A 43645-nucleotide genomic window follows, 5' to 3' on the forward strand; every position below is an offset into this window, starting at 1 on the left:
TCTATAGCCCAGAATTGGCTGCCCAGCACCCAGAGCGGGACTGGATTTTATCGCGTATTTTATGGCTGAGCGGTTTAGAGGCAGGGTTCAATCAAGGTAAAGGCTGTGATACCTATAAACGGTATATTTATATACACGGCACGCCAGATTCTGAACCGATGGGCATTCCGCAGTCTCATGGCTGCATACGCATGCGCAATCATGATATTGCTGAGCTGTTTGAACTGCTACCAGCGCAGTCTTTGGTTTATATTGCAGAGTAAAGGATGGGCTGCCATCTAAATGAATGACATAAAGAACATCAGGTATAGCGGATCAAGTACCGTGAATACATAGGTCTTTTTTTATTGCGTTTAACTTTAAGGCTTCTGCTGAAGAGATCCGTTTAAAATTTGAAAGTTACAGGATGCCTATATTTTGTTACGCGCGGCATTTTAATGGCGGCTACAATATTCAAAGCCTGAATAGATTCTGTTGAACTGTGAAATTATTCAGAATCAGGCCTGATCAATCCGTTGCAGCATAAGAAAATATATTGTCAAAATTGGCTTGAAATAAGATATGCATTTAAAAATTAAGCGAAAATTGCAGTTTTTTATAGCAGATCACCTATTTTTTAATCACTCGGGCGCAAAAAGTGGAAAACTCGCAGAAAAGCGTTTGACACTCAGTCTAGATTCTCTATAATGCACCTCATCAAACGATGAAGACGTTTTGAAAGGGCGCTTAGCTCAGTTGGTAGAGCGTCTGCCTTACAAGCAGAATGTCGGCGGTTCGATCCCGTCAGCGCCCACCAAGCTTTTTCAGCGTTAAGATATTAAAGTGCAGCGGTAGTTCAGTTGGTTAGAATACCGGCCTGTCACGCCGGGGGTCGCGGGTTCGAGTCCCGTCCGCTGCGCCACTTTAAATCTTAATATTCGTTTGAACCACAATAGCGACATTGTGTGAATGCAGCGGTAGTTCAGTTGGTTAGAATACCGGCCTGTCACGCCGGGGGTCGCGGGTTCGAGTCCCGTCCGCTGCGCCATTTACATGATCGATCTTTTGAGGGCGCTTAGCTCAGTTGGTAGAGCGTCTGCCTTACAAGCAGAATGTCGGCGGTTCGATCCCGTCAGCGCCCACCATTCTTTATGATGCAGCGGTAGTTCAGTTGGTTAGAATACCGGCCTGTCACGCCGGGGGTCGCGGGTTCGAGTCCCGTCCGCTGCGCCATTTAAAGAATCATTGCAACAAACCCTTAAAGGGCGCTTAGCTCAGTTGGTAGAGCGTCTGCCTTACAAGCAGAATGTCGGCGGTTCGATCCCGTCAGCGCCCACCATATCTTTTAAGATATAGAGTGTACTTCGTAAAGAAGTGACGTGATGCAGCGGTAGTTCAGTTGGTTAGAATACCGGCCTGTCACGCCGGGGGTCGCGGGTTCGAGTCCCGTCCGCTGCGCCATTTATCTTAAAATCTCTGTTCAAGAGAATGCCTTTAGAAAAATTTTCGATTTTTCTTTTGCGCTCAGACAAAGCTTCGCTTTGTTACTCTTCGCTCAGGGCGCTTAGCTCAGTTGGTAGAGCGTCTGCCTTACAAGCAGAATGTCGGCGGTTCGATCCCGTCAGCGCCCACCATATCTCTTATCTTAATACTTGCCTAATAATTGATTATTTCATAGAATCCTGAATCTATAATAATTAATATACGTATGTGATCTATGAGAAATCCATATCAACGCAAGGCTGCCGTAAAAAATCAAATAACAGCCTACAATCCTCAAGATATTTATAAACAATTCATTGAAATTATGGTTGCGCAAGCGGGACTGATCGCACTGTATCAGGACGGCTGGGCATTGTGCGCGACACCTACAGGGCAAAAAGCCTTTGCTGTCTGGAAAAATAAAAGCCTCGCAAAATTATTGATTAAAGACAATTGGGCCAATTATGAGGTTCAAGAAATCAGCCTGAAAGATTTTATTGAAAAGGTAATTCCGTTTCTGCGTGAACAAAATACCGTGGTGTCTATGGATTTAACCCCTGAAGGACAGAATATATTGGTAGCGCCGGAAAAGCTCCTGCTGGATTTAAAGAGCTATCTCTACCAAGTCTATGTACAAAAGCCTGATTTTTTTAAAAATTTAAATATTCCTTTACCGCGAAATATCCGAATCAATTAAACAGTTTCATCAGGGCCGTGCGCTAATATTCATGCAGCAGCCAGCCGCTTAAAAATGCAAAATACTCCCGCAGCCATGAGTTGTAGCGGATGTACAGCGGTGTAGGGGCGCTGATGGTATAAATATGGCGATAGCCTGCATGCTTGGCAATAGCGGCTGCCCGCGGCACATGAAAGTCGCTGGTTGCAATAGCGATCGGCTGATCTAATCCAATATGCTGTTGGGCTAATACGGCTTTGCTGTTGAGCAAATTTAATTCTGTACTGGTGCTTTGATCTTCTAAATAAATGCGTGATGCCGGCAGAGAATGGCTTTTCAGCAGGTATTGCCGCATTACCGCCGCTTCGGAGACGCTTTCATTCATGCCAAAGCCGCCGGTCATAATCATGATGGCATCCGGATTTTTGATTGCAGCAGGCACCGCGGCATCCAGCCGAGCTTGCAGGGTTGGCGATGGCTGCCCATTTTCGATGCCGCTTCCCAGCACTAAAATTGCTTTAACTCCCGGAAACTCAGCAGACTGCTGTGTGGAATACTGCAGGTAAGCAAAGAATCCCGCCAAGCTAATGAACCAGAGCCAAAATCCTATCCAGCTGATCTGCCAAAAAAATTTAACTCGTGGATGCCGAGCTAAAAAACGCTGAATGGCTGCATAAAATACAGCTGTAATAAGAAAGATTGCACCAATGAAAATGGGCAAGACAATGCCTAAGTGAATTTTGTCCAAAGACAATAGCCAGAGGCCATCCAATATTAAGATAAGGCCTAAGATAGAAAGCAGGATTCTTTTCATGCAGCTTAAGGGGAGTGTTGGACAGTATGGCGCAGTTTAAACAATTTTCAGGCAATAAAAAACCGAGCTGCTGGGCTCGGTTTTTATCTTATCTGCAGGTTTTAGTAAACATCACGGCGGTAACGGCCGTCTAGCTTTAATTGATCCACAGCGGCTTCACCTAAAATTTCTTCTAATGCGGAATCAACATCGCTGGCCATGCCATTGATGCTGCCGCAGACATAGATGACTGCGCCGTGCTCAATCCATACTTTCAGCTCAGCTGCCTGTTCCCGCAATTTATGATGCACGTAGACTTTCTCTGCCTGATCACGTGAAAATGCTAAATCTAAGCGCTGCAGCATGTTTGTGCTTTGCCATGCTTCAACTGTGCTTTGGAAGAAGAAATCATGCTCGCGCTGGCGTTCACCGAAAATCAGCCAGTTATCCGTATAGCCTGAGCGAATGCGCGCGCTGAGCAAACTCATCAGTCCAGCAATGCCTGTGCCGTTGCCAATGCAGATAATCGGGCGGTTATCCATAATTAAATGGAATGATTCGTTGGTGCGGATGCGCATGTTAATGATGCTGTCCAGCGGTGCATGCTGGGACAGCCAGCCGGAACCTAATCCCAATTGCCCTTGCGCATCAGACTGCTGGCGCACGACCAGGCGCATGACTTGCTGCTCTGGGATGCTGGCAATGGAATATTCGCGGGATGGCAGCAATGGAAGCTGTTCCAGCAAATGTTCCAGATTGGCAAAAGGTTCGACCTCACCGGTTAAATCACGGTTCAATAACAATTCATTGATTGTTTTTGCTGTTGAGCCGACCTTCGCGTTTGCGCTGATTTTGTGCTGGCTGAGGAAGGCCTGAATGCGTTCGGCGCTATTGCCTGGCTGAATTTCTGCAATATCGCCTGCCTGCCAATGAACTTCATGCGCCGGTGTAAATTCTAAATTAAAGGCTGGAGCACCCAAGCTATTGGGATTGAGCAATATACGGCGCTGCAGTGTCCATTGGTCAAACGTTTTTTCGATCGTCATCGCTTGCAGATCCAGCTGAGTGACTTTGGCTAGAGAGGCATTCCATTGCTGAATTGCGGCAGCGTCACCGTTATTGGTTTCAATCACATCAAACCATGCAGCTGCCCCATTTTGTTTCAGCCAAGCAAATATTCTATGGCCAAAAGCGCAATAACTGTCAGGATACTCTTTTGATCCGAGGGCAAGGACAGCGAATTTCAGGTGACTGAAGTCCAGCTGCTGCGACATGAGTTTTTTCTCAAATGAGGCGGCTAAATCAGGCGCTTCACCTGTACCGTAGGTGCTGGCAATCACCAGCAGCTGTGACGCTTGCTTGAGGTCGTCGATAGTCAGCTGCTGTGCAGCTTTCACTTCGGCTGGCTGGCGCGCTTCCTGCAAGCTGGTCGCTGTGCGCCAAGCCAATTGTTCGGCTAAGCCCGTTTGGGACGCATACACAATCAGCCACGGTTGAGCATTCGGATCTAAACTGACTGCATTTAAGCTATTTTTCGCCTGCTGCGTTAAGCGTTTTTGTTTGCGGCGCTTCAGATACAGCATCCAGCCAGTCACAAAAAACAGCGGCATGATCAGCGCAGCCAGCATCACTGCGAATTGATACACAGGGCCAAAGAAGCTGCCGCGGTGTACCGGCAGCATGCTGCTCATGATTTTTTCATTCAGTTTTTTATCTTCGTACAGTTCTAATTTTTTAATTTCGGCTGCTGAATAATCATATGTGGCTTTGTTGCGCGCGCGTTCATGCTGAGGCACGGCATCTACAAACTGAATTTCTAATTCACCATTGGCTTTTTTGGGAATATTGAAGGTAACGCTTGAATATTCACGGCCCACTTGTGCATTGAAGCCGGTCCAGCTTTGCGCGAGTGCAAGGCTGATCTGTTCAGGCTTTAGGCCTTTCTTCTCTGCGCGCCCTTCATGTTTGCCTTCAGCATGGTCTGACGGGCCTGCAGGGTTTTGAGCGCCGCGCTGCTGGCCTTGGCTTTCACGCGGGCCATTACCGCCTTTACCAGCCCCATCTTTGGCCTGCATTTCTGCCTGCGGACGCTCCACGCCCATCACTTTAAACATGCCGTCCCGCCACCAGCCATACGACCAATAGAGGCCGGTAAAGGCAAGCAACAGATAGAAAATAACGACCCAAGTGCCAATCACGGCGTGCAAGTCCCAAAGGAAATTGCGGCCTTTTAATTGCGGCTTGACCATCAACCATTGTTTGAGTGAATGCTTTTTAGGCCAGCGTAAATAAATCCCGCTCAAAATAAAATAAATTAAGATAAGGGTTGATGCGCCTGTCAGCTGCTTGCCAAACTCACCTACGGTCAAATTGCGGTGCAGCTGCTGAATGAATTGGAAAAATTCACGGCCTTTAACTTCGGGCAATACAGCAGCAGAGTAGGGGTTAATCATCATGTTATAGCCTTTGCGCGCGCCTTCTTTCACAATATTCATGGAAGAGGAAGCCGTCGGCTCTGGACTGATGGTGATGCTGTTAATTTTTATGGATGGATCGGTCTGCTGAAAATGCTGAAAAATTTGAGCTGGCGTAAGTTTTTCTTTTTGCTCTGCCTGTACGTTATAGCTTTCAGGGTTCAGCCATTGCTGTATGGGCTGTTCATAGGAATAAATCGCCCCAGTGACTCCCATAATGGACAGGATTAAGCCGGCGCTGATTCCGAAAAACCAGTGAATTTGAAAGAGGGTCTTTTTAAACATGGCAGTCAATGTTTAGGCAAATGGCAAGTTGCCGCGAATTATAACCTTAGATTAAGAAGAAAATGTGTATTTAAAGATAATATTTATTCTCATTATCATTCTTAATTGAAGGCATAAAAAAGCCTCCGGAATTGGAGGCTTTTTAAAATACTGCAGCTTAAACGGATTTCGGTTCGCCGACAGTTTCGGTTAAATGCTTGCGGATTGTCGTGAATGGAAAGTTTTTGCTGTCCAGACGCTTCGGCAGAATATATGCGCCTTGCTGATCTTTAATTTTGAAGTTGATCAGAATGAATTCAGGCGTATTGTACCATTCGTAAATATCCTTCCAGCCCACCGTCATATTGCCCATTTGCATGCCCATCTGCTGCTGCATAGAGATGCCGTGCGGCTGCACGCCTAAACGGATCCCTTTAATTTCTTGAACAGGGGTCTCTTTCAGCTTGCGTTTCACATACCATTCAATGCCGAATTTACGGACAAGGAAATAAATGACCACACAGACAATGGCAACCCAGCAGAACACTGTGGAATAATTTTTAATTAATAAAAGTCCCAGCAGAGCAAGGGCAACAATAGCGCCCATGATCAGCCAGGCTTTTGTGCCGATTTTATAATTGCTGCGGGACAGTACCAGCTGGGCATTGCGCTGCTCAGCTTCAGAAACTTCATAAGCCACAGGCTGCAGGGTATAAGCGTAAACGTTTTTAGCGGTCATGATTAAACTAACAAATTTCAAACTGCAAAAAGTTTAGCATTATTTATACCAATTCAGTGAGTATATTGTTCCAAATTCAGCCAAATTATAAAGAAGCCAATTCTGTGGCATGCTGGTCATGATCATGGCTTAAATTCTGCTTTAAACGGCTGATCTGGCCAAGAATGCTGAACATCAAAGACAGCTGCTGCAAAATAATCAATGATTTTTGATCGTCATCATTGTTTTGCGATAAGCGCTGGCGGATTGTCTGCAGCATATTGGTCGCGGTTAAGTCCGGCACCTCATCCCGCAATAGCACACCTTGAATATCATCCAAGGCCTTATCCAGCAAGCTTAAGACTTCCTGATCCTGAATTTTTTCACGATGCGCGCCTAAGGCGGCGATATAGCTGATGAAGGTATGATTCAAACACAGAAATTCAAAGGCTTGAGATTTTTGCGCAGGATCAAAATCCGGCTCGGTGGCCAATGTGGAAATTAATGAGGCGACATCGGCATCGGTATTGTGCGCTGCGCGGCGTACAACACGGTAATTTAAGCCATTGTTGCGGCCATATTTGTACTGTTCAACAACTTCGGCCAAATAATTGCACTGCGCCTGTAAAGAACGCTTGATAGTGCGCGGCAGGCGGCGGAATTTCCAGTCCGGGAAAATAAAGCTCACCCCAAACCAGGCCAGAGCGCATCCAATCAGTGTATCAATCATGCGCGGCATGGCGGCAGAAAAGCCCATGCCGTCTAAATTGAAGTTGATCAGCGCCAAGATGGTAATAAATGCAGTGGCCTGCGCATATTGCTTGCTTCGCAATTCAAAGAACAGCACGCCGCTGAGCACCAGCAGCAGCAATTGGCCTTCTATCGAAGGGATAAAATACAGAATAGCGTAACCTAAAATAATGCCGATTAAAGTTCCGATAATCCGCAAATATAGGCGGCGCTTGGTGGCGTTAAAGTTCGGCTGGCTGACAAATAAAGCGGTCAGCAGAATCCAGTAACCGTATTGAATATCGGTCAGCTGGACAAAAATATAGCCAATAAACAGCACTGAAGAAACGCGGACCGCATGGCGGAATAAGACTGATTCAGGAGTCAGATGCTGTTTGATCCGAATCACGATGTCATCCCAGCCTTTTAAATCATCATCTTTGAGCTGGTTTTCGATGTGCTTGGCCTTATCAAAATTCATGTGCCGTTCGGTTTCCACATTGCGCAGCTGCGAATCGATGGCTTTTAAATTTTGATAAAGTGAATATAAAGAGTTGACCCAAACCTGATCATATTGCTGTTCAGCGCGGAGCTTTTCTAAAGATAATTTTAGATTTTGAAAAGCATGCTTAAAGCGCTTGCTGTGATGGTAGGGCTTGCGCTGCAGAATGCTGCTGCTTAAATCTTTGCAGGCTTTGGCCTGTATGGACAAAATGCGCTGAAAGCGGAACAGGATATCGCTGTGTTCAAAAATTTTAGACAGCTTCTGATAGTCAATATGCGCTGAATCAGCGCGTTCATGAATATCCTGCGCCACAAAATAATACTGCAGGCTGCGCCGGGTATCCCGCTGCCCGCGGTCACCTTTTAAACGGGTCAGCAGGGCGGTTTTCATGTCATTAAAAATCGTGATTAATTTCCCGTTTTCTAAAGACAGTTCAATCATGCTTTGCTGATAGCTGGCGGGCGTCATGTCCACATCAAATAAATTGGATTTGGCAAATAGAAAATCGGCCAAAGAGGAATAGCATTGCGCCAGTTTGTCCTGTACTTGGCGCACAGGAAAAAGCAGAAAGCTGATGGTAGAAATTAAACCGTACCAGGCTGCGCCAATGACCAATAAGCCTGCCTGCATATACCAGCTGTCAAAAAGATTGACTCCCAGCATGGAATATACAGAGATGACCAGACAGCCGTAGGAAATGGTGGCGTAGCGGCGGCCAAGCGATCCCAGCAAAATCCAACCGATACAGGACACAATTAAGCCGATAGCGAAAAGGATAGGGTATGGAAAAAGAAAATAAATGGATACCGCCGTCACGAAGAAGCCGATATAGGTATAGATTAAATTCATGATCCGGACGGAAAAACGGTCATCGATATCGCTTAAGCCAGCAGCGACCACACCTAAGGTCAACGGGATGGTGTACAGCTGCTGCCCGATGAAATACGGGATAAAGGCTGTACCTGCAAACGCAATGATCATGCGGATGTTGTACATGAAAGTGGTGTTGTACGTCGCTTGTTTAAGACGTGCGAGCCAAGAGTTCAATTTCTATCCTTTTACTGCCTGATGCAGAGCGGTCAGGTGAATATTGGAATTGTGTGATTATTCACTTTGAATATGCAGAAATAATACTATGACATGTGTAAACTTGTCTGCATTCTCATCATTTAGAAATGAAATATCCCTATGCAGAATGAACAAAGCAAAGCGCATTATTCCAGCGCTTGGATTATGCTGCTGGCGCTGTTGACTTCGCTTGGACCGCTGTCAATTGATATGTATTTGCCTGCTTTGCCGCAGATGGCGGATGATTTTGGCGTCAGTACCCAAATGATTGCCAATACCTTGCCGGCATACTTCTTGGGTTTGGCGGTGGGGCAGTTGATTTATGGGCCGGTCAGTGACCGTATTGGCCGTAAAATTCCGCTGTATTTCGGTTTAAGCCTCTACGTTGCCGCCAGTTTGATTTGCTTGTTTGCTCAAAATGAATGGAGCTTAATTGCAGCCCGTATCTTGCAGGCCTTAGGCGGATGCGTCGGTGTGGTGATTGCCCGGGCGGCGATACGTGACCGTCTGGATATGCAGGCTTCGGCTCAAGCCTTTTCCAGCATGATGATCGTGATGGGCATTGCGCCCATTATTGCGCCTGCAATGGGATCTTTGATTTTAAAATTCTTCAGTTGGCATGCCGTTTTTGCAGCCTTAAGCTTTATGGGCGTTGTATGCCTGTTCTGCGTACATTTCTTTTTTAAAGAAAGCCTGCCCGTATCACGCCGGTTAAATTTAAGTTTTCAGCAGGTGCTTTTGCTGTATGCTGCAATTTTTAAAGATGCCAGCTTCAGGCTGCCCATGATTATCGGCTGTTTCTCCGGCGGGCTGCTGTTTTGCTATATCAGTTCTTCCGCTTCCGTACTGATGGACAGCTATGGCCTTACCCAGCAGCAATTTGCTTATGCATTTGGGGCTAATGCATTCGGTATCATGATGTTTTCAACCTTTAACAAGCATCTGGCCGCAAAAACTGCTGTACTGATGCGGTTAAAACTGGGCGCTTATATTCAATTATTTGGAGTTGCTGTGCTGTTGATTGGCGGTTTGCTGCCGCAAGCGCCATTAGCTTCAGTCATGCTGGGCATGTTTCTAACCGTTTCAGGGATTGGCTTTACAGGACCGAATGCTATGGCTTTGGCAATGTCAGAGCAGGGCGCGCGGGCAGGCACAGCCAGTGCTGTGATGGGCAGCATGCAATTTGCCTGCGGCCTTTTAGGCGGGCTGATTCTGAATTTTATGCTGTGGAGCCCGTTGCTGAACATGGCTGCAGTGATGATGATCTTTATTGCTGTAGCGCTATGCGCTGTATATAAATTTCAGCATGCATCCCGTGTATAGCCAGAGTATAAATTGTTTCAGTGTTGAGAGCCTGGCAATTAGAAACGTCATTGATATGCATAGGCTTATCAGTACGCAATAGTCATGTGATGCAGCGAATAGGCTGTTATTGCATGGGCGCGTCGCAGCTGTTTTTGAAATCTTCCAGTGAATAAAAATAAGTGACCAAGTGATAAAAAGAGGCTTTTCTGCCTCTTTTTTTTATGTTGTGGATTGCTGAACTATTTTAGCTTCGGGTTGCGGTTATTCAATAAAGACTGCAAATTCGTCCACAGGAACGCGCGGCGTAATAAAGGTATTCACAATCTGTTCCGGATCGGCATAGCCTAAAGCCATGCCGCATACCAATTCTTCATCTTCTGAAGCATGAACTTCGCTGAGTACAATACTGTGGAAGTGATTCCACGCGGCTTGCGGGCAAGTATCTAAACCGCGGGCTTTGGCTGCCAGCATGACATTTTGAATCATCATGGCGATATCCATTTTAGAGCCTATGCCTAATGATTTATGCACTGTAAAGAACAGTCCGATCGGCGCATCAAACAGCTTGAAATTCCGCAGCTGCTGCTTCGCCATTTTTTCTTTTTCGCCTTTTTGAATTTGCAGCAGGCCATACAGGCCCCAGCCATTTTCACGGCGGCGGTCGATATATGGAGACAGCCACTGTTCTGGGTAATAGGGAAAGGTTTCTTTGTAGTTTTTTGCCAATTCAGGATTTAAAAATAAGGCTGATTGTGCGGTACACACTTTTTCAATCAATACTTTCCTTTTTTGGCCCTGTACGACATAAACTTTCCAAGGCTGAGTGTTGGTTCCAGATGGTGCGCGGCTTGCCACCTGAAGAATATCTTTCAGGGTTTGTTGATCTATAGGCGTATCTAGAAATGCGCGCACAGAGTGGCGCGCGGTGATGACTTGATCTACGGCTTGCTGCAGCTGCTGGTCCATTTTACATCCTTATGTTTGCTTTAAATTCTGGTTTTGCCCATAGATGTTTAACATTATTATGTGATTTAGAACAAGTATTGCTCCTGATGCATTAAATAATCAATAAAGTTTTAATACTTTTGGGGTATAGATATTTACCTTGTAGGTATAATTCTGGCATATTCCGCTAATTGAATGATATCTGACTTATGCAATTCTATTATCGTGTTCAAGAACTTATATCTTAAAAGAAGATATGCTGAGTTCAGCGGCAGGATTTTGTGCAATTGCGGTGAGTAAGCCTTTAATCGCATGCTACTAAAGCACAGATAGCCATTCGATGATTTGTCCGTTCAAATAATCAGCATGGGGTGTCAGGAAGAACAGCTCAATTTTAAAAATACTATGCATAAAAATGGATTGATAAAAGGGAGCTGTTTAACAGGACCGAATATTGCAAGTCAAAACAGTCATTGTGAAAATGGCCAACATGGCGCTGTTTAACCATTTGTAAATTTATAGCATTGAAAATTGAGCATTTTTGCTTATTCTTTATATCAATTACAAATGCGTAAAATCAGCAAAGTAATGTTTAATTTTTCCTGTATAAATATGCAATTAGGGAAAGTTAAAAATTGTCACAAAAAAAAGCATTTTCATCTGGATTGAAAATGATTGTGTGAAACTAGGATTCATCTGGAGAAAATATGAATTTCGCTCAACTTAAAAAACCTGTAGCACAATACAGCTTAGCCATTGCCGTTTCAGCACTGATGCTGAATTCTGCGCAAGCAGCCACAGCTGAACAAAAAGAAGTTGCGCAGTTGCGTGCTGAAGTTGCAGAGCTGAAAGCATTGATCAAACAGCAGCAGCAGGTTCAAGTGCAGCAGCAAGCTGATATTCAGCAAGTTAAAACACGTCCTGCTCCAGTAGTTGTTGCAGCAGCGCCTGCTTCACCGCTTGCTGGACTGAAATCTAAAGCGGGTGCAGATGTCAATCTTTATGGTTTTGTACGCGGTGATGCGAACTATATCATTGAAGGTGCAGATAATGACTTCGGCAGCGTGCATACATCAACCGGCGCTACAAAAGACAAGTTGCGCGCGACTGCGAAAACTACACGTATTGGCTTAGATTTTAGCGCGCCTGTTGGTGCTGACAATAAAGTTGGCGGTAAAATTGAAGCTGATTTCGCTGATTCTGACAGTGTGAAAAGTGAAGGTTTCCGTCTTCGTCATGCGTACTTAACTTATAACAATTGGTTATTTGGTCAAACGACTTCCAACTTCCTGTCTAGCCATGCACCTGAAATGATCGATTTCAGCACCAACGTGGGCGGCGGAACAACACGTTTACCGCAAGTACGCTATAACTTTAAGCTTGCTCCGCAAACTCAGTTATTTGTTTCTGCAGAAGAAGGTGACAGTAAAGGTACAGTTGCGGCTGATACTTCTTATCGTATTCCAAACCTTACTGCGAAGCTGACTCAAGGTTTTGCAGATGGTAAAGGTTCAGCATCTGCGCGCGCATTGGTTGAAAATTACAAGTCAGATGCTGCAAACGATACTGAAACAGCTTGGGGCGTTGCAGCTGGCGCATCATATGCAGTGACGGATCAATTGAAGCTGAATGGCGATCTTTCTTATGCGGAAGGCAACAGTAACTATTTATATGGTTCAAACTCTGCGTATTCTGTAGTGAATGGCAGTGTTGAGCAAAATAAATTTACTGCTGTTCAGGTTGGTGCAACATACAAGTTTAACGAAAAGCTTCGTTCAACTTTGGCTTATGGCGCTCTATTTGCGGATGATGGCAGTGCATACGCAAAAGCTGCAGCGAACAGCAATGCAAATGAAGAAGTTCAGCAAGCTTGGTTAAATATTATTTATGCACCAGTAAAACCAGTTGAGCTGGGTGTTGAATATGTAAATGGTAAGCGTAAAGCATTTGGCGGTGACTCTTACAATGACGACCGTGTTGGCTTAATGGCTAAATACAGCTTCTAATCTAAAATATGTAAATTGCCTAAAAACAGGAGCTTTATGCTCCTGTTTTTTATTTGATAGGATTGAACTGAGCGCTTATAAATTAAGCACTATTTTTTTAGAAAATAAATATAAAAAAACGATCACAGTTATTGATATGAATTATTGTAAAAAAATAAAGTTTTTACACAAAAAATATGCATAATGTCGCACTTTTATTCATATTGATGGTTGATCAAAATATTTGACAAGGATATTCGTTAAGATTCTAAATCATTAAGAGTGTGCGGAATATTTGGGCAATACATATGCCATTAGGGGAGTATGGTATTGCAAGTCATTTACATGAGAAGCATCAAATGAGCCACAGCATAAATATTTGGAATAAAACTTAGGCATTGGGTTAAACCGTGCTGCACTTTATTCATTTGATCAAATCTTTAATTGCTCTGGTTCATTACCTGCATGGACTATTATTATGGAATTTACTTTTAACGCATTTTATACCTTAATTGCTGCCGTGATCGTTCTATTGCTTGGACGGTTTCTTGTTAATAAAATTGGTTTTTTAAAACGCTATAATATTCCTGAACCCGTTGCGGGCGGTTTAGTCGCCGCTATTATATCGCTGATTGTGCATCAGCTTTGGGGATACAGCATTACCACAAGTAGTCAGCTGCAAACCAGCTTTATGCTGATTTTCTTTGCATCTATTGGTTTAAGCGCGAACTTTTCTAAATTAAGAGAAGGCGGCTTAGGCTTGGTGATCTTTCTGGTTGCTGTAGCATCATTTATTGTGGTGCAGGATTTTGTCGGAATTAGCCTAGCGACAATACTGGGTATTGATCCATTAATTGGCTTGATTGCAGGCTCTATCACGCTGACTGGGGGACATGGTACTGCGGGCGCTTGGGGTGAAATTTTAGAAACCCAGCACGGCATACAAGGCGCGCTGGCGCTTGGCATGGCAAGTGCGACCTTCGGTTTGATTATTGGCGGTATTATTGGCGGACCTTTAGCAAAATTGCTGATTAACCGTTATAAGCTAGCGACACCGCGCACCAATGAACAGATCGAAAAAAGTGACAGTACGCCTTTGGCCGATATCAATTCTACAGAATATGTTCCATTTGAATATCCGCACCGTGTCCGCCTAATTACGGCTGATAATGCTATTACGACATTGGGCCTGTTTGCCGGCTGCTTGGCATTTGCAGAGTTTATGACGGGCTATAGCAAAGGGACAATGTTTGAATTGCCGACATTTGTATGGGCGTTGGCAGGCGGCGTTATTCTGCGCAACGTGCTGGAAGGCATTTTAAAAATTCAAATTTTTGACCGCGCAATTGATGTTTTTGGTAATGCATCCCTTTCGCTGTATTTAGCGATGGCTTTGCTTTCTCTAAAACTGTGGCAATTATCTGACTTGGCTGGCCCGTTGGTTGTTATTTTGGGTGCACAAACATTAACAATGGGGCTGTATGCCGCCTTTGTCACATTCCGTGTGATGGGTAAAAACTATGATGCGGCGGTTTTGGCTGCAGGGCATTGCGGTTTTGGCATGGGCGCCACGCCAACAGCTGTCGCCAACATGCAGGCCATTACCAATATGTATGGGCCTTCACACAAAGCATTTTTGATTGTACCGCTCTGCGGCGCATTTTTTGTTGACTTGATTAATGCGACAGTCATTCAATTTATTTTAAAATTTTTTGCATAACTGAAGACTGTTTGAAATTTAAATGGCTTTAAAAAACCCAAGGAAACTTGGGTTTTTTTATGCAAAAAAATTCTCTGTGCAATTTATATTACCGGCCAGCTGCTTAAAACAGCGGTATAAGCGATAAAGCTGTCCATAATACCGAGCCAAATAGGTAATGGTATTCGCAATAAAATAAGGTGCATCCAAGTTTCAGAAATATCCAAAATATCTGCAGCAGGGATCTGGACGGTGTGATGGAAAGCTTTAAAACCAATCTTTTCAGATTATAATTTTAGACTGTGAGGCATTCTGGAAAGGGCTGAAATCGTCATTGCGGTTTTACGAATCATAACAATAGTGATGATGCGATCTCATTAGACTATCCCTCGTTAAATAAAATCAAAAATGAAAGTTGGAATCTGTGTGGTGAAAATGAAATTTGCTTTTGCTGCGTTTACAAGTGTGCTGCTTGCAGCGTGCCAAACTATTGCATCAAAACCTGCTGATACTGCAGCTTCATCTGTACAGCAAAGCGCTGCGCCGGCGTTAAACCGGGTTGAAGCCTATGCGGGCAAAGACCGGATTGATTTTCATAAACTGAAACAGCAGGAAAAGCGCCCCATTGTGGCTTTGGTGTTAGGCAGCGGCGGGGCACGCGGCTATGCGCATATTGGGGCAATTCAAGTTTTGGAAGCGCATGGCATAAAGCCGGATTTTATTGTTGGCACCAGTGCAGGCAGCATTGTGGGAACTTTATATGCGTCAGGTTTAAAGGCCGACGAGCTGCGTGAAGTTGCGCTGAGTATGAAGCCGAATGATGTGCGTGAAATCCGTTTAGATAAAAAAGGCGTGCTGGACGGGAAAAAAGTTGAGGATTATGTCAACAAACAAGTGAATAATACTCCGCTGGAATTGCTGAAAACGCCGATGTATGTTGTGGCAACCGAACTGCAGCAGGGCAAGAAAATGGTGTTTAACTCAGGCAATACGGGGCAGGCCGTACGCGCTTCGGTATCTATTCCAAGCATGTTCATTCCTGCGGTGATCAATCATCAGGAATATGTCGATGGCGGCTTGGTTAGCCCAGTTCCGGTCGATGTGGCACGTGATTTAGGTGCGGACATTATTATTGCTGTGGATATTTTGGCGCAGCCTGTTCATACCGAAACCAGCAATGTCTGGGGATTGTTCAACCAAAACATCAATATCATGCAGTATTATTTAGCGAAAGAAGAGTTAAAGCGTGCGGATGTGGTGATTCAGCCAGATATTCGAGAGAAGGCGCATATCTTTGATGTAAATGGCCGCGAAGCCACCATACAGGCTGGGGTAACAGCTGCTGAGCAAAAGCTGAATGCGATTACGAACATATTTGCAGCGCATAGCCATCCGCTTGAGCGTGAAGCGGCGATTTACAGCGTTCAGCAATAACGCGCACAGGGTTTAATACCGGATACTGATTGAATATAAAGTAGTGCATTGCGGTTTTTACTGCCGGTCTGCTTTTTTTATTTCTGTATTTAAACATTTTCTGTATTAGCTTTTGTCTGCGGCCTGCGGTTAGGAAGGGAACAGACAGTGTCTTAGCCTTTATAGTGATAAGATCCTGAACTTAAAACCATAATAGAAGAAATATACTTAATGTTTACTTTATTTTATTGATATTTAATAAATAATGAATTAATCCTTAAAACCTTAACTATAATATTAATTTTCTATTTAGCGTGTTTACTCAGATATATACGTTTACCTATGTCCATAAACCCGCTAAAATTTTACGGGTTTTTTATAGTTTAAATCAATTAATAAAAGCATGAGTAACTGCTATATGCATACATTGAAAATTGGCCAGCAAGTAACTTTAGCAGCCATGGAACAGCGGGTTTTTACTGTGACGTCCGTAAAAATTGACGGTTCGTATAACATTGAAACTGAGCTGGAAAATCAGCAGAAATTAACCTATGAAAATGTCGCTTTTGAAATGCTGAAAGTTATACCGCCTAAACTTTAAATGAGTATGTATACGGTATGTTTTTATGCGGATGCATGTAGGAATTTTATTGAAGATACGAAGAATAGAGTAAGCTAAAACGGAAATAGTTCAATTCCTGATGGATTTTACTTTATTTTTCAAATAATGAAATCTTGCATAGCGTTTGCACAAAATGGCAGAAGTTTGTAAATTCGTTTAATACTCAACCATTTAATGGAATTACTATATATTTTTTTGAATGATAGTTAAATCACTATAAATAATAATGATGAATTTTTTGCCGAATAGAACATTTTATTTAAGTTAAAAACGATATAATAATCATACTAATTAATGTCCTTCCATAAAGTCTAGAGAAACGCGATGTCCCCATTAGATCAAATTGCTCCGGTATTAGAAGACCAATCTGAATTAAATATGTCCGTCCTGATGACCCCAGATATGGCAAACTTTTCAGGCAATGTGCATGGCGGAACAATTTTAAAATTGCTGGATCAGGTGGCATACGCATGCGCCAGCCGTTACTCAGGCAGCTATGTGGTGACTTTGTCTGTAGATAAGGTTAATTTCAAAGAGCCGATTCATGTGGGCGAGCTGGTGACGTTCTTGGCAAGCGTGAACCATGTTGGCCGTACATCTATGGAAATCGGCATCCGTGTTGAAGCGCAGAATATTCAAAAGCGCACAGTACGCCATACCAACAGCTGCTATTTCACCATGGTCGCTGTCGATGAGACGGGCAAGCCAAAACCAATTCCAGAACTGAATTTAAATAATGACTGGAAACGATGCCGTTTTGAAGCCGCTGAACAGCGTAAGATTGCGCGTTTGCAGGAAAATCATCACCCGTCTTGCAGCATTTATAAAAAATCATCCCACAGCTAATTTCTGTAGATGATGCTAATCAAACCGCCTCAGGGCGGTTTTTTTATGCTGCCGTGTTTATTCGGTCTATAAATAGTCATATTTTATGTAGCGCTGCTGTTGTGATACCGGGCCGTAGATAATTTAAACGGTGTGCTTAACTGCCTTGGTCAAAATTTGTGTTGAACAGATTGCCGTTAAATCCTGAGTATTCAACTAAAGTTTTATCTTTGGAATTGAAATTGCCCTAGTGGCGGATATGATTTGCGCGTAACATAGAACGATACGTATCGTTTCGATTATGCATTCATTTTTAATGCATAGCATCAAGCTTTTGGGTCATATTTAGCTACGGATTCCGGATGAGTACAGCACCACATTCACTTGAAGTTTCTGATTTAAATGAAACGGGAAAGGTTTCCCGGCGCAGGCAATGCATTTTGCGTGCTGTAAACGATGCTTTGGCAGAATCTGATTACAGTCGATTGACTATAGAAGACATCGCTGCGCGGGCAGGTGTGGGCAAGTCCACGATTTACCGCTGGTGGAAGCATAAGTCTGATCTGGTTTTTGAAGCATTTAAGGAAAATACGGCTTCAGTTTTTGATTTGGATTTTGATCAGACGTTAGAATTTAATTTGAATCAGCAGCTGTCCAAACTTTCTAATGCATTAAATCATCATGTTGGCCGCGCTTTGCTGGTGGTGATGGCTGAGCATCGTGAAGCAGCAGGGGAGTTTTTTAAGCAGTATCTGCTGCCGCGCCGTGAACAGACCTATAAGCTGATTGCACTGGCGATTGAGCGCGGTGAAATAAAAGCTGATTATCCGTTCGAATTTATGCTGGATATGCTGTACGGCCCGATACATTATCAAATTATCTTTTTTAACCGCATGCCGGATCAGCGCTATATTCAACAGCTGGTGCATACTGCACTGCAGCCGATTCTTGTCACGCCGCAGCTGGCAGAGAACGATCATGCCTGAAAACTATTTGCCTGCCTTGCCCAGTGAGCAGCTGTGGAACCGTTCTTTTATATTGTGTCTATACAATAACTTATTTTTATTTATCTATTACTTTGCCATGCTGACCGTGCTGCCGATTTACATCATGCAGGACTTAGGCGGCACAATTAAAGAAGCTGGCTTGGCGCTGACCTTATTTTTGGTTTCTTCTATTGCTATCCGCCCGTTTTCGGGATTGATTGTAGAAAAGCTGGGTAAAAGAACTGCGCTGCGCGGCGCGGGGCTGCTGTTTGTCATGTTTGCATTCAGCTATTTGCTGATTGACAGTTTATGGTCTCTTTTACTTGCGCGCTTTTTGCATGGATTTTGGTTCAGTATTTTGACCACAGTCAATGTTCCTGTTGTAAATGACTTTATTCCAGAAAAACGTAAAGGTGAAGGCATGGGCTATTTTGTCATGTCGACGAATTTAGGTGTGGTTTTTGGGCCGTTAATAGCGTTGACTGTAATTCAGTTTGCCAGCTTCACAGCGCTGTTTGCGCTGCTCAGCATTGTGACCTGCATTGGCTATGTTTTTAGCCTGAGCTTAAAGGTGCAGGAATATCCGCAGGCTGTTGAAACAGACACTGTGCAAAAACGCAAAATTGGCTTGCATGATATTGTGGAAACCAAGGTGCTGCCAATCAGCTTGATTGCGCTGCTGGTTGCGTTTGCATATTCCAGTGTAACCAGCTTTATTACTGCTTATGCCGACAGTCAGAATCTTTTAAGCGCGGCCAGTGTTTTTTTTATTGTCTTTGCTGTTTCCATGATTGCGGTGCGCCCGTGGGTAGGCAAATGGTACGATCAAAAAGGGCCAAGTTCAGTCATTTATCCGTCGTTTATTTCATTTGCCATCGGTTTGGTTATTGTCGGCATGATGACCAATCAATGGATGCTGTGGCTGTCTGCGGTATTTATCGGCATGGGCTATGGTTCGCTGTTTCCCTGCATGCAGACCATGGCGATACAGTCAGTGCCGAAGCAGCGGATGGGGCATGCCATTTCAACATTTTTTGCTTTATTTGATATAGGCTTAGCAATAGGCTCGGTCATTATGGGGCTGCTGATCGCCTATTTTGACTACTCATTTACTTATTTAAGCTGTGCGGTCATGGTGATCGTGACGCTGTTTATTTACAAGGCCTCTGCGGTACTGAAGAAGCCTGCTCAAACATCCATTTCATAGAGGTGCAGTGTGGAATTACGACATTTGCGTTATTTCGTAGCCGTTGCAGAAGAGCTGAATTTTACCAAGGCCGCGCAGCGCATGTGCACTGTGCAGCCATCTTTGAGCCAGCAGATTAAAGACTTGGAAGTCGAGGTCGGTGTACAGCTTTTGCAGCGATCGAACCGTAAGGTTGAACTGACTGAAGAAGGCAAGGCCTTCTTAAAAGAAGCGCGGCTGAGCTTGGAGCATGCGGAAAAAGCCATGCTGGATGCACGGCAAGTGGCGCAGCTGACCAAAGAACAGCTGAATATCGGTTTTGTGCCGGTAGCGGAAATGAAAGTCTTTCCCTACATTATGCCGAACATTCGCGCACAGTTCCCTGAGCTGAAAATTCACTTCCACAGCCTGACGGATGCCGATCAGCTCAAGGCGCTGCATAGAGGGGAAATAGATATTGCATTTACCCGTTATGCCGAAGATTCTCCAGATATAGAGTCAGTTCAGGTATTTACTGAACCTTTGGCTTTAATTATGCCTAAAGGCTGCCCCGAGGCGGAGCAGCGCCATATCAGCATTAAAAGTTTTAATAAGCAGGAGTTTATTGTCAGTGATGAACATTCATCTCCGGAACTTTACCGCATTATTCAGGAATTTTTTAAACAGTCAAAATTGAATGTCAACGTGGTGCAGCATTCTACCAATATCCTGCTGAACGTTAATTTGGTGGGCATGGGAGTGGGCTGGAGTTTAGTCCCGTCTTATGTAATTCCGCTGCTGGGCGATAAAATTGTGGTGAAAAGCACCATTGAGCCCCTGCCGATGATTGGGCTGTATGCCAGTTACCGCAAAGACAAGAAAAATGAGGCGATTGAGCTGATTTTAAAAGTGCTGAAAGAGCAGTTCTATATGGGCTTTTTCTAAACGCAGCCTGCATCAAAAAGCCAGTCTTTAGACTGGCTTTTCTTTGGCGCAAAATAATAAATTTATACAGATTGAATTTTAATCGGACTTTATTCTAAATTGGATGCATCAATACTTTATTTACTTACCCCCATTTGCATACTAAAAACATTGTTTTAGGACGGCCGCGCCAATGAAATACTATAGCAATAAACAATCCCGCGGAAATACGCTGCTGCCTCTATTTAAAGAATTAGGCATTGAAAATGACATTGAGATGATTGAAGTGGATTATGCCAAAATTCATGATGCCGAATATCTCAGCATCAACCCCATGGGCAAAGTGCCGTGTTTGGTCGATGGTCCGGCAGTGATTAGCGAGACCGCCGCAATTTATGCATATTTGGCGGATAAGTATGACGAAAAAGGCCTAGCGCCTGCACTGCATGATCCGATGCGCGGTGAATATTTGAAATGGCTGTTTTTTTGCCATGGCCCAATGACGGAATATATGGATCTCAAATATCTGCAGGTGCCTGCAGATCAGATAGAACAGCGCAGGTCTGCATTGAGCATGGGCAATGAAGCGGCTGTATTTGCATTTTTAAAGCAGGGCATGAAGCAGGCCGATCCATATTTAACCGGTGAAAAATTTACGGCGGCGGATTTATATTTGGCGTACTGGATCGCCTATGCGGTGCAATTTAAAATTTTACCGTATTTAGATGAATTTAAGCCCTATATTCAGCGTATTAAGCAGCGTGAGTCTGTACAGGACATTGAATGGCTGCAGCAGCTGGCGCCATAAAAATAACTGAGCGAAAGACTGTCATGCGGACAGCCTGATGATAAAAAGCCAGAACGGACGGAGCGGCAGCAAATCCGGTTTGAATGCCTGAAATTTTAGCATAAAAAAGACCACGCATAATGCGTGGTCAGGCCTCTGAATATTTCAGAAATTCTAATTATTCTTTGACTGCATTATTTTGCATGCAGTTTAGCGAACAGCTGCTGGCTCACTTGATCCAGTGTTTGCGGAATAGCCAAGGCTGCCACAAAACGGTCAGGACGCAGCACCACGACAGATTCAGACGTTTTACCGAACCAAGTGCGGATGTCCGTGCCGATATCGCCAATGGTGATGACACCTTCAGGCTGTTTGCGGGCTTCATTTTTAAACTGCACTGCAGGAATGACCTGAATGAATTTCACGCCTAATTTTTGCCATTGCTGAATAGATGCATCGCTTAGGCCCCATTGCGGGTCTACGCCCCATGCAATTAAAGCAAAGTCATTGCCAATCACTTCATCCAGAAGCACAGTTTCACCTGTCGCTAATTTCACTTCCGGCTGAATAAACATTTTACCGACTGGTGAATCTTTGGCGCCATTGGTCACTAACGCGCCGTCATGGTATTTCGGCATTGGCTTAAAGCGCATTTCCAGCAGGTACTGTTTAATCGGCTTAATGTAGTTCAATGCATAGGCAATGCCGTCACGCACAAAACCTTGCCATTTCTTTGGTGGCGCCAGCACATGGCCTGCCATCACAGATAAGTCAATCATGGCTTTGGCATGGTCTTTACGTTCTACTTGGTAAGAGTCCAGCAATTCAGGTCCAGCTTTACCCTGTACGACGAGCGCCACTTTCCATGCCAAGTTAAAGGCATCGCGCATACCGCTGTTGTAGCCTTGACCTTGCCATACCGGCATGATGTGGGCCGCATCGCCTGCAAGCAGGATGCGGTCAACGCGGAATTTGTCGGCAATACGCGCGTTGTGGGTATATACACGCTGGCGGATCACCTCAATGCCGTCAGTAGTCGGCATGACTTTAGACAATAATTTTGCGATATTTTCAGGCTTGCTTAATTCTTCTTGAGTTTCGCCTGGCATCACCATAAATTCGAAGCGGCGGATGCCGTGAGGCAATGCAGCCGAAACATATGGGCGCACTGGGTCGCAGCATAGGTAGATATGCGGTGTAGCGAGCGGATCATTGTCGATATCAATTACGATCCATTGATTCGGCGCTGTTTCACCATCAAATGCAATGTTCAATGTACGGCGTACTACAGAGTTTCCGCCATCGCAGGCAATCAGGTACTGTGCATGCACAGTTTCTTTTTCACCGGCTTTATTGGTAATGCTGAGTGTTACGCCAGAATCATCCTGATGGAATTCTGTCAATTGGCGTGAAAACAGCACTTCTGTTTTTTTGTATTGTTTTAAGCCTTGCAGCAGAACATTGTCGACTTGAGGCTGAATAAACGCATTACGGCGTGAAAAACCGAATTCGCGGGTCAGCGGCTGGATGTCTGCAAAGCATCGGCCTTTAGGTGTTAAAAAACGCATAGCGTGATTTGGCGTGGTATGCGGTAAAACCTGATCCACCAAGCCTAGCGACTGGATGGTACGCAGTGATTCATCATCAATACCGATTGCACGCGGGTAATCAATCAAACTGTCCAGCTGTTCAATGACAGTCACCTGAACGCCTTGCTTGCTTAAGTAGTTGGCAATGGTTAAGCCCACAGGGCCGGCACCTAGAATCGCCACTTCAGCTGTAAAATTTGCTTTATTGCTCATGTGCAAACATCCAATTATTTCGCATTTGGCTTATTAACGGTGAATAAGCGTCCTGCAGCAAGCTATGCATAAGTAGGTGAAATAGATGGATGCTATGCTGAAATGTTGGAATTGTTTTTTTAAGGTTATGAAATATATTGTTTTAATTTTTATTTGTTCATAGCCTTAGATGATTTATCTATCATTTTTAACTATTAATAAACACCAATACACATGAAAAAACCGGATAACGCTTGGCATTATCCAGTTTGTCTTCGTTCGCAAATCAGGCTAAACGTTATGAAGGGGTCCACAACTGAGCAGTTTTAGCCTGTAATTAAACAGCAATCAGTACGGTTTAATCGTATGCTGAACCTGTTACTGAGCAGGCTGAGCGGGAGCTGCAGTTTCAGCTTGCGCTTCAGATGCAGGCTGCGCTGCAGTAGAGCCCGCGGCAGCTTCTTCAGCACCGGCTGCTGGCTGTTCTTGTGTGCTTACAACAACTTTTTCTTCTTGAGCTGGCTGAGCGTCTTTAGCGGCAAAAGTTGTAGCCGCTGCAGCAGCTAAAGTTGAAGCGAGTAAAATTTGAGATAATTTCATGTTGGCATCCTTAATTGTGTATTTTAGTTCATGAATTCAAATTGAGCATCACCCTCAATCTGAACAGTTGTCCATGCTAAGAGCCGAAACCGCTGCAAGCAATGTTTGCAGCAAAAGACTGCTATATGGGTTACAAAAACACTATAAAATTTAGTAATTTGTTGATTTGTGTGAAATAAAAAATTAAATAAGGGCTTAAAATGTATGTAAATATTTCAACAGTACCAATTTGAAGTCGGCGCTGTAACACTCCAGTTACAAATCAAGTGAGAACTGACTGAATCCAGCATTAAATGTGGAAATCAAATGTAAAATTTCATTACAGATTGACCTGAATGTGAATTGATTATGTCATTTAGGTCAATAAGCCATATATTTTGAATTGGTTTTTGCTTTCGATATTCAAGATTAAAATCAATTGCTGAGGCAGGAGCTATGCTCAAACTGCGTAGCCCAGCGGGCTGAATTCATTCAATCCTGTCATGTGCATGCACGGCAATTGAAGCGCTAGCAGCTGCCATGCACGTTAACGTGATGCTGTGCTGTTCTTTTACGTTAAATATTCTTCCTGTGTGAAATGGTCAAATCAATGGCTTGTGAATAAAACCCTGCCGTCATGCTGGACAGGCAAGCGCTTGCAAGAACAGGCGCATCCCGTTATAAAATGCTGAATTAAACGGCCGCACGCAGGTATCCTTTTGAAGCTCGTTACATCATCGCAAGCCATTCCCGTTCATATCATTTCCGGATTCTTAGGTGCAGGAAAAACGACTGTGCTCAAGCATTTGCTCAGTCAAAAGCCTGAACATGAAGTGTGGGCCGTGCTGATGAATGAATTTGGCCAAATTGGTGTCGATCAGCAATTGCTGCCGCAAGATCATGGCTATGCGGTCAAGGAGCTGCTGGGCGGCTGCTTATGCTGCAGCAGTCAAATGCCTATGCAAATAGCCTTGTCACGCCTGCTTTCAGAAACACAGCCAGACCGTTTGTTTATAGAGCCGACGGGGCTCGGGCATCCTGCGCAGCTGCTGGAACAGTTGACAGAACCGCATTGGCAGGCGCACTTGAATATGCGCGCACTGCTTACGGTGGTTGATGGTTCTCGGCTGCATGATACGGCTTGGAGCCAGCAAAATTTATATGCAGATCAGTTGAAGGCGGCCAAAATTGTGGCAGTGTCGCATGCCGATAAAATGAGCGCTGCAGATGAGCAGGCGCTGGCAGCATTGCAGGCCGAATATCAGCCCTATCAGCAAGTTTGGCGGAAAATCTCGATGGGTGAGTTGAAGCTTGCAGATATCGATCAGCCTTATTCCGGGACTGCGCGTAAAATTCAGCCGCTGCTGCGGGTACAACAGCAGCTGAGTCAAGGCGAGGCGCCGCCGGAAATCAAGCAGCTGCCGTATCATTATGTGGAAACAGCACAAGGCTACAGTGTCGCGGGCTGGAAAATGCCGAAGCGCTGGGTCTTTGATTTCTATGATTTACTGGATTTGTTATGCGAGCAAAAAAACTGGCTGCGTATCAAAGGGATTTTTCAAACCAATGCCGGCTGGAAAAGCTTTAATTTTAATCCTGAACAATTTAACTACCAGTCATCAGCAGAAAATATTGATAACCGCTTAGAAATTATTTATCAGCAAGAGCATGAGTGGCTGCAATTTGAAACCCTGCTGATGAATTGCCGCACCGATGACGGGAAATAGCCGTATCTTTTCTGCAAATCAGTGATTAAATCTTATATGCTAGGCGCCAAATTTGAGGACTTGATCATGGCGCTGAAAGCTACAATTTATAAAGCAGACTTGAATATTGCCAATATGGACGTGCACCAATATGGCGATTACCAGCTGACAATGGCGCTGCATCCGTCAGAAACTATTGAACGCCTGATGGTGCGCATTTTGGCTTATGCCCGTTATGCAGATGAAGCATTGGAATTTACCAAGGATTTGTTTGAAACCGATGAGCCGGCGCTGTGGGAAAAAGATTTAACCGGACAGCTGGTGAAATGGATTGAAGTCGGCAGCCCGGATGAAGACAAAGTCAAGAAAGCCTGCGCGCGCTGCAGCAAAGTTGCCATTGTGACCTACGGCACCGCCGTCGATGAATGGTATAAGCGCAACAGCAAGCTGAAAACGTTAAAAAATCTTGAAGTGTGGAGATTGTCTTTAGCAACAACGGAAGCCATTCAAGCCCTATGCGAACGCACCATGCAGCTGCAGCTGAACATTATGGACGATGAATGGACCTTAATTGGCGATCAGGCGCAGGCGCTGGTTGAGTGGGAACAGCTGCAATAAATAAGTATTTTCTTTCAATTAATTGAATGAAAGATGTGAGCAGGGCTTGCATCTTTCCTGCAAAATTTCGTATACCTGAATCAGGATATAACAATAAAGGTTCAGTATGTATGCAGATTATGCTGACTTAATTCATTTGCTGATTGCTTTAGGGATTGGGGCAGTCATTGGCGCAGAGCGGGAGTACCGCAGCAAATCGGCAGGTCTGCGCACCATGATTATGGTCAGCCTCAGCTCATGTTTATTTACGATTCTGTCTTTGAAAATCGGCGTGGAAAATCCAGACCGGCTGGCCGCAAATATCCTCACGGGCTTGGGCTTTTTAGGCGCCGGGGTTATTTTTAAAGATGAAAACCGCATTTCCGGCATTACGACCGCAACAACAATTTGGATGACCGCAGCGATCGGCATGGCTGTCGGCGCTGGATATGTCGTGCTGAGCCTGTTTTCCGCCTTTATTGTTTTGATTGTGCTGGTGATGCTGATCTATGTGCAGGAGCGCATTGAAAATCTGCATCAGGCGCGGACTTACCGCATTGTCTGCACCTATAGACAGGAAACGCTGGATAAGTACGAAGAATTATTTAAAGCGTTTGATATGCAGGTCATCCGCAATACTCAGCACAAAACTGAACAGAAGATTACAGGGCGCTGGGTGCTGATCGGCACAGCTGAAAATCACCGTAAGCTGACTGAATACTTATTGGATGATGTCAGCATCATGGAGCTCAGTTTTTAATTGGACTGGGCTTTTTGGCAAATAGCAAATAAAGACGCGGATTTTCAGCCGCAGCCGTTTATAATGCAGGGTTACAGAGTTATTTATAAAGGTGCACAGCAATGTCAAATGAATTAGAAATTATTGAATTGAAAATCGGCGAAGGTAAAGAAGCGGTAAAAGGCGCACTAATTACGACGCACTATACTGGCTGGCTGGAAGACGGCACCAAATTTGATTCATCGGTTGACCGCGGCAGTTATTTTGAAACAGTCATTGGCACAGGCCGCGTGATTAAAGGCTGGGATCAGGGCATTATGGGCATGAAAGTAGGCGGTAAGCGTAAACTGATCGTGCCGTCACATTTGGCTTATGGCTCGCGCAAGATGGGCAATATTATTCCAGCCAACTCAAATTTAATTTTTGAAATTGAATTGTTCGATGTGAAAACCCGTGATTAATCTTTAATCTGCATCGGTTATTCAACAGCAAGGATGCTGTTGATCAAAAAATAAAGAAAGTATTTGGAAATCATTAAGTTTCATTTTACATTGAGTTTTAGACATATACAGGGAACGGGACGCCTTGCGTTATTTGCATAATGCTATCCGTATTTTTCAGGGATTATTGCTGCTGAGCTGCATCATTCTATTGGGGCAAACGTCTGTGTTTGCGCAATATGAGTCTGCGCCGGCTTCTTTTTATGAAAAATACAGCGACAGCATTAATACCTTGTCTTTTACTGAAAATGACAGTACTCAGCTGCAAGGGCAATGGCTGTTTTATCAAAAGCATTTTTTGAAACAGCCGAGCAGCATATTGACTGGCAAGACAGTCTTTTTACCGGCTTCATTTAAAGAGCTGACAGGCAGCAATGAAAATTATGGAACTTTTGTCGGTTATTTTAAAATTCCCAAAGAATTTGTTGGGCGCCGTATCGGGATTAAAATCCCGAATCAGTACGGGGCCTATCGGGTTTATCTGAATGGCGACTTTCTGATTCGCTTGGGTGAGGTTGGTAAAAATGCTGAAAGCCAAGTCACTGAGAATGCTCCCAAAATTGCATATTTTATTGCTGAAAAAGAATATTTTACTTTAGCGATTCAAGCCTCCAGCTTTTCCTCTTTGCATGGCGGGCTGGAAAATCCAATGCGTATTGGTATTGCTAAAACCATCAACCGCCAATTCCAGCAGCTGATGATGAGTATTGCCGTGGTGTGCGGCGGGGTACTGGGTATTGGTTTCTTTACTATTTTATTTTCGCTATTCCGCGGTTCTAAGCAGCGCAATAGCAAAAGTATTTTCGTCTTCGGCATTTTCATTATTTTTTTGGCGCTGCATAACTTTTTCTCTGCGCCGTATGCCTACACAACAGTGACAGAAATCGATTGGCTGTGGGGGACGCGTTTAGAGTATTTATTCACCTATTTAACGATCCTGTTTTTTATCAGCTATATCCATTTTCTGAATGCGCGTTACTTGCACCGCTTAAATTATCAAATTGCAATGCTGCTGCTGGCGCTGAATATTGGGGTAACATTAATTGCGCGCCCTGAAATTTTTGAGCGGCTGGCGCTGTACTGTTCGGTGTTCAGCCTATCTGTATTGGCAAATTTTATTTATGGCTTTTATCAAACCCTGAAGTTAAAAGAGCCTTATTCTCTCTTAAATTTATGCGCCGTGATTTTTTTATGCGTAACATTTTTAAATGACTTCCTGCTGCTGCTGAACTGGGTTGATTCAGTCAATCTGTCTTTTATTTCGAGCAGTCTGTATGCATTGCTGATTATGTTCCAGCAGTCGAGGAACTATGCTTATCAAACGTTCCATACAGAGCAGCTGAATAATAATTTGATGGAGCTGAATCGGCTGCTGGATCAGAAAGTCAAGTCCCGTACAGAACAGCTGCATGAGCTGAATGCCAAACTTGAACATCAGGTGAAGGTTGATGCGCTTACCGGCGCTTACAACCGGCGTGCGCTGAATGATGAGATTCAAGAGCGCTTTTCAGAAACCAAGCACCAGCAGCACGGCACTTTGATATTCGCTATGCTCGATGTCGACTATTTTAAAAACTATAATGACTATTATGGGCATTTGAAAGGTGACGAAATATTAAAGCAGCTGGTTCAAATCATCGCTAAAAGTTTGCCGCCCTCGGCATTTTTGGCGCGTTATGGCGGAGAAGAATTCGCCATTGTTCTGCAGAATGTGCCGCTGCAGGTTTCAGTCGATTTGATGGATGCCGTCATGGATGCGATCCGCCAAGCGCAGCTTGAACATTGTAAGCGCGGAGATCAAAAAAATATTGTCACAGTCAGCATGGGAATGGCGTGTATGGACAGGAATCAGACCTATGCAGATATTCATGCTTTAATGCGCACGGCAGATGAAAAATTATATGAAGCGAAACAGTCTGGTCGTGATCAGCTTAAAGCCGCATAGGTAAAAGTGATGGGCGGTTGCAGCGGAATGGAAAGGGCACAGCAAATAGAATCGTTATTTAAGCTCTAAGCTAAATATTTCACTAAATTCGTGAGTGCTGGGCTGTGCTCATTTTGCATAGGATAAATACTTTCGAAACCGCATTTTTTATAAAAGGGCAGCGCTGTCTGCGTGCTGTCTAAGGTAATTTGAGAAATTTTCTTATCACGCAGGCAATCAATCATGTTCATCAGCAATGCTGTGCCAATCCCTTGCTGCTGCATCTCTGGCCGAATATAGTTCATTAGAATTTTTCCATGATCATTCACAAGAATAAAGCCAGCAATTTGATCATGTTCTATATAGACCCAGCTGTCATTGTACGGCAGTGAAAGCAGCAAGCTGGACTGATTTGTTTTTTCCAGCCAAATTTGAATCTCGCTTTCATTGCGCTGATGATCCTGAATACAGGAGCGTACACTTTCATGCACCACCCGAATAATCTCGGGAATATCTTCAATCCTTGATTTGCGTATCATAGTTTTTTTGGTCGAATTGAAAAAGAGGGTACATTTCAGAAGATAAATTCGTGCTAGAAAAGATGAAAAATGTTGCTTTATCGTGTTTTTTTGAAGCATTTTCTGCGAAGTAGAAGAGTTGTATTTTAGTTTTGTTTCAAGTTTTTAATTTGAATAAGAATGAATGTGACCTGTCTCACAGTAATGGATTTTACATAAAATTGGAATTTTTATAAGCAGCGGAGGATTCAGGAGTAAATCTGCACAACTGACAGAATAATATACCTGATGCCTTTGCATGAATCATATTGCAGAAAGTGACCAAACTTTGAAATTGGATGAAAAATACTCAATTTAGCCGTGTTATAATTGATCAAAATATATAATTAAATTCAATTGGGGATTCAGTTATGGTCAATCTGTTAATGATGCTTTGTGTCTTGATTGTGATTACTGTGGCTTGGATTCTTGGCTTTAAAATATATAAGACACAGAAAATGAGTCAAAAGTGGCGTCAGTATCAGGCACCGGAAAAACGCGCCAGCGTGTCTGATGCAGAAACGGCAGAACGCACGGCTGAGCCAATTGCAGTTGTGGATGCCTATGAACAGCAGCTGTTTGATGATATTGCAGCGCTGTTTATCGAAGATGGCCAATTGTACGATATTGCGGATGCCGAATTGGTGCAGGCTGCAGTTTTTCGAAAAATGCCGGTATGTTCAAAAACGCAAATCCGTAAAATGGACCTAGACGAATGGTCTATTTATTGGGCGTTTTACGACCAGTCTTTAGAATATTATGTGGGTAAATATGGCGTATTCTATGCGCATGTTGACCGTTTTGGCGAAGAGCACAAGCATGATATTCGTGCGCAAGGCAGCTACAGCTGACCACATACTAATTTAAAATACGATTTACAATCATGATTCATATCTTTAGCCTTTCAGTGTTCTGCCGTATTCAGATGCTCTAAAATCCGCTGTTGCAGAAAATCCAAATAGCTGATTTCAGGCCGTATGCGCGACATTAAAATTGCGCCTTCATAATCAGCGACTGACATTTTCGCCCAAGTTCTCGCCTGCGCTGCGGTCATGCATTGACAGAAAAACAGATAAAAAGCCTGTTCCCAATCCTGAAAAATAGCCGCCAGCTTTTCTTGAATTTGCTCCGGCAGATTCGGCAGTTCGGCACTGAGGATTCCAGCCAAGCAGCCTATGCCGCCAAAACTGAAAAATTGTACGGCAGTGCTGTGAATTTGCGGGTACGCGCTAGCGGGGCAGCTGTGCTGTTGCCGCAGCTGTTGAAAAATACTGCGGTTTAATTGCTGGTGCATCAGCTCTAAGATTTGATACAGCAGGCCATCCTTGCTGCTGAAATCATAATAAAAAGCTGCTTTGCTCAATCTGCAGGCCTGCGCCAGCAGATTGATACTGGCGCCAGTATAGCCATGCTGTTTAAAGCAAAGTGCAGATTGAATCAGAAGCTGCTCACGGCTGAGTTTACGCGGGCGCATGATCGACCTGTTCATCTGTTTGCAGGGTTTTGAATTGCTGCAGCGCCTGATCCCAAATTTTTTCCGCGCCCTTACGGAAATAGCCCATATGGCCAATGGCCTTCATGCTGTAATCTTGCGCGCGCATATCAATAAACGTCATTGGCGCGCTGGTGTAATGCTGCATAAAGGCTTGACGTGAAGCGGGCAGTGCCCAATCGTCATCTAAGGCTGCGATGGCGTAAATTGGTGTTTTGACCTGCGCAAACTGCGTTTTTAAGGCCTGCTGCTCCGGATCTGCAAAAAAATATGTGGGATGTTTGCACCATTTGCGCCATTGGCGATACACATCGACAGGCAAGTCTGCCCCCATATTCAGCTTGCTCCATGGCAAATAGCCTGTGACTGCGACCATGGGCGGAAATACAATATTCCAAATGACCTGCACTTTAATTTTTTCTTTCAGCGGCATATAGCCATGCCAGCCTGCACCTGTGCCATAGCACTGCATGGCTTTAACTAAATGATGGTTACGGCTGAGCCCCAGCGCTTGCCCGCCGTAGGAGTGGCCAATCATGTAAATCGGCAAATCATCCTGAGCCAACACGTCAATTGCGCTGCTGAGGTCATGCCGGCCCCAATCTAAATACGACATGCGGAATCCTTTCAGGCTGTTGGGCGATGATGCGCCGATGCCTCGGTAATCAAAAGTCAGCACCTGAAAGCCCTGCTGCGCTGCATATTCAGCAAAACGGCGGTAAAAGCCTTGCGGAACACCTGTCGCGTTGGAAATGACGATGCTGGCTTGAGGCTGCGGCGGCCGATACATAACGCCAGAAAGGGGATAACCGTCTGCGGCAGTGAATGCAATAGTTTTTGCTTCAATGCTGGGCTGTGCTGCTGGTGCCAGCGGGCTGCGTTCTTTCATGAGTATTCCGTTGTTATTTAATTGTGCTGAACATCGAACATCATTTGCTTAAAGCCATCTTTAGGAATGCAAGCGTTATGCATCTTTGATGAATTGGCTTTTTCGGCAGTGTGGCTTGAAATGACGGACTGTTAAATTTATTGCCCCTTGAATTGGGGAGGCCTGCGCTGCAGCATGGCCATAACGCCTTCCTGCGCATCTTGAGTGTGCAGCAATGGATTGAGATGCTGCTGCAATTGTGCAAAAGCAGTTTCAGGCCCATGCAATCGGGCCTCCTGAGCAGAGGCTAATGTAGCCTGCACGGCTAAGGGGGCAGCGCGGGAGATCTGCTCGGCCAGCTCTATCGCGCGGGCTAGCGGTGGAGTTTCAAGAACTTCATTAATCAGATTTAGCTCTAAGGCGGTCTGTGCATTAAAGCTGTCGCCCGTCAGCAGATAGCGCATAGCTTTGGCCCAGCCGGCAGCTTGCACAAAACGCACTGTCGCGCCGCCAAAAGGCAAAATACCGCGCTGTACTTCCATCTGCGCAAATTGGCAGTCATCTTGCGCAATGACTAAGTCGGCATTCAGCATCAGCTCAATGCCGGCGGTATAGCAATAGCCTTGCACTGCGGTAATAACTGGTTTACTGCGTTTTCGGGAGGTCGTGCCCCAAGGATTGATTTGATTTTCTGCAAAGTCGAAAACGCCTGATGCCAGTTTAGGCTGCAGTTCAACCAAATCCAGCCCTGCGGTAAAGTGCCCGCCGTGCGCGAAGATGACAGCGCAGCGCAAATCTGCATGATCTTCATATTCAGTCAGGGCCAATGACAGATCATGAATCATATGGCTGTCAAAGGCATTGCGCTTTGCCGCTCTGTCAAGGCCAATCAGCATAATATGGCCGCGGATTTCACGGCTGACTTTACCTTGATGTTCTATTTCGTGCTGTTCCATTTCATATTCTCTTTTTTATTGATCATTATTTCTGCTGATTTAATTTTTAAACGATCGTTAGAATACTGTCAATGCCATAAAATTGACTGGCGCATTCATTTCAAGTCGCTAAGCCAGTCCGGCCTTTCATATTATTCCAGCGGCTGCCCCGCGCTATACTAAGAAAATGGCCAGACCCGCAATACTGTATTAAAGGTGAAATATGCTTATTGATTTTCAGCATGAACAGCAGAAAAAATTTGATGTACTGGCGCTGGATATTCTGCAGCAGCCGGACATGTATTTAAATTTTGACTGCATCTCTGATTTTTATCAGGCAGATTGGCTGCAGCAGTTCCCAAAGGGTACCGTTTGGTCTGTGGCGGGCTTGGATGATGGCGCTGAACAGTACTGTATCCGTATTGAGTACAAAATGCAGTTTTTACTGATTGACTGCGCTGACAATAGACGATCCGTACTGTATGAAAAGAGCGGGCAGCAGCAGCGGAATAATCTTTGATTTTTTAAGCTCTATTGATTTGCAGATACGGGATTTATCCCGCTTGAGGCACAAAAGACTTAGGGACGGTTTCTTCCAGATATTCGGGATTTTACCGTGACAGCAAGATGGTGACCGCAGTTTTATACCGATGGTTTTGTGATGTGAACGTTGCAGTAAAAAGAATCTGAGGCTGCTTTATTAAAATTATGGCGTCCTTGTGCTGTGTTGTGGCGTTTGAGTCAATGACAGGATGCAAGCAACAAGATTTAATGCGCTGCGGGCTTGGCTGAGCCGAAGCAATAAAAACAATGAAGAGCAATAGAGAATAGGAAAACAACATGGCGCATCAATTTACTGTCAACGCAGCGATTCAAGGCGTTTCATTGGATGAGTTTAAGCGTTTAGCGGCGGATATCTCTCTGCATGAAGCGGTGTGCAAGCGCATTCCTGGCGACAATTTAGAAATTTTAGAATCACAGAAAACCGGCGATATCTATACCTTAAAGCGCGCTTATAATTTAGATGTCAATATTCCGGATATCGCTAAAAAATTCTTAAAAGACGCTTTCCGTTTAAAGCGCACAGACGTCAGCAATTTAGCGCAACTGACCTCTGAGGTGAGTCTGGATCCGAATTTGCCTTTAGAAGCTCAGTGTCAGCGTACCGTGACAGGGGATGAGTCGCACATCCGCTTTCAGCTGCAATGGACGGTCAAAGTGAAAGTGCCATTAATTGGCGGTATATTGGAAAAGCATGCTGAAGGCGAGATCCGCCGTTTCAGCCAGCTGGAAATTGATATTGTGGAAGATGAGCTGCGCAAGAATCTGAATGTTTAAGATATTTACCGGTTTTTGATGATTAAACCGCATGGTCAGTATAAGGCCTTTAAAAAAGAGCGGTTGAACCGCTCTTTTTATATCACTGAACCGCCGCAGTTTGTGCAGCGGTTTCTTGCTGGATAGATGTCAACTCAAGTCAGCTTCTGCCGCATTGGGCTGGCGCTGGGGCTGTTTTTCAAAGCGTGCGCGGTACAGCAAAGCGCTTAGGAAGGCTGCCAAGCAGACCACCCAAATGTAGTATAGCGCGCCAATTTTGCTGTAAATGCTGAGCCATTGAACTAAAGGCAATGTGATACCGCCGGCAATGGCGTAGGCAAGGTTATAAGAAAAAGAGATCCCCGAGAAACGGATTTGCGCAGGAAACATTTTTACCATGCTGTAGGACACCATGCCGACGGTTCCTGAGCTGAAGCCCAGCAGCATATACAGCATAAATACGGTCGATGGCGCGACATGGCCTAGGCTGTTATAAAATACAGCCGCAATCGCCGCGACGGCTGCAGAACCCAGCAGCATTACTTTGCCTGCACCGAAGCGGTCTGCCAGCAGGCCAGCTGCAATACAGCCCGCCATCTGCATAATAATGGCTGCGCTTTGCATTTTAAAAGCATCGGCGCGTTCAAAGCCAAAGGCGCCCGTCAGCAGATTCGGCATGGCTAAAATCAGCACCACGACACAGCCGGTGAGAAACCAAGTAAACAGCATGCCAATGATTACCGCAGTTTTATGCTGCGCCAGAACTTGCTTGACCGGCAGCTCTTTTGCCAGCGCTTTCTTTTCCTGCATGGCTTTAAAAACCGGCGTTTCTTTTAAATAGCTGCGCAAATACAGCGCGATAAAACCGAAAATACCGCCAACAATAAAGGGGAGGCGCCAAGCCCAGTCATGAATTTGCGCTTCACTGAATTTCAGCGAGATAAACAAGGACATCAGCGCGCCCAGTAAAATCCCTAAGGATAGGCCCGCTGTCAGCAAGCCGTTGGCAATGCCGATTCTTTTTTCAGGCACATGCTCTGAAACAAAAGTCCATGCTGCTGGAATTTCACCGCCAATGGCGATGCCTTGCACCACGCGCATCAGCAATAGCAGTAAAGGCGCCGCATAGCCGATGCTTTCAAAGGTAGGCATGATGCCGATCATTAAGGTGGGCAGCGCCATCAATAAAATAGACAGGCTGAACAGGCGTTTTCGGCCCACTAAGTCACCAAAATGCGCCATGACCACACCGCCCAGCGGACGGAAAAAATAGCCGGCGGCGAAAATGCCGTAAGTGTTCAGCATGGCCCAGAATGGGCTGAGCGTGCTGGGAAAAAACAGTTCTGCAATGATTTTGGCGTAAAAAACATAAATCACAAAATCATAGAATTCTAAGGCGCCGCCTAAGGAGGAGAGTCCCAGTGTGCGTTTATCTTCTTTGGTTAAGCGTGGCTGAGCGTCCATGCAAATCGTCCATATGCAGTAGGCTGGAAATAATCACTGATTTTAATGAACAGAAAAATTGTTGAATAATCAAACTTTATTGAAGGGTAAATAACTTTTTTTTATTAAAGCCTGAAATTTATAGAATTATTCATTTCAGAGGCGCTTGTGTGCATGTTTCCATCCGCCTAAATATCTGGATACGCTGGCATTGAGACCATTTTATTGATTAACTCACTACCTGCTGGTTAGCCAGTAGGTATATCAAGCTGCTTAGAGGCGGATAAACCTAGGGACAGCAATCAATAATATCCCGATCGCGGACATCAGGGCCGCACTGTCAATAAAATAAGGGTAGATCATCAGCGCCAAACCGCAGATCAGCGGCACGCTTTGCTGCTGCTTTTTGCCGTAAATAAAATAGCCTAAGCCAACTGAACTGAAAATGACACTGAGCAGCAGCGCTGTGGTTTGCATTAGTACTCCCAGAAGAAGTGAACACTTGAATAATCAGAGATATAGCAGTGCAGGATGAGCTCAGTCTGAATGCGGGTTAAATTTTCTGGATGCGCGTTATTCCGGATGGTCCTGCAGCTTAACAAGTCTGCCGTACAGTATACGGGCAAGGACAATGCAGCTGATGACGGCCGCAATAATGATGATTCTTTTTTGATGCGGCAGCAGCATATGCCAAAACACATGCAGCCAATGACTGACTTGCAGCCCAACACTGATGACCACAAAAGCCCAGATAAAACTGGCCAGCAGGTTGACGGCCGAATAGCGCAGTGCAGGATAGCGCAGAATGCCGAAACTCATAGGAATGATAGTCCGCAGACCCCATAAAAAACGCATCAGCAATATAGACAGGGTGGGAAAGCGCACAATCATCTGGCTGGCGCGCTTGAACTTTTTGTTCAGATTGGGGCGGCTGCGGATAAAGCTGTAACCATATTTGTAGCCAAGAAAATAATAGAACTGATCGCCTAAATAGCCGCCGATCATGGCAATGCCGACCAGCGGCCAAAAGGATAAAATATGCTGATGCACCGCATAGGCGCCCAGCATGAGTACCGTTTCCCCTTCAAAAAAAGAACCGATTAAAACAGCGATGTAGCCGTAGTGCTGCACTAGGGAAAACCAGTCAAACATAGCGTGATTTACTTCTAAGTGAATGAAAAAACGTGCAGGAACTGTCTGTTGTATCTTAGTTAGCTTAAGCTATGATTAAAGCATGCGACATATTCGTAGACTTTTTTCCTGCACTGTCTAGTTTATTCCTTTCATTCACAAGAGATCATGTATGAGTACAGTATTGCCCGTGGCGCAACGCGGCGAAGCGATTTTAAGCCTGACGGCCGCGCCGGTAGCCGATCAGGAGTTCGGCACAGCATGGCTGCATGCTTTGGCGCAGGCTCTGCAAGCGACCATGCTGGAGCGCAACGGGGTCGGCATAGCCGCGCCGCAAGTCTATGTGTCTAAGCGGGTGATTATTGTGGCTTCGCGTCCGAACCTGCGTTATCCGGATGCACCTGATATGCAGGCCGTGGTGATGGTGAACCCTGAAATTCTGCATATGTCTGAGCAGTATGTTTTGGGTGAGGAGGGCTGTTTGAGCGTGCCGAATGAACGCGGGCAAGTGGCGCGGGCAGAGCAGATCCAAGTGCGTTATTTCAGCTTAGACGGCAAACCGGTGACGGCTGAGTTTTCAGGCTTTCCTGCGCGGATTGTGCAGCATGAGGTAGATCATTTGAATAGCATACTATTTGTGGAACGGCTGGGCGCTTAAACGCAGAAGACCGCTGATTATTCATCTTTATATTTAAACTGCTGCGGCGTTTGTCCCAAATGACGCTTGAACATGGTGCTGAATGCGCTTGGATTGCAATATCCTAGCGACTTTGAAATTTGTGCAATTGATTCCCCATTGGCAATTTTACTTAAAGCATGGGCGATATGCATTTGCTGGATCCACGCCCGGTAAGACAGCCCGGTTTCCTTTTGAAACATGCGCATTAAGGTTCTGGAACTGGCACCAATCTCATCGGCCCATGTGCCTAAATCTTTTAACTGATCAGGCGCGCTTAACAGCGCTTGGCAAATTTTTAGCAGGCGCTTGTCTTGCGGCCAAGGAATTTGAATCGGCAGCAGATTAGCCTTATGAATTTCATCAAAAATTAAAATCTGCAAGGAGCGTGAAAGTTCATCAGAACTGATCAGCTCTGAGGGCGGAATATGTTCGATGGCATTTAAGCGGATTAACAGTTCATGCAGCAGCTTGCTGACCCGAATAATAAAACAGTGCTGGCCCAGTAAGGCGGCGGCATTGGCTTCAATTAAAGCCGTATTCAGTTTGACCCGGCTCAACGAAATTACACTGTGCTCCAGATGTGTTGGAATCCAAAGCGCGCACATGGGCGGCACGATCCATACATGATTGGGCGTAAAGACCTGAATCATTCCGGTAGAAGCATATAGAAACTGCGCCCGCGTATGTGTATGCGCAGGAGTAATTTCCCGATAGGTATGCTCTGATGAGAGTCCAATCACCAGTTCGGACATTTCAGTTTGAATCAGTGAGTTTGGCATGCTTTGGTTAAAATTGTCACTTATACAATGATTATTGGAAGATAGTGTTATGAATGACATTTTACAATCAAATTCTGATGAAAAAAACATGGAGTTTGAGAGGCATGACGTCTTCAATTCAGATGAAAGAGGGCATGGACGAAGCGGCGGTTCATGTGCAGCCTCAAGGCATGATTCTTAAAATAGTGGGCGCAGTGGCTGTTGCGCACTTACTCAATGATTTAATCCAAGCTGTCCTGCCGGCCATCTACCCGATGCTTAAAGCCAACTTTTCGCTCAGCTTTGCTCAAGTCGGGCTGATTTCATTGGTCTATCAAATTACAGCATCGCTGCTGCAGCCATGGATTGGCCTCTACACCGACAAGCATCCAAAGCCTTACTTGCTTCCGCTGGGCATGGTTGTGACTTTTAGCGGTATTTTACTGCTGGCGTTCTCACCGAATTTTATGGTGCTGTTAATGGCATCGGCATTGATTGGTGTCGGGTCTTCAACTTTTCATCCTGAAGCGTCACGTGTGGCGCGCATGGCATCGGGCGGGCGTTTCGGCACGGCGCAATCGACTTTTCAGGTGGGCGGCAATACCGGCACGGCTATCGGGCCTTTATTGGCTGCGCTGATTATTGTCCCATTTGGACAGCATGCGGTTGCATGGCTGATTGTATTTGCGCTATTGGCGATTTGGGTGCTGTTTGGCGTGAGCCGCTGGAGCATCAGCTACAGTAAAAAACAAGCGGCGGCGCGGGTTAATCAGGTGCAAAGCAAACTGCATGGCCGGCAATTGATGATTGCGCTCTCTACAATCTGTGTACTGATGTTTGCCAAATTTACCTACATCGCCAGCATCAGCAATTACTTCACGTTTTATTTGATGCATAAATTTCAGCTGAGCTTGCAAAGCGCGCAGTTGCACTTATTCGCTTTTTTGGCTGCGGTAGCGCTGGGCACATTTGCAGGCGGGCCGATTGGCGACAAAATTGGGCGCAAAGCGGTGATTTGGGTCTCTTTTGCAGGAATGGCGCCGTTCGCGTTGATGATGCCGTATGCGAATTTGTTCTGGACCACAGTATTGTCGATCATCACAGGGCTAGTGCTGTCATCTGCTTTTGCCGCGATGGTGGTGTATGCGCAGGAAGCCGTTCCTGGGCGGGTCGGCATGATTGCCGGCTTGATGTTTGGCCTCATGTTCGGTGTCAGCGGCATAGCGGCGGCCGGTTTAGGATATTTGGCCGACTTAAAAGGCATTGAATGGGTCTTCGGTATTTGCTCATTGCTGCCTTTGCTGGGAATTGCCACAGTGTTTTTACCCAAGACTCAAAACAAACCATCCTGATATCATCTAAACAATGAAAATTCAGCTGTTTCATGCAATGAATGAGACAGCCTGACTTTTACTTCGGCGCAATGTGTGTAAAGTAAATGATGCATAGCGCTGTATTCACTGAGAGTACTGCGGCGCGGGAGGGGATGAAATGACGGATGCAGAGGCTGCAATAAGGTTTTCGCTGAATTTAGACTCGTTCCAAATTGAAATTGGTGAGCAGCGGTTTGAAATTGCCAAGGGTTTGAGTTTTATTGCCTCACAAAGTATCCGTTTTGGACGTCTTGATGCTTTAGCGATTGAAAATATGATCTATGTCATTGAAGAAATTCTTGAGCAGCTGAAGCTGGATTATCACACCCAGCGAACTGCGCAAACTTCAGATGAGTTGATGCGGCAGCTGTCTGCACTTTTTTTAATCATGCCGCCGTCATTGACCGTATGCTGATGGAGCATGCCTTTAACGAATTTACGGAACGTCTTGAATATTACACAGCAAAAGCGGAGCCTGATTTAACATTGTTGGCTTATTTTGTTTTTATACGCGAGATGATGCATCATTTGAATGTGGTGAAAATACACCTTAAAAGCTAAATCGGATTTGTCAAAAATACGGTGTTTGAATGGCTGTAATATTTAAAAAGCCCCGAATGATCAGGGCTTTTTTGCTTATTTGATATGTTGCGCAATGTCCGTAAAGATCACCCCTAGGCCATGTGCGCCAGCATCTGGGTAGCCTAAGCTGCGGTCACCCACCGTACCGGCACGGCCCATACGCGCCACGATGTCTTTGGTTTTTTCAGCGCCTTGAACGGCTGCTTGCGCACCGAGGACAAAGTTTTCTTTAAATGATTTATCAGTGTTGTTTGACCAAGAGTCTGCACAAGGCACTAGCGCATCAATCAAGGTTTTGTCACCCACCACAGCACCGCGGCCAAATGAACGCTCGCCAGTGATTTGGATACCTTGAACGGCCATTTGCAATAATTGGGCAAAGTCAGACACGCTTAAAGTGGTTTTGCCTTTGACTGCCTTGCTGGCTGCACGGAAAGCCGAACCCCAAATTGGGCCGGAAGCGCCGCCGCAATATTCCATAATAATCATTGAGCAGTTGAGCAGAAACACATCCATTTGTTGAGCTTGAAGCAATTCAGGCCATTGGCGTTTCAGCTGTTTAAATCCTTTTGCAACGCTCATGCCAAAATCGCCGTCACCCGCATGTGCATCCAGCTCACAGAACGGCACTTCATTTTTAATGATGCAGGCGCACATGACATCCACCACATAGCGCATGTTTTCAATTGTGAATTGTTCATTCACAATTTTTGCATGTTCAGCATGCGTTTCAATGCCGGTGTTTAAGGCTGCAGCGGTTTGTGCAGTGTTCTCGGAAAATTCAATTGGCAGGGCAGCAGCACCGTCCATTTTAAAGGCAGGGGTGTTGGCTTCTGCATCTAAATAAGTTTTTAGCTCGTCATCCAATGCAAGTAAGGAAACAGATGCGCCAGCCATGTCGATACTGGTTATGTAGTTACCGACAAAGGTGCGGTAAATTTTGATGCCTTTATTAGCCAAATGCTGACAAACGTCATGGTTGAATACATACAGTTCTTGCATTGGTGTAGAGCCAAAACCGTTGACCAGCACGGCAACTTCACTTAAATCGGGACGGTCTAAAAATAAGTCATCGACAATGCGCTGCGCTAATTTTTTAGATGGCAGGATTTTTTCACGGCGGATGCCTGGCTCACCGTGAATGCCGACGCCGTATTCGATCTCATCATTTGCCAATGTAAAGGTCGGTGTGCCTTTCGCGGGAACGGTACATGATGTAAATGCAAAACCTAGACTGGTGACATTGTCTGCTGCTTTTTGTGCAATTGTTTTTACGCGCGCTAAGTCGTAGCCTTTGGCTGCTGCAGCGCCTGCAATTTTATGTACAAATACAGTGCCTGCCACGCCGCGTCGGCCGACGGTATATAAGCTGTCTTTGACTGCAATGTCATCTGCCACTTTGACATATTCCACTTGTATGCCGTCATCTGCTGCCAGCGCCGCGCCATTCTGGAAATTCATCATATCGCCAGAATAGTTTTTGATGATCATCAGCACTCCTTTTTCCGTGGCGACTTGCTGTAAGGCTTTATAAACCTGAATTTGCGAAGGCGATGCGAACACGTCACCGCAAACAGCAGCATCCAGCATGCCAGTACCGACAAAGCCTGCATGTGCAGGTTCGTGACCGCTGCCGCCGCCACTGATGAGTGCTACATTTTGGTGTTTTTCTTTTCGTGAAATGATTTTGTATGACTCATTAAAGCTGAGTTCTGGATGGGCAAGGACAAGGCCTTTACACATTTCTACGACGATGTTTTCTGCACCGTTCATGAGTTTTTTCATGGAGGAGGGCCTTCACGTTTATTGGGGAGATTTTGAATAGGCTTATTATTATCGAAAAAAGTAATGTTTGCTGACATAAAAGTGTAAAAAAGGGCATTTAAGAAGCATCACTTCAAATTATAAACCTCTCCCTAGCCCTCTCCTAAGAGGAGAGGGAATATCCATTATTGAATTTATATGGGTTTTGAATTCACAATGAATGCTCCCTCTCCCTTTGGGAGAGGGTTGGGGAGAGGGTGCTAAGTTTGAATTACATCGTAGATTTTTACTGTCCTGCCGTCAGTTTGGTCATTGAGCGTGATGGTAGTCAGCACTATACAGAAGAAGGATTGGAAGCAGATCAGATGAGAGATGAAGCTTTGGCTCAACTTGGATTGAAGGTTCTGAGATTTGATAATGGGCGGATAATGCGGCGGATTGATGATGTGGTAGAAGCCATTTATCATTACTGTCTTAAAGAATCTCATTAATTGCAATTTCTCATACTAATGAAGCTTTCTAAGAAATAATCAGAAGGTTGGACTCGTATTGTTTATAATTCTTAGATTGTTGTCTAGATTTCAATTTTAAATGATGGAACTGTTATTTTTTTAATGTTATAAATCAATCATACAACAAGTAAGATATGTAATAAATCTATGGATATATTTGATTTTATTAATAATTATAAAAATCATCCTGTACTATTCGTTGGTACGGGTTTTAGTCTACGTTATCTTGAAAATTCATATTCTTGGGAAGGTCTTCTTAAAAAAATTGCATTTGAATTAAAAGGAAATGATGAGTTTTTCTTTGATTTGAAAGGAAAAGTTTATGACAGAAAGTCAGGTACTTACGATTACATGCAATTAGCATCATTTTTACAGGATGAGTTTAATCGTCAAATATCAGAAGATCGTAATGGTAAGTTTAAGGATATTAATGATGAATATTATCGTAAAAGTTCGGAAGGTGTTACTTCTGATAAGTTTAAAATCTATATAGCATCTTTATTAACTAGTTTAGAAAAAAAAGATAGAAAGATTGATGAATTGGAAGTATTTAATTTATTATCGAAGAACATATCATCAATAATTACAACTAATTATGATAAATTGATTGAAAATATTACAGGTTTTGAGCCTTTGGTTGGTAATAATATATTATTAAGTAATCCTTATGGTTCTGTATATAAAATTCATGGAAGTGTAGATGACCCAGAAGAACTGGTTTTTACGACAGAAGACTATGCTGACTTTGATCAGAGATATGATTTAATTCGAGCACAATTAATTTCTTTGTTTGTTCATAATCCAATAGTTTTTCTAGGTTATAGTGTTAATGATATAAATATTAAAAAAATTCTAAGTACTATTTTTAAATATGTGCAGTTTAATTCTGAACAAGCAGAATTAATAAGAAATAATTTTTTACTTGTAAGCTGGACTTTATTGCACCCTGCGTGCCGACGATCAAGCGCTGTGCGAAGGCTTAATTTTATTTATTGTGCTGTGGTGGTTCAGCTCCAAACCGCGCCCGCGCTATGCCGTATCTGCCCTGTTCTTAATCGGCTACG

40 protein-coding genes, 8 tRNA genes and 2 pseudogenes (1 of these 50 running past the window's edge) are annotated in these 43645 nt (G+C 44.5%); 34 read left to right on the plus strand and 16 right to left on the minus strand.

Annotated elements, in window-relative coordinates; translation table 11 throughout:
• From elsL to AZH43_RS00825, 10 genes are all read left to right on the plus strand, one after another.
• On the plus strand, positions 1–263 hold the 3' portion of the coding sequence (gene elsL / locus AZH43_RS00780) for a cell wall-recycling L,D-carboxypeptidase ElsL (RefSeq protein WP_067665381.1). Its footprint begins 226 nt before the window's first position; 263 of the gene's 489 nt are visible here — the last part of the coding sequence; its start codon lies beyond the left edge, outside the window; the stop codon is at positions 261–263.
• Between the two features lie 457 nt (positions 264–720).
• A tRNA-Val gene (locus AZH43_RS00785) sits at positions 721–796 on the plus strand.
• A gap of 28 nt (positions 797–824) precedes the next feature.
• A tRNA-Asp gene (locus AZH43_RS00790) sits at positions 825–901 on the plus strand.
• 49 nt (positions 902–950) lie between these two features.
• Positions 951–1027: transfer RNA gene (locus AZH43_RS00795), tRNA-Asp, on the plus strand.
• Between the two features lie 21 nt (positions 1028–1048).
• A tRNA-Val gene (locus AZH43_RS00800) sits at positions 1049–1124 on the plus strand.
• Positions 1125–1135: 11 nt separating this feature from the next.
• Positions 1136–1212 (plus strand) — tRNA-Asp (locus AZH43_RS00805).
• A 30-nt stretch (positions 1213–1242) separates the two neighbouring features.
• Positions 1243–1318: transfer RNA gene (locus AZH43_RS00810), tRNA-Val, on the plus strand.
• 45 nt (positions 1319–1363) lie between these two features.
• Positions 1364–1440, plus strand: a tRNA-Asp gene (locus AZH43_RS00815).
• 97 nt (positions 1441–1537) lie between these two features.
• Positions 1538–1613, plus strand: a tRNA-Val gene (locus tag AZH43_RS00820).
• An 83-nt stretch (positions 1614–1696) separates the two neighbouring features.
• Positions 1697–2158 (plus strand): DUF2750 domain-containing protein, encoded by a 462-nt coding sequence (locus tag AZH43_RS00825; protein WP_067665384.1) that lies wholly within the window; start codon positions 1697–1699, stop codon positions 2156–2158.
• A 22-nt stretch (positions 2159–2180) separates the two neighbouring features.
• Here AZH43_RS00825 and AZH43_RS00830 read toward each other — a convergent pair whose 3' ends face one another.
• The 4 genes from AZH43_RS00830 to yccS all read right to left on the minus strand — a co-directional run bounded on the left by AZH43_RS00830 (position 2181) and on the right by yccS (position 8667).
• Entirely contained in the window at positions 2181–2951 is a 771-nt protein-coding gene (locus AZH43_RS00830) for a YdcF family protein (protein ID WP_067665386.1), read from the minus strand.
• A gap of 101 nt (positions 2952–3052) precedes the next feature.
• On the minus strand, positions 3053–5689 hold the full coding sequence (locus AZH43_RS00835) for a PepSY domain-containing protein (protein ID WP_067665389.1): 2637 nt from the start codon (positions 5687–5689) through the stop codon (positions 3053–3055).
• Positions 5690–5846: 157 nt separating this feature from the next.
• Complete coding sequence (locus tag AZH43_RS00840; protein WP_067665392.1) at positions 5847–6407, minus strand: YcxB family protein; 561 nt, start codon at positions 6405–6407, stop codon at positions 5847–5849.
• A gap of 85 nt (positions 6408–6492) precedes the next feature.
• On the minus strand, positions 6493–8667 hold the full coding sequence (gene yccS / locus AZH43_RS00845; RefSeq protein ID WP_067665395.1) for a YccS family putative transporter: 2175 nt from the start codon (positions 8665–8667) through the stop codon (positions 6493–6495).
• Between the two features lie 141 nt (positions 8668–8808).
• Between yccS and AZH43_RS00850 the strand changes: the two genes are divergently transcribed.
• Entirely contained in the window at positions 8809–10011 is a 1203-nt protein-coding gene (locus tag AZH43_RS00850) for a multidrug effflux MFS transporter (RefSeq protein WP_067665398.1), read from the plus strand.
• A gap of 243 nt (positions 10012–10254) precedes the next feature.
• Here AZH43_RS00850 and AZH43_RS00855 read toward each other — a convergent pair whose 3' ends face one another.
• Positions 10255–10959, minus strand: coding sequence for a nitroreductase (locus tag AZH43_RS00855; RefSeq protein ID WP_067665401.1), 705 nt, complete (start codon positions 10957–10959; stop codon positions 10255–10257).
• A gap of 686 nt (positions 10960–11645) precedes the next feature.
• On the opposite strand from AZH43_RS00855, the gene AZH43_RS00860 reads away from it, so the two are divergent.
• From AZH43_RS00860 to AZH43_RS00900, 9 genes are all read left to right on the plus strand, one after another.
• The gene (locus tag AZH43_RS00860; RefSeq protein WP_067665404.1) at positions 11646–12944 is read left to right on the plus strand and encodes a DcaP family trimeric outer membrane transporter; all 1299 of its coding nucleotides are present in this window, start codon (positions 11646–11648) and stop codon (positions 12942–12944) included.
• Positions 12945–13401: 457 nt separating this feature from the next.
• Positions 13402–14643, plus strand: coding sequence for a sodium/glutamate symporter (gene gltS, locus AZH43_RS00865; protein ID WP_067665407.1), 1242 nt, complete (start codon positions 13402–13404; stop codon positions 14641–14643).
• A gap of 414 nt (positions 14644–15057) precedes the next feature.
• A complete protein-coding gene (locus AZH43_RS00870; RefSeq protein WP_206598949.1) occupies positions 15058–16056 on the plus strand; it encodes a patatin-like phospholipase family protein in 999 nt (332 codons plus the stop codon).
• 397 nt (positions 16057–16453) lie between these two features.
• Positions 16454–16636, plus strand: coding sequence for a hypothetical protein (locus AZH43_RS00875; RefSeq protein WP_067665413.1), 183 nt, complete (start codon positions 16454–16456; stop codon positions 16634–16636).
• 345 nt (positions 16637–16981) lie between these two features.
• Entirely contained in the window at positions 16982–17503 is a 522-nt protein-coding gene (locus AZH43_RS00880) for an acyl-CoA thioesterase (protein ID WP_067665415.1), read from the plus strand.
• Positions 17504–17844: 341 nt separating this feature from the next.
• Positions 17845–18468: a TetR/AcrR family transcriptional regulator gene (locus AZH43_RS00885; RefSeq protein WP_067665420.1), complete on the plus strand. Its 624-nt coding sequence runs from the start codon at positions 17845–17847 to the stop codon at positions 18466–18468.
• Positions 18461–19675 (plus strand): MFS transporter, encoded by a 1215-nt coding sequence (locus AZH43_RS00890; protein WP_067665423.1) that lies wholly within the window; start codon positions 18461–18463, stop codon positions 19673–19675. The genes AZH43_RS00885 and AZH43_RS00890 overlap by 8 nt, the downstream gene beginning before the upstream one ends.
• Before the next feature lie 9 nt (positions 19676–19684).
• The gene (locus tag AZH43_RS00895) at positions 19685–20578 is read left to right on the plus strand and encodes a LysR substrate-binding domain-containing protein (protein ID WP_067665426.1); all 894 of its coding nucleotides are present in this window, start codon (positions 19685–19687) and stop codon (positions 20576–20578) included.
• Between the two features lie 172 nt (positions 20579–20750).
• Positions 20751–21365: a glutathione S-transferase family protein gene (locus AZH43_RS00900; RefSeq protein WP_067665429.1), complete on the plus strand. Its 615-nt coding sequence runs from the start codon at positions 20751–20753 to the stop codon at positions 21363–21365.
• Between the two features lie 173 nt (positions 21366–21538).
• Here the strand turns inward: AZH43_RS00900 and AZH43_RS00905 are convergent, their stop codons facing one another.
• On the minus strand, positions 21539–23146 hold the full coding sequence (locus AZH43_RS00905; RefSeq protein WP_067665432.1) for a bifunctional 3-(3-hydroxy-phenyl)propionate/3-hydroxycinnamic acid hydroxylase: 1608 nt from the start codon (positions 23144–23146) through the stop codon (positions 21539–21541).
• Positions 23147–23503: 357 nt separating this feature from the next.
• Positions 23504–23725: a hypothetical protein gene (locus AZH43_RS00910; protein WP_067665435.1), complete on the minus strand. Its 222-nt coding sequence runs from the start codon at positions 23723–23725 to the stop codon at positions 23504–23506.
• A gap of 698 nt (positions 23726–24423) precedes the next feature.
• Here AZH43_RS00910 and AZH43_RS00915 point away from each other — a divergent pair.
• The 5 genes from AZH43_RS00915 (at position 24424) to AZH43_RS00935 (ending at position 29191) form a co-directional block, all read left to right on the plus strand.
• On the plus strand, positions 24424–25431 hold the full coding sequence (locus AZH43_RS00915; protein WP_067665438.1) for a CobW family GTP-binding protein: 1008 nt from the start codon (positions 24424–24426) through the stop codon (positions 25429–25431).
• A gap of 66 nt (positions 25432–25497) precedes the next feature.
• On the plus strand, positions 25498–26028 hold the full coding sequence (locus AZH43_RS00920; RefSeq protein ID WP_067665514.1) for a YaeQ family protein: 531 nt from the start codon (positions 25498–25500) through the stop codon (positions 26026–26028).
• Between the two features lie 106 nt (positions 26029–26134).
• On the plus strand, positions 26135–26767 hold the full coding sequence (locus AZH43_RS00925) for an MgtC/SapB family protein (protein ID WP_067665441.1): 633 nt from the start codon (positions 26135–26137) through the stop codon (positions 26765–26767).
• 101 nt (positions 26768–26868) lie between these two features.
• Positions 26869–27207 carry an FKBP-type peptidyl-prolyl cis-trans isomerase gene (locus AZH43_RS00930; RefSeq protein WP_067665444.1) on the plus strand — a complete coding sequence of 113 codons (339 nt, stop codon included), beginning with the start codon at positions 26869–26871 and terminating at the stop codon, positions 27205–27207.
• Between the two features lie 124 nt (positions 27208–27331).
• Positions 27332–29191, plus strand: a complete 1860-nt coding sequence (locus tag AZH43_RS00935) for a GGDEF domain-containing protein (RefSeq protein ID WP_067665447.1) — start codon at positions 27332–27334, stop codon at positions 29189–29191.
• Between the two features lie 65 nt (positions 29192–29256).
• Here AZH43_RS00935 and AZH43_RS00940 read toward each other — a convergent pair whose 3' ends face one another.
• Positions 29257–29709, minus strand: a complete 453-nt coding sequence (locus AZH43_RS00940) for a GNAT family N-acetyltransferase (protein WP_067665450.1) — start codon at positions 29707–29709, stop codon at positions 29257–29259.
• A 389-nt stretch (positions 29710–30098) separates the two neighbouring features.
• Between AZH43_RS00940 and AZH43_RS00945 the strand changes: the two genes are divergently transcribed.
• Positions 30099–30578 carry a hypothetical protein gene (locus tag AZH43_RS00945; RefSeq protein ID WP_067665453.1) on the plus strand — a complete coding sequence of 160 codons (480 nt, stop codon included), beginning with the start codon at positions 30099–30101 and terminating at the stop codon, positions 30576–30578.
• Between the two features lie 53 nt (positions 30579–30631).
• Here the strand turns inward: AZH43_RS00945 and AZH43_RS00950 are convergent, their stop codons facing one another.
• The 3 genes from AZH43_RS00950 to AZH43_RS00960 form a co-directional block, all read right to left on the minus strand.
• Positions 30632–31201: a TetR/AcrR family transcriptional regulator gene (locus tag AZH43_RS00950; RefSeq protein WP_067665457.1), complete on the minus strand. Its 570-nt coding sequence runs from the start codon at positions 31199–31201 to the stop codon at positions 30632–30634.
• Positions 31188–32108, minus strand: a complete 921-nt coding sequence (locus AZH43_RS00955) for an alpha/beta hydrolase family protein (protein ID WP_067665460.1) — start codon at positions 32106–32108, stop codon at positions 31188–31190. Before AZH43_RS00955 ends, AZH43_RS00950 begins: the two co-directional genes overlap by 14 nt.
• A 137-nt stretch (positions 32109–32245) precedes the next feature.
• Positions 32246–33043 (minus strand): crotonase/enoyl-CoA hydratase family protein, encoded by a 798-nt coding sequence (locus tag AZH43_RS00960; protein ID WP_067665463.1) that lies wholly within the window; start codon positions 33041–33043, stop codon positions 32246–32248.
• Between the two features lie 202 nt (positions 33044–33245).
• On the opposite strand from AZH43_RS00960, the gene AZH43_RS00965 reads away from it, so the two are divergent.
• Both AZH43_RS00965 and AZH43_RS00975 read left to right on the plus strand, forming a co-directional pair.
• Entirely contained in the window at positions 33246–33542 is a 297-nt protein-coding gene (locus tag AZH43_RS00965; RefSeq protein ID WP_067665466.1) for a hypothetical protein, read from the plus strand.
• Positions 33543–33862: 320 nt separating this feature from the next.
• Positions 33863–34360 carry a DUF2505 family protein gene (locus tag AZH43_RS00975; RefSeq protein WP_067665471.1) on the plus strand — a complete coding sequence of 166 codons (498 nt, stop codon included), beginning with the start codon at positions 33863–33865 and terminating at the stop codon, positions 34358–34360.
• A gap of 129 nt (positions 34361–34489) precedes the next feature.
• Here the strand turns inward: AZH43_RS00975 and AZH43_RS00980 are convergent, their stop codons facing one another.
• The 3 genes from AZH43_RS00980 to AZH43_RS00990 all read right to left on the minus strand — a co-directional run bounded on the left by AZH43_RS00980 (position 34490) and on the right by AZH43_RS00990 (position 36934).
• Complete coding sequence (locus AZH43_RS00980) at positions 34490–35803, minus strand: MFS transporter (protein WP_067665474.1); 1314 nt, start codon at positions 35801–35803, stop codon at positions 34490–34492.
• 252 nt (positions 35804–36055) lie between these two features.
• A complete protein-coding gene (locus AZH43_RS00985) occupies positions 36056–36259 on the minus strand; it encodes an amino acid transport protein (RefSeq protein WP_067665477.1) in 204 nt (67 codons plus the stop codon).
• 96 nt (positions 36260–36355) lie between these two features.
• The gene (locus AZH43_RS00990; RefSeq protein ID WP_067665478.1) at positions 36356–36934 is read right to left on the minus strand and encodes a DedA family protein; all 579 of its coding nucleotides are present in this window, start codon (positions 36932–36934) and stop codon (positions 36356–36358) included.
• A 151-nt stretch (positions 36935–37085) separates the two neighbouring features.
• Here AZH43_RS00990 and def point away from each other — a divergent pair, with 151 nt between their 5' ends.
• Entirely contained in the window at positions 37086–37571 is a 486-nt protein-coding gene (gene def, locus AZH43_RS00995) for a peptide deformylase (protein WP_067665481.1), read from the plus strand.
• Positions 37572–37588: 17 nt separating this feature from the next.
• On the opposite strand, the gene AZH43_RS01000 is transcribed toward def, so the two are convergent.
• Positions 37589–38371 carry an AraC family transcriptional regulator gene (locus AZH43_RS01000; protein WP_067665484.1) on the minus strand — a complete coding sequence of 261 codons (783 nt, stop codon included), beginning with the start codon at positions 38369–38371 and terminating at the stop codon, positions 37589–37591.
• A 104-nt stretch (positions 38372–38475) separates the two neighbouring features.
• On the opposite strand from AZH43_RS01000, the gene AZH43_RS01005 reads away from it, so the two are divergent.
• Positions 38476–39702 (plus strand): MFS transporter, encoded by a 1227-nt coding sequence (locus AZH43_RS01005; RefSeq protein WP_067665518.1) that lies wholly within the window; start codon positions 38476–38478, stop codon positions 39700–39702.
• 139 nt (positions 39703–39841) lie between these two features.
• Positions 39842–40138: a hypothetical protein gene (locus tag AZH43_RS01010; RefSeq protein WP_081406739.1), complete on the plus strand. Its 297-nt coding sequence runs from the start codon at positions 39842–39844 to the stop codon at positions 40136–40138.
• Positions 40139–40359: 221 nt separating this feature from the next.
• On the opposite strand, the gene dhaK is transcribed toward AZH43_RS01010, so the two are convergent.
• A complete protein-coding gene (gene dhaK, locus AZH43_RS01015) occupies positions 40360–42090 on the minus strand; it encodes a dihydroxyacetone kinase subunit DhaK (protein WP_067665487.1) in 1731 nt (576 codons plus the stop codon).
• A 188-nt stretch (positions 42091–42278) separates the two neighbouring features.
• On the opposite strand from dhaK, the gene AZH43_RS01020 reads away from it, so the two are divergent.
• The 3 genes and pseudogenes from AZH43_RS01020 to AZH43_RS18300 all read left to right on the plus strand — a co-directional run.
• Positions 42279–42560: a DUF559 domain-containing protein gene (locus AZH43_RS01020; RefSeq protein WP_081406740.1), complete on the plus strand. Its 282-nt coding sequence runs from the start codon at positions 42279–42281 to the stop codon at positions 42558–42560.
• Between the two features lie 168 nt (positions 42561–42728).
• A pseudogene (locus AZH43_RS01025) lies at positions 42729–43514 on the plus strand (SIR2 family protein); the annotation flags it as partial.
• Positions 43515–43542: 28 nt separating this feature from the next.
• A pseudogene (locus AZH43_RS18300) lies at positions 43543–43645 on the plus strand (prolipoprotein diacylglyceryl transferase); the annotation flags it as partial.

This window comes from Acinetobacter pragensis (assembly GCF_001605895.1).
Lineage (GTDB): Bacteria > Pseudomonadota > Gammaproteobacteria > Pseudomonadales > Moraxellaceae > Acinetobacter > Acinetobacter pragensis.

Coding starts and splice junctions, on each gene's coding strand:
- AZH43_RS00825 (WP_067665384.1), top strand. CDS start 1,697: ATGAGAAATCCATATCAACGCAAGGCTGCCGTAAAAAATCAAATAACA.
- AZH43_RS00830 (WP_067665386.1), bottom strand. CDS start 2,951: ATGAAAAGAATCCTGCTTTCTATCTTAGGCCTTATCTTAATATTGGAT.
- AZH43_RS00835 (WP_067665389.1), bottom strand. CDS start 5,689: ATGTTTAAAAAGACCCTCTTTCAAATTCACTGGTTTTTCGGAATCAGC.
- AZH43_RS00840 (WP_067665392.1), bottom strand. CDS start 6,407: ATGACCGCTAAAAACGTTTACGCTTATACCCTGCAGCCTGTGGCTTAT.
- AZH43_RS00850 (WP_067665398.1), top strand. CDS start 8,809: ATGCAGAATGAACAAAGCAAAGCGCATTATTCCAGCGCTTGGATTATG.
- AZH43_RS00855 (WP_067665401.1), bottom strand. CDS start 10,959: ATGGACCAGCAGCTGCAGCAAGCCGTAGATCAAGTCATCACCGCGCGC.
- AZH43_RS00860 (WP_067665404.1), top strand. CDS start 11,646: ATGAATTTCGCTCAACTTAAAAAACCTGTAGCACAATACAGCTTAGCC.
- gltS (WP_067665407.1), top strand. CDS start 13,402: ATGGAATTTACTTTTAACGCATTTTATACCTTAATTGCTGCCGTGATC.
- AZH43_RS00870 (WP_206598949.1), top strand. CDS start 15,058: ATGAAATTTGCTTTTGCTGCGTTTACAAGTGTGCTGCTTGCAGCGTGC.
- AZH43_RS00875 (WP_067665413.1), top strand. CDS start 16,454: ATGCATACATTGAAAATTGGCCAGCAAGTAACTTTAGCAGCCATGGAA.
- AZH43_RS00880 (WP_067665415.1), top strand. CDS start 16,982: ATGTCCCCATTAGATCAAATTGCTCCGGTATTAGAAGACCAATCTGAA.
- AZH43_RS00885 (WP_067665420.1), top strand. CDS start 17,845: ATGAGTACAGCACCACATTCACTTGAAGTTTCTGATTTAAATGAAACG.
- AZH43_RS00890 (WP_067665423.1), top strand. CDS start 18,461: ATGCCTGAAAACTATTTGCCTGCCTTGCCCAGTGAGCAGCTGTGGAAC.
- AZH43_RS00900 (WP_067665429.1), top strand. CDS start 20,751: ATGAAATACTATAGCAATAAACAATCCCGCGGAAATACGCTGCTGCCT.
- AZH43_RS00905 (WP_067665432.1), bottom strand. CDS start 23,146: ATGAGCAATAAAGCAAATTTTACAGCTGAAGTGGCGATTCTAGGTGCC.
- AZH43_RS00910 (WP_067665435.1), bottom strand. CDS start 23,725: ATGAAATTATCTCAAATTTTACTCGCTTCAACTTTAGCTGCTGCAGCG.
- AZH43_RS00920 (WP_067665514.1), top strand. CDS start 25,498: ATGGCGCTGAAAGCTACAATTTATAAAGCAGACTTGAATATTGCCAAT.
- AZH43_RS00925 (WP_067665441.1), top strand. CDS start 26,135: ATGTATGCAGATTATGCTGACTTAATTCATTTGCTGATTGCTTTAGGG.
- AZH43_RS00930 (WP_067665444.1), top strand. CDS start 26,869: ATGTCAAATGAATTAGAAATTATTGAATTGAAAATCGGCGAAGGTAAA.
- AZH43_RS00940 (WP_067665450.1), bottom strand. CDS start 29,709: ATGATACGCAAATCAAGGATTGAAGATATTCCCGAGATTATTCGGGTG.
- AZH43_RS00945 (WP_067665453.1), top strand. CDS start 30,099: ATGGTCAATCTGTTAATGATGCTTTGTGTCTTGATTGTGATTACTGTG.
- AZH43_RS00950 (WP_067665457.1), bottom strand. CDS start 31,201: ATGCGCCCGCGTAAACTCAGCCGTGAGCAGCTTCTGATTCAATCTGCA.
- AZH43_RS00955 (WP_067665460.1), bottom strand. CDS start 32,108: ATGAAAGAACGCAGCCCGCTGGCACCAGCAGCACAGCCCAGCATTGAA.
- AZH43_RS00960 (WP_067665463.1), bottom strand. CDS start 33,043: ATGGAACAGCACGAAATAGAACATCAAGGTAAAGTCAGCCGTGAAATC.
- AZH43_RS00965 (WP_067665466.1), top strand. CDS start 33,246: ATGCTTATTGATTTTCAGCATGAACAGCAGAAAAAATTTGATGTACTG.
- AZH43_RS00975 (WP_067665471.1), top strand. CDS start 33,863: ATGGCGCATCAATTTACTGTCAACGCAGCGATTCAAGGCGTTTCATTG.
- AZH43_RS00980 (WP_067665474.1), bottom strand. CDS start 35,803: ATGGACGCTCAGCCACGCTTAACCAAAGAAGATAAACGCACACTGGGA.
- AZH43_RS00985 (WP_067665477.1), bottom strand. CDS start 36,259: ATGCAAACCACAGCGCTGCTGCTCAGTGTCATTTTCAGTTCAGTTGGC.
- AZH43_RS00990 (WP_067665478.1), bottom strand. CDS start 36,934: ATGTTTGACTGGTTTTCCCTAGTGCAGCACTACGGCTACATCGCTGTT.
- def (WP_067665481.1), top strand. CDS start 37,086: ATGAGTACAGTATTGCCCGTGGCGCAACGCGGCGAAGCGATTTTAAGC.
- AZH43_RS01000 (WP_067665484.1), bottom strand. CDS start 38,371: ATGCCAAACTCACTGATTCAAACTGAAATGTCCGAACTGGTGATTGGA.
- AZH43_RS01005 (WP_067665518.1), top strand. CDS start 38,476: ATGACGTCTTCAATTCAGATGAAAGAGGGCATGGACGAAGCGGCGGTT.
- AZH43_RS01010 (WP_081406739.1), top strand. CDS start 39,842: ATGACGGATGCAGAGGCTGCAATAAGGTTTTCGCTGAATTTAGACTCG.
- dhaK (WP_067665487.1), bottom strand. CDS start 42,090: ATGAAAAAACTCATGAACGGTGCAGAAAACATCGTCGTAGAAATGTGT.